At 66.5% G+C, this 57040-nt stretch carries 51 protein-coding genes, 1 tRNA gene and 2 pseudogenes (2 of these 54 only partly in view); 13 read left to right on the top strand and 41 right to left on the bottom strand.

Annotated elements, in window-relative coordinates; all coding sequences use genetic code 11:
• Together E6G92_06970 and E6G92_06965 are read left to right on the top strand one after the other, a co-directional pair.
• On the top strand, window positions 1-721 hold the end of the coding sequence (locus E6G92_06970) for a S9 family peptidase (protein ID TMJ19511.1). It extends 1487 nt beyond the left edge of the window; 721 of the gene's 2208 nt are visible here — the last part of the coding sequence; its start codon lies off the left edge, out of view; the stop codon is at window positions 719-721.
• A 200-nt stretch (window positions 722-921) separates the two neighbouring features.
• The gene (locus E6G92_06965; protein TMJ19510.1) at window positions 922-1536 is read left to right on the top strand and encodes a PadR family transcriptional regulator; all 615 of its coding nucleotides are present in this window, start codon (window positions 922-924) and stop codon (window positions 1534-1536) included.
• Window positions 1537-1747: 211 nt separating this feature from the next.
• On the opposite strand, the gene E6G92_06960 is transcribed toward E6G92_06965, so the two are convergent.
• The 4 genes from E6G92_06960 to E6G92_06945 all read right to left on the bottom strand — a co-directional run bounded on the left by E6G92_06960 (window position 1748) and on the right by E6G92_06945 (window position 12423).
• On the bottom strand, window positions 1748-2938 hold the full coding sequence (locus tag E6G92_06960) for a glycosyltransferase family 1 protein (GenBank protein ID TMJ19509.1): 1191 nt from the start codon (window positions 2936-2938) through the stop codon (window positions 1748-1750).
• Window positions 2939-3026: 88 nt separating this feature from the next.
• Window positions 3027-7334, bottom strand: coding sequence for a DNA-directed RNA polymerase subunit beta' (rpoC, locus tag E6G92_06955; protein TMJ19508.1), 4308 nt, complete (start codon window positions 7332-7334; stop codon window positions 3027-3029).
• A 145-nt stretch (window positions 7335-7479) separates the two neighbouring features.
• A complete protein-coding gene (gene rpoB, locus E6G92_06950; GenBank protein ID TMJ19507.1) occupies window positions 7480-11643 on the bottom strand; it encodes a DNA-directed RNA polymerase subunit beta in 4164 nt (1387 codons plus the stop codon).
• A gap of 246 nt (window positions 11644-11889) precedes the next feature.
• The gene (locus E6G92_06945; GenBank protein TMJ19506.1) at window positions 11890-12423 is read right to left on the bottom strand and encodes a hypothetical protein; all 534 of its coding nucleotides are present in this window, start codon (window positions 12421-12423) and stop codon (window positions 11890-11892) included.
• A 130-nt stretch (window positions 12424-12553) separates the two neighbouring features.
• Here E6G92_06945 and E6G92_06940 point away from each other — a divergent pair, with 130 nt between their 5' ends.
• Both E6G92_06940 and E6G92_06935 read left to right on the top strand, forming a co-directional pair.
• Window positions 12554-14050, top strand: a complete 1497-nt coding sequence (locus E6G92_06940) for an MFS transporter (protein TMJ19505.1) — start codon at window positions 12554-12556, stop codon at window positions 14048-14050.
• 135 nt (window positions 14051-14185) lie between these two features.
• Window positions 14186-15361 carry a hypothetical protein gene (locus E6G92_06935; GenBank protein TMJ19504.1) on the top strand — a complete coding sequence of 392 codons (1176 nt, stop codon included), beginning with the start codon at window positions 14186-14188 and terminating at the stop codon, window positions 15359-15361.
• A gap of 77 nt (window positions 15362-15438) precedes the next feature.
• On the opposite strand, the gene E6G92_06930 is transcribed toward E6G92_06935, so the two are convergent.
• From E6G92_06930 to E6G92_06890, 9 genes are all read right to left on the bottom strand, one after another.
• A complete protein-coding gene (locus E6G92_06930; GenBank protein TMJ19503.1) occupies window positions 15439-15813 on the bottom strand; it encodes a 50S ribosomal protein L7/L12 in 375 nt (124 codons plus the stop codon).
• Between the two features lie 63 nt (window positions 15814-15876).
• Entirely contained in the window at window positions 15877-16392 is a 516-nt protein-coding gene (locus E6G92_06925; GenBank protein TMJ19502.1) for a 50S ribosomal protein L10, read from the bottom strand.
• A 348-nt stretch (window positions 16393-16740) separates the two neighbouring features.
• On the bottom strand, window positions 16741-17283 hold the full coding sequence (locus tag E6G92_06920; GenBank protein ID TMJ19501.1) for a hypothetical protein: 543 nt from the start codon (window positions 17281-17283) through the stop codon (window positions 16741-16743).
• 120 nt (window positions 17284-17403) lie between these two features.
• Entirely contained in the window at window positions 17404-18081 is a 678-nt protein-coding gene (locus tag E6G92_06915) for a DUF502 domain-containing protein (GenBank protein ID TMJ19500.1), read from the bottom strand.
• Window positions 18082-18147: 66 nt separating this feature from the next.
• Window positions 18148-19722 (bottom strand): hypothetical protein, encoded by a 1575-nt coding sequence (locus tag E6G92_06910; GenBank protein TMJ19499.1) that lies wholly within the window; start codon window positions 19720-19722, stop codon window positions 18148-18150.
• A 146-nt stretch (window positions 19723-19868) separates the two neighbouring features.
• Window positions 19869-21569, bottom strand: a complete 1701-nt coding sequence (locus tag E6G92_06905) for a hypothetical protein (GenBank protein ID TMJ19498.1) — start codon at window positions 21567-21569, stop codon at window positions 19869-19871.
• Window positions 21484-23058 (bottom strand): two-component sensor histidine kinase, encoded by a 1575-nt coding sequence (locus E6G92_06900; GenBank protein TMJ19497.1) that lies wholly within the window; start codon window positions 23056-23058, stop codon window positions 21484-21486. The genes E6G92_06905 and E6G92_06900 overlap by 86 nt, the downstream gene beginning before the upstream one ends.
• A gap of 127 nt (window positions 23059-23185) precedes the next feature.
• Complete coding sequence (locus tag E6G92_06895) at window positions 23186-25456, bottom strand: TonB-dependent receptor (protein ID TMJ19496.1); 2271 nt, start codon at window positions 25454-25456, stop codon at window positions 23186-23188.
• Between the two features lie 51 nt (window positions 25457-25507).
• Window positions 25508-25915, bottom strand: a complete 408-nt coding sequence (locus tag E6G92_06890) for a hypothetical protein (protein TMJ19495.1) — start codon at window positions 25913-25915, stop codon at window positions 25508-25510.
• Between the two features lie 77 nt (window positions 25916-25992).
• Between E6G92_06890 and E6G92_06885 the strand changes: the two genes are divergently transcribed.
• On the top strand, window positions 25993-26676 hold the full coding sequence (locus tag E6G92_06885) for a hypothetical protein (GenBank protein TMJ19494.1): 684 nt from the start codon (window positions 25993-25995) through the stop codon (window positions 26674-26676).
• Here E6G92_06885 and E6G92_06880 read toward each other — a convergent pair.
• From E6G92_06880 to E6G92_06795, 18 genes and pseudogenes are all read right to left on the bottom strand, one after another.
• Window positions 26634-27791, bottom strand: a complete 1158-nt coding sequence (locus E6G92_06880; protein ID TMJ19493.1) for a glycosyltransferase — start codon at window positions 27789-27791, stop codon at window positions 26634-26636. The genes E6G92_06885 and E6G92_06880 overlap by 43 nt on opposite strands.
• Before the next feature lie 87 nt (window positions 27792-27878).
• Window positions 27879-28574, bottom strand: coding sequence for a 50S ribosomal protein L1 (locus E6G92_06875; protein TMJ19492.1), 696 nt, complete (start codon window positions 28572-28574; stop codon window positions 27879-27881).
• A gap of 4 nt (window positions 28575-28578) precedes the next feature.
• A complete protein-coding gene (rplK, locus tag E6G92_06870) occupies window positions 28579-29010 on the bottom strand; it encodes a 50S ribosomal protein L11 (protein TMJ19491.1) in 432 nt (143 codons plus the stop codon).
• 519 nt (window positions 29011-29529) lie between these two features.
• Window positions 29530-31851 carry an EAL domain-containing protein gene (locus E6G92_06865; protein TMJ19490.1) on the bottom strand — a complete coding sequence of 774 codons (2322 nt, stop codon included), beginning with the start codon at window positions 31849-31851 and terminating at the stop codon, window positions 29530-29532.
• Between the two features lie 232 nt (window positions 31852-32083).
• On the bottom strand, window positions 32084-32623 hold the full coding sequence (gene nusG, locus E6G92_06860; protein TMJ19489.1) for a transcription termination/antitermination protein NusG: 540 nt from the start codon (window positions 32621-32623) through the stop codon (window positions 32084-32086).
• Between the two features lie 34 nt (window positions 32624-32657).
• Entirely contained in the window at window positions 32658-32855 is a 198-nt protein-coding gene (gene secE / locus E6G92_06855) for a preprotein translocase subunit SecE (protein TMJ19488.1), read from the bottom strand.
• A 590-nt stretch (window positions 32856-33445) separates the two neighbouring features.
• Window positions 33446-33679: a putative addiction module antidote protein gene (locus E6G92_06850; protein TMJ19487.1), complete on the bottom strand. Its 234-nt coding sequence runs from the start codon at window positions 33677-33679 to the stop codon at window positions 33446-33448.
• A gap of 188 nt (window positions 33680-33867) precedes the next feature.
• Window positions 33868-34917, bottom strand: a complete 1050-nt coding sequence (locus E6G92_06845) for a hypothetical protein (protein ID TMJ19486.1) — start codon at window positions 34915-34917, stop codon at window positions 33868-33870.
• A gap of 448 nt (window positions 34918-35365) precedes the next feature.
• Window positions 35366-35737 carry a type II toxin-antitoxin system VapC family toxin gene (locus E6G92_06840; protein ID TMJ19485.1) on the bottom strand — a complete coding sequence of 124 codons (372 nt, stop codon included), beginning with the start codon at window positions 35735-35737 and terminating at the stop codon, window positions 35366-35368.
• On the bottom strand, window positions 35734-35925 hold the full coding sequence (locus E6G92_06835) for a type II toxin-antitoxin system VapB family antitoxin (protein ID TMJ19484.1): 192 nt from the start codon (window positions 35923-35925) through the stop codon (window positions 35734-35736). Before E6G92_06835 ends, E6G92_06840 begins: the two co-directional genes overlap by 4 nt.
• A 194-nt stretch (window positions 35926-36119) precedes the next feature.
• A pseudogene (locus E6G92_06830) lies at window positions 36120-36487 on the bottom strand (transcriptional regulator).
• Window positions 36488-36498: 11 nt separating this feature from the next.
• Window positions 36499-36801 (bottom strand): type II toxin-antitoxin system HigB family toxin, encoded by a 303-nt coding sequence (locus tag E6G92_06825; protein ID TMJ19483.1) that lies wholly within the window; start codon window positions 36799-36801, stop codon window positions 36499-36501.
• A gap of 196 nt (window positions 36802-36997) precedes the next feature.
• Complete coding sequence (cyoD, locus tag E6G92_06820; GenBank protein TMJ19482.1) at window positions 36998-37411, bottom strand: cytochrome o ubiquinol oxidase subunit IV; 414 nt, start codon at window positions 37409-37411, stop codon at window positions 36998-37000.
• Window positions 37408-38106 (bottom strand): cytochrome o ubiquinol oxidase subunit III, encoded by a 699-nt coding sequence (locus tag E6G92_06815; protein ID TMJ19481.1) that lies wholly within the window; start codon window positions 38104-38106, stop codon window positions 37408-37410. Before E6G92_06815 ends, cyoD begins: the two co-directional genes overlap by 4 nt.
• Window positions 38103-40118 carry a cytochrome o ubiquinol oxidase subunit I gene (locus E6G92_06810; protein TMJ19480.1) on the bottom strand — a complete coding sequence of 672 codons (2016 nt, stop codon included), beginning with the start codon at window positions 40116-40118 and terminating at the stop codon, window positions 38103-38105. Before E6G92_06810 ends, E6G92_06815 begins: the two co-directional genes overlap by 4 nt.
• A 4-nt stretch (window positions 40119-40122) precedes the next feature.
• Window positions 40123-41058, bottom strand: coding sequence for a ubiquinol oxidase subunit II (gene cyoA / locus E6G92_06805; GenBank protein ID TMJ19479.1), 936 nt, complete (start codon window positions 41056-41058; stop codon window positions 40123-40125).
• Window positions 41059-41324: 266 nt separating this feature from the next.
• Window positions 41325-41402 (bottom strand) — tRNA-Trp (locus E6G92_06800).
• Window positions 41403-41693: 291 nt separating this feature from the next.
• The gene (locus E6G92_06795; GenBank protein TMJ19478.1) at window positions 41694-43547 is read right to left on the bottom strand and encodes a fatty acyl-AMP ligase; all 1854 of its coding nucleotides are present in this window, start codon (window positions 43545-43547) and stop codon (window positions 41694-41696) included.
• Window positions 43548-43572: 25 nt separating this feature from the next.
• On the opposite strand from E6G92_06795, the gene E6G92_06790 reads away from it, so the two are divergent.
• From E6G92_06790 to E6G92_06770, 5 genes and pseudogenes are all read left to right on the top strand, one after another.
• Window positions 43573-44115, top strand: a complete 543-nt coding sequence (locus tag E6G92_06790) for a RecX family transcriptional regulator (GenBank protein TMJ19477.1) — start codon at window positions 43573-43575, stop codon at window positions 44113-44115.
• A gap of 69 nt (window positions 44116-44184) precedes the next feature.
• Window positions 44185-44781, top strand: a complete 597-nt coding sequence (locus E6G92_06785; protein TMJ19476.1) for a cold-shock protein — start codon at window positions 44185-44187, stop codon at window positions 44779-44781.
• 2 nt (window positions 44782-44783) lie between these two features.
• Entirely contained in the window at window positions 44784-45263 is a 480-nt protein-coding gene (locus E6G92_06780) for a DUF192 domain-containing protein (protein ID TMJ19475.1), read from the top strand.
• A 171-nt stretch (window positions 45264-45434) separates the two neighbouring features.
• The gene (locus E6G92_06775) at window positions 45435-45815 is read left to right on the top strand and encodes an NADH:ubiquinone oxidoreductase subunit NDUFA12 (GenBank protein TMJ19474.1); all 381 of its coding nucleotides are present in this window, start codon (window positions 45435-45437) and stop codon (window positions 45813-45815) included.
• 23 nt (window positions 45816-45838) lie between these two features.
• Window positions 45839-46303, top strand: a pseudogene (locus E6G92_06770) (DUF2155 domain-containing protein).
• Here the strand turns inward: E6G92_06770 and E6G92_06765 are convergent.
• From E6G92_06765 to aroQ, 8 genes are all read right to left on the bottom strand, one after another.
• Window positions 46255-46956: a leucyl/phenylalanyl-tRNA--protein transferase gene (locus tag E6G92_06765; GenBank protein TMJ19473.1), complete on the bottom strand. Its 702-nt coding sequence runs from the start codon at window positions 46954-46956 to the stop codon at window positions 46255-46257. The pseudogene E6G92_06770 and the gene E6G92_06765 overlap by 49 nt on opposite strands.
• Window positions 46953-47687, bottom strand: a complete 735-nt coding sequence (locus E6G92_06760) for a ParA family protein (protein ID TMJ19472.1) — start codon at window positions 47685-47687, stop codon at window positions 46953-46955. The genes E6G92_06765 and E6G92_06760 overlap by 4 nt, the downstream gene beginning before the upstream one ends.
• 23 nt (window positions 47688-47710) lie before the next feature.
• Window positions 47711-48052: an arsenate reductase (glutaredoxin) gene (gene arsC, locus E6G92_06755; GenBank protein ID TMJ19471.1), complete on the bottom strand. Its 342-nt coding sequence runs from the start codon at window positions 48050-48052 to the stop codon at window positions 47711-47713.
• A 47-nt stretch (window positions 48053-48099) separates the two neighbouring features.
• A complete protein-coding gene (locus tag E6G92_06750; protein ID TMJ19470.1) occupies window positions 48100-50073 on the bottom strand; it encodes a DUF2207 domain-containing protein in 1974 nt (657 codons plus the stop codon).
• 4 nt (window positions 50074-50077) lie between these two features.
• Window positions 50078-50647 carry a LemA family protein gene (locus E6G92_06745; GenBank protein ID TMJ19469.1) on the bottom strand — a complete coding sequence of 190 codons (570 nt, stop codon included), beginning with the start codon at window positions 50645-50647 and terminating at the stop codon, window positions 50078-50080.
• Window positions 50648-50716: 69 nt separating this feature from the next.
• Window positions 50717-52066, bottom strand: coding sequence for an acetyl-CoA carboxylase biotin carboxylase subunit (gene accC / locus E6G92_06740; protein TMJ19468.1), 1350 nt, complete (start codon window positions 52064-52066; stop codon window positions 50717-50719).
• Window positions 52067-52108: 42 nt separating this feature from the next.
• Window positions 52109-52552, bottom strand: a complete 444-nt coding sequence (gene accB / locus E6G92_06735) for an acetyl-CoA carboxylase biotin carboxyl carrier protein (protein ID TMJ20745.1) — start codon at window positions 52550-52552, stop codon at window positions 52109-52111.
• Window positions 52553-52629: 77 nt separating this feature from the next.
• A complete protein-coding gene (gene aroQ, locus E6G92_06730) occupies window positions 52630-53070 on the bottom strand; it encodes a type II 3-dehydroquinate dehydratase (GenBank protein ID TMJ19467.1) in 441 nt (146 codons plus the stop codon).
• Window positions 53071-53117: 47 nt separating this feature from the next.
• On the opposite strand from aroQ, the gene thiS reads away from it, so the two are divergent.
• Entirely contained in the window at window positions 53118-53330 is a 213-nt protein-coding gene (gene thiS, locus E6G92_06725) for a sulfur carrier protein ThiS (protein TMJ19466.1), read from the top strand.
• A gap of 137 nt (window positions 53331-53467) precedes the next feature.
• On the opposite strand, the gene E6G92_06720 is transcribed toward thiS, so the two are convergent.
• The gene (locus E6G92_06720; GenBank protein ID TMJ19465.1) at window positions 53468-53905 is read right to left on the bottom strand and encodes a hypothetical protein; all 438 of its coding nucleotides are present in this window, start codon (window positions 53903-53905) and stop codon (window positions 53468-53470) included.
• A gap of 107 nt (window positions 53906-54012) precedes the next feature.
• Between E6G92_06720 and E6G92_06715 the strand changes: the two genes are divergently transcribed.
• Window positions 54013-54795 carry a thiazole synthase gene (locus E6G92_06715; protein ID TMJ19464.1) on the top strand — a complete coding sequence of 261 codons (783 nt, stop codon included), beginning with the start codon at window positions 54013-54015 and terminating at the stop codon, window positions 54793-54795.
• Between the two features lie 3 nt (window positions 54796-54798).
• Here E6G92_06715 and E6G92_06710 read toward each other — a convergent pair whose 3' ends face one another.
• Window positions 54799-56565 carry a hypothetical protein gene (locus E6G92_06710; protein ID TMJ19463.1) on the bottom strand — a complete coding sequence of 589 codons (1767 nt, stop codon included), beginning with the start codon at window positions 56563-56565 and terminating at the stop codon, window positions 54799-54801.
• 135 nt (window positions 56566-56700) lie between these two features.
• Here E6G92_06710 and E6G92_06705 point away from each other — a divergent pair, with 135 nt between their 5' ends.
• Window positions 56701-57040, top strand: the 5' portion of a protein-coding gene (locus E6G92_06705) for a hypothetical protein (protein TMJ19462.1). Its footprint extends 62 nt past the window's final position; 340 of the gene's 402 nt are visible here — the first part of the coding sequence; it begins with the start codon at window positions 56701-56703; its stop codon lies off the right edge, out of view.

The following is a 57040-nucleotide window of genomic DNA, read 5'->3' as shown; positions in this document are numbered from 1 at the left end:
CAAGATGCTGTCGCCCCTGCGCGAGCCGGGGCGGCGCTATCCGGTGTTCGTCCAGGTCTATGGCGGCCCCGGGGCGGGGCGGCAGGTCACGCGCACCTGGGGCAGCCCGATCCAGCAATATCTGGTCGACCGCGGCTACATCGTCTTCTCGATCGACGGCCGCGGCTCGCCGGACCGCGGCAAGGCGTTCGAGGATGCCATCTACCACGCCATGGGAACGGTCGAGGTGCAGGACCAGCTGGCCGGCGTGAACTGGCTGCGCGGGCAGGACTATGTCGATCCCGAGCACATCTCGGTCTACGGCTGGTCCTATGGCGGCTACATGACCGTGAAGCTGCTTGAGGCGGCGCCGGGCACCTTCGCCGCCGGCATCGCCGGTGCGCCGGTGACTCGCTGGGAGCTTTACGATACCCATTATACCGAGCGTTATCTCGGCAATCCGGCGAGCGACCCCGCGCCCTATCTAGCCTCGGGCGCGATCCCCGATGCGGGCCGGATCGCCGATCCGCTGCTGCTGATTCACGGCATGGCCGACGACAATGTCGTGTTCGAGAATTCGACCGTGCTGATGGGTGCGCTTCAGGCCGCGAGCCGGCCATTCGAGATGATGGTCTATCCCGGAGCGACGCACGGCGTCTCCGGCGAGGCGCGCCAGCTTCATTTGTGGCGGACGATCACGGCGTTTCTGGATAGGAACGGGCGGGCGGACGAGCGCCGCTGACCCTTGGAGTCATCCCGGCGAAGGCCGGGACCCAAGAACCGAAGTCGTGGAATTGAAGCGCCGGTCCTTTTGCCCCTTTTCAAACACCGTGTTCATGGGTCCCGGCCTTCGCCGGGATGACTCGTCATTACGCTCACGATATATCTTGACGCATCTGGGCTTAAGATATATCTCTCGCTATCTAAGGCAGGAGAACCCCCATGCGCTTCAGAATGCACGGCTGCGGCCCGCGCGGCTTCGATTTTCCCGAAGGGCTGTTCGCCATGGGCCTCGGCGGGCGCGGCTGGGGCCGCGGCTGGGGCGGCGATTGGGATCAGGGCTGGGGCGGTGGCGGCCACCGCCGCGGCGGGCGCCGCCGGGTGTTCGATGCGGGCGAATTGCGCCTCGTTTTGCTAAAGCTGATCGAGGACCAGCCCCGCCACGGCTACGACCTGATCCGCGCCGTCGAGGAGATGACCCACGGCACCTACGCGCCGAGTCCGGGCGTCGTCTATCCGACCTTGACCATGCTCCAGGACATGGGCCTGATCGAGGAGGCCAAGGGCGAGGGATCGCGCAAGGCGTTTCAGATCACTCCCGACGGCCGCACCCATCTCGAGGAGAAAGCCGAGGAAATCGCCGCCTTGCTCGAGCGGCTCGAGGACCTCGGCAGCGACCACCGCAAGGCCGGCGGCGCGCCGATCCGCCGCTCGGTCGGCAACCTCCTTTCCGCGCTGTGGCACAAGGTCACCAGCGACGAGGCGGGCGAGGATATGCTGCACCGCGTCGCCGAGATTCTCGACGAGGCGGCGCAGAAGATCGAGCGGCTGAAATGACACCCGCGGGGCGATGGACCGTCATTGCGAGGAGCGAAGCGACGAAGCAATCCAGCGGCCTCTGAAGTCGTACTGGATTGCTTCGCTCCGCTCGCAATGACGAACAACCCCCGTCATTGCCAGGACACCGGCGAAAGCCGGGGGACGCGGCAATCCAGCGCGCCTCCGAAGCTGCACTGGATTGCTTCGCTTCGCTCTCAATGACGAAAGACTAGTCGTCCAGTCCGTAGGGATCCGGCGTCGGCTTTTGCCGCCCGCCGTAATGCTGGCGGATGATCCGGATATAGGCGTCGACCAGCTCCTGGTTGACCTCGTCCCAGCCATAATGCTGGCTCACCGCATAGCCGGCTTCTCCGGCGGCGCGGCGCGCGTCCTCGTCGGTGCAATAATGCGACAGCGCCTCGCAGAATTGCTCGATCGCTCCGGGGCGGATCAGGCGCCCGGTGACGTGGTCGGTCACAAGGCACTGGCTGCCGGTGGCGATCGCCGCCACCACCGGAATCCGCACGGCCATCGCCTCCAGGGTCACGTTGCCGAACGTCTCGGTCACCGAGGGATTGAGCAGCATGTCCATCGAGGCGACCGCGCGGCCAAGGTCGTTTCCGGCCTGGAAGCCGACGAAGCAGGCCTCGGGCAGGCGCTTCTCGAACCAGTCGCGGGCCGGCCCGTCGCCGACCACCAGCACCTTGTGGCGGATCTGCCGCCGCGTGAGCCGGTCGACGGCGTCGGAGAAGACGTCGAGCCCCTTTTCCATCACCAGCCGCCCGGTGAATCCGATCACCGGAACGTCGTCGGCGATTCCGAGGCTGCGCCGCCAGGCGAGGTCGCGCCGTTCGGGATTGAAGATCTGCCGGTCGATGCCGCGGGTCCAGATGCCGACGTCGTAGTTCATGCGCTGGTCGCGGAGCAGCTGGGCCATGGAATCGGACGGCGCGAAGATGGCGTCGCAGCGGCGGTAGAAGCGCCTGAGGACCGCGAGCACCACCGGCTCGAGGAAGGCCAGGCCGTAATAGCGCGGATAGGTCTCGAAGCGGGTGTGGACCGAGGCGACCACCGGCAGGTCCAGCCTGTGGGCGAGGGTCACCGCGCGGTGGCCGGTGATCTCCGGGCTTGCGACGTGGAAGATGTTCGGCCGGAACGCCTTGAGGTCCCGGCGCACGCGGGGCGGGATGCCGACTCCGATCCGGTATTCGGGCCGGCCGGGGAAGGGCACTGCGGGGATGTCGACCAGGTCGCCGGTCGGCGGGAAGGCCGGCGTCCGGGTGATCGGCGAATAGGCGCGGACGGCCGCGCCCTGGCTGATGAGATAGCCGGCCAGGCGGTTCAGCGCCTGGTTCGCCCCGTCGCGGACGTAATTGTAATTGCCGCTGAAGATGGCGACGCGAAGGTCGGAGACGTGCATTGGCCGTGCTGGATAGGGAAAAGCGCGGACGGACGCAAAAAAGCGCCCCGCCAGCCAAAACCGGCGGGGCGCCTTTTGCGCTGAGCGCCTAGGCCTCTTCGCCGGTTTCCGCCGGGGCCTCGGCCTCCTGCAGATACTCGCCGGCGTCCGCGTCGGTGCCGTGGCCGCTGGCGGTCACCGCGGCCAGCGGATCGGCCTCGATCGCCGCCTCGGGGCCCTGGGCGAGCTCGGCCGCATGCTCCTCGGCCGCGCTGTTGGCAGCGATCAGGCTCTCCTGGATCGCCCGGTGCTGGGCGCGAAGCGCGGCGTCGCGCGACGAGGCCGCGATCCGCATCCGCTTCATGCCCGCGCCGGTGCCGGCCGGAATGAGTCGGCCGACGATGACGTTCTCCTTGAGGCCTTCCAGGTCGTCGATCTTGCCCTGCACCGAGGCTTCGGTGAGGACTCGGGTCGTCTCCTGGAACGAGGCGGCGGAGATGAAGCTGCGCGTCTGCAGGCTCGCCTTGGTGATGCCCAGAAGCACAGGCTTGCCTTCGGCGGGCTTCTTCTTGCCCTGCGCCTTCAGCTTGGCGTTGGCCTCGTTCATCTCCTGCCGGTCGATCTGCTCGCCGACCAGGAAGGTGCTGTCGCCGCTCTCGGTGATCTCGACCTTCTGCAGCATCTGGCGAACGATCACCTCGATGTGCTTGTCGTTGATCTTCACGCCCTGCAGACGATAGACTTCCTGGATCTCCGAGACGAGATATTCCGCCAGCGCCTTGACTCCGAGCACCTCGAGGATGTCGTGCGGATCGGGCGAGCCGCCGATCAGATTGTCGCCGCGCTTGACGTAATCGCCTTCCTGCACGTCGATGACCTTCGACTTCGGCACCAGATACTCGACCGGATCGCCGCCCTCCTCGGGGATGATCGCGATCTTGCGCTTGGCCTTATAGTCCTTGCCGAACGCGATCCGGCCGGAGACCTTGGCGATGATCGCATTCTCCTTGGGCTTGCGCGCCTCGAACAGCTCCGCCACCCGCGGCAGACCGCCGGTGATGTCGCGAGTCTTGGCGGCCTCGCGGCTGACACGGGCGAGAACCTCGCCGGCCTCGACCACCTGGCCTTCCTCGACCGAGAGCATCGCGCCGGGGGAGAGCATGTAGCGCGCCGCCTCGCCCGATTTGTCGTCGAGCAGGGTGATGCGCGGGCGAAGATCCTCCTTGCTCCGGGCGGTGCCGCGGAACTCGGTGACGACTCGCTGGGCGATGCCCGTCGCTTCGTCGGTCTGCTCGGTGAGCGTCTTGCCCTCGACCAGATCTTGGAACTTCACGGTGCCGCCCTTCTCGGTGATCACCGGCATCATGAACGGATCCCATTCGGCGATCCGCTCGCCCTTGGTCACGATGTGGCCGTTGTCGCACATCAGATGCGCGCCGTAGGGGATTCGGTGGCTCGAGCGCTCGCGCCCGTCCATGTCGACGATGGCCAGCTCGCCCGAGCGCGACATGGCGATCCGGCGGCCGCGCGTGTCCATGATCGTCGGCAGGTCGCGAAGCTCGACGGTGCCGTCGGCGACCGCGTCGAGGCTCGACGTCTCGTTGAGCTGGGCGGCGCCGCCGATGTGGAAGGTCCGCATCGTCAGCTGGGTGCCCGGCTCGCCGATCGACTGGGCGGCGATCACGCCGACCGCCTCGCCGATGTTGACCGGCGTGCCGCGCGCGAGATCGCGCCCGTAGCACTTTCCGCACACGCCATGCTCGCTCTCGCAGACCAAAGGCGAACGGATGTGGACCGACTGGATCCCCATCTCGTCGATCTTCAGGGCCGCGGCCTCGTCGATCAGCTGGCCTTCCTTGGCGATCACGTCGCCGGTCTTGGCGTCGACCACGTCCTCGGCCGGGGTGCGGCCGAGGATTCGCTCGCCGAGCGAGGCGATGGTCGCGCCGCCCTGGACGATCGCGCGCATGTCGAGCGTGTTCTCGGTGCCGCAATCCTCCTCGACGACGACGCAATCCTGCGAAACGTCGACCAGGCGGCGGGTCAGGTAACCCGAGTTCGCCGTCTTGAGCGCCGTGTCAGCGAGGCCCTTGCGGGCGCCGTGGGTGGAGTTGAAATATTCGAGGACGGTCAGGCCTTCCTTGAAGTTCGAGATGATCGGGGTCTCGATGATCTCGCCCGACGGCTTGGCCATCAGGCCGCGCATTCCGGCGAGCTGCTTCATCTGCGCCTGCGAACCGCGGGCGCCCGAATGGGCCATCATGTAGATCGAGTTGATCTGCGCCATGCGGCCGTTCTCGTCCTTGGGCTGCGCCTTGATCTTCTCCATCATGGCGTTGGCCACCTGGTCGCCGCAGCGGCTCCAGGCGTCGATCACCTTGTTGTACTTTTCCTGCTGGGTGATCAGGCCGTCCTGGTACTGCTGCTCGTAATCCTTCACGAGCGAGCGGGTCTCGTCGACCAGGGCCACCTTCTCGTGCGGGATGATCATGTCGTCCTTACCGAACGAGATGCCGGCCTTGAAGGCGTGGCGGAAGCCGAGGCCCATGATCGCGTCGGCGAACAGGACGGTCTCCTTCTGGCCGGTGTGGCGGTAGACGATGTCGATGACGTCCGCGATCTCCTTCTTGGTGAGGAGTCGGTTGACGGTCTCGAACGGCACCTTGTGGCTCTTCGGCAGAGTCTCGCCGAGCAGCATCCGGCCCGGAGTCGTCTCGAAGCGCTTCATATACTGCTTGCCGGCCTCGTCCGTCTGCGGGACGCGGCTGACGATCTTGGTGTGCAGGGTGACCGCACCGGCGTTGAGCGCCTGGTGGACCTCCGACATGTCGGAGATCAGCGCGCCTTCGCCCGGCTCGCCCTCACGCTCCAGCGACAGATAATAGAGCCCGAGCACCATGTCCTGCGAAGGAACGATGATCGGCTTGCCGTTGGCGGGCGAGAGGATGTTGTTGGTCGACATCATCAGCACGCGCGCTTCCAGCTGCGCCTCGAGGCTCAGCGGAACGTGGACGGCCATCTGGTCGCCGTCGAAATCGGCGTTGAACGCGGCGCAGACCAGCGGGTGAAGCTGGATCGCCTTGCCCTCGATCAGCACCGGCTCGAACGCCTGGATGCCGAGGCGGTGGAGCGTCGGAGCGCGGTTGAGGAGGACCGGGTGCTCGCGGATGACCTCATCGAGGATGTCCCAGACTTCCTTGCGCTCCTTCTCGACCCACTTCTTCGCCTGCTTGAGAGTCATCGAGAGACCCTTGGCGTCGAGGCGCGAGTAGATGAACGGCTTGAACAGCTCGAGCGCCATCTTCTTGGGAAGCCCGCACTGGTGGAGCTTCAGCTCCGGGCCGGTGACGATCACCGAACGGCCGGAATAGTCGACACGCTTGCCGAGCAGGTTCTGGCGGAAACGGCCCTGCTTGCCCTTGAGCATGTCTGACAAGCTCTTCAGCGGACGCTTGTTGGCGCCGGTGATCGTCCGGCCGCGGCGGCCGTTGTCGAACAAAGCGTCGACCGCTTCCTGGAGCATGCGCTTCTCGTTGCGGACGATGATGTCCGGAGCGCGCAGCTCCATCAGCCGCTTGAGGCGGTTGTTGCGGTTGATGACCCGGCGGTAGAGGTCGTTGAGGTCCGAGGTCGCGAACCGGCCGCCGTCGAGCGGCACCAGCGGGCGAAGCTCGGGCGGGATGACCGGAACGACGTCGAGGATCATCCACTCCGGACGGTTGCCAGATTCGAGGAAGCTCTCGACGACCTTGAGCCGCTTGATGATCTTCTTGGGCTTGAGCTCGGACTTGGTGGTCTCGAGCTCCTCGAGAAGCGCCGTCTTCTCGCCCTCGAGGTCGAGGTCGATCAGCATCTGCTTGACCGCCTCGGCGCCGATCCCGGCGGTGAAGGCGTCCTCGCCATATTCGTCCTGGGCGTCGAGCAGCTCGTCCTCGGTGAGGAGCTGGAACTTCTCGAGCGGCGTCAGGCCCGGCTCGGTGACGATGTAGGACTCGAAATAGAGCACCCGCTCGAGCTGCTTCAGCTGCATGTCGAGCAGCAGGCCGATGCGGCTCGGAAGCGACTTCAGGAACCAGATGTGGGCGACAGGCGCGGCGAGCTCGATATGGCCCATCCGCTCGCGGCGGACCTTCGAGACGGTGACCTCGACTCCGCACTTCTCGCAGACGATGCCCTTGTACTTCATCCGTTTGTACTTACCGCACAGGCACTCGTAATCCTTGATCGGACCGAAGATCCGCGCGCAGAACAGGCCGTCGCGCTCGGGCTTGAACGTGCGGTAGTTGATCGTCTCGGGCTTCTTGATCTCGCCGAACGACCAGGAACGGATGCGCTCGGGGGAAGCGATGCCGATCTTGATCTGGTCGAACGTCTCCGGCTTGACGATCGGGTTCGCGAAGTTGGTCAGCTCATTCATGGGTGCACGCCCTTCTTCAAATTCATGTTCCCTCCCCCCTTGTGGGGGAGGGCGGAGGGAGGGGGGTCGCCGGCTTTGCCGGCGGCGCGCCATCGGCGCGCACCCCCACCCCATACCCCTCCCCACAAGGGGGAGGGGCGAGTTGTCATTCCGCCGCCAGCTGCGTCGGAGCGTCCTCGTCATTCTCGTCGACGATCGAGTTCAGCTCGACGTTGAGGCCCAGCGAGCGCATCTCCTTGACGAGCACGTTGAAGCTCTCGGGGATGCCGGCCTCGAACGTGTCGTCGCCCTTGACGATCGCCTCGTAGACCTTGGTGCGGCCGATCACGTCGTCCGACTTCACCGTCAGCATCTCCTGCAGCGTGTAGGCGGCGCCGTAGGCCTGGAGCGCCCAGACCTCCATCTCGCCGAACCTCTGGCCGCCAAACTGCGCCTTTCCGCCCAGCGGCTGCTGGGTGACGAGGCTGTACGGCCCGATCGAGCGCGCGTGGATCTTGTCGTCCACGAGGTGGTGGAGCTTCAGCATGTAGATGTAGCCCACGGTCACCTTGCGGTCGAACGCCTCGCCGGTGCGCCCGTCGTAGAGCGTCACCTGGCCCGACACGTCCAGTCCGGCCTTCTCCAGCATCTCGGCGACGTCGGCTTCCTTGGCGCCGTCGAACACCGGAGTGCCGATCGGAATGCCGCCGGTGAGGTTGGAGGCGAGCTCCATGATCTCGCCTTCGTCGCGGGCGTCGAGCTCGGCATGATAATTCTTGCCGTAGATGTCCTTGAGCTTGGTGCGTAGCGGCTTGGTGTCGGCGGCCGCGCCCTTGCCCTTGGCGTAGATGTCGTCGAGCAGCGCCCCGACCTGCTTGCCGAGGCCGCGCGCGGCCCAGCCCAGGTGGGTTTCGAAGATCTGCCCGACGTTCATGCGCGAAGGCACGCCCAGCGGGTTGAGCACGATGTCGGCCGGGGTGCCGTCCTCGAGGAACGGCATGTCCTCTTCCGGAAGGATCCGGGAGATGACGCCCTTGTTGCCGTGGCGGCCGGCCATCTTGTCGCCCGGCTGAAGCTTGCGCTTCACAGCGACGAACACCTTGACCATCTTGAGAACGCCCGGCGGCAGCTCGTCGCCGCGCTCGAGCTTCTCGATGCGGTCCTCGAGCCGGCGCTTGATCGCCGTTTCGGCCTCCTCGTACTGGGCGCGGACGGCTTCCAGGTCGGCCTGGCGCTTGTCGTCCTTGACCGCGAACTTCCACCATTCGTGCGGCTCGACGCTGTCGAGCATTTCGGCGTCGATCGCGCCGCCCTTCTTGACGCCCTTGGGCGCCGCGGTGACGGTCTGGCGAAGGAGCATGTCGCGCAGACGGGCATAGGAAGAGCGCTTCAGAATGTTGCGCTCGTCCTCGGCGTCCTTGCGAAGCCGGTCCTTCTCCTCGGTCTGGATCGCCCGCGTACGGTCGTCGATGTCGATTCCGTGGCGGTTGAACACGCGGACCTCGACCACCGTGCCGGAAACGCCCGGCGGCAGGCGGAGCGAGGTGTCGCGCACGTCCGACGCCTTCTCGCCGAAGATGGCGCGGAGGAGCTTTTCCTCCGGAGTCATCGGGCTCTCGCCCTTCGGCGTGATCTTGCCGCACAGGATGTCGCCCGGCTCGACCTCGGCGCCGATATAGACGATTCCGGCCTCGTCGAGGTTGCGCAGAGCTTCCTCGCCGACGTTGGGGATGTCGCGGGTGATGTCCTCCGGCCCGAGCTTGGTGTCGCGGGCCATGACCTCAAACTCCTCGATGTGGATCGAGGTGAAGACGTCGTCCTTCACGATCCGCTCGGAGATCAGGATGGAATCCTCGAAATTGTAGCCGTTCCAGGGCATGAACGCGACGAGCACGTTGCGGCCGAGGGCGAGCTCGCCGAGGTCGGTCGAAGGGCCGTCAGCAATGACGTCGCCGGCGCGGACCAGCTCACCCTTCTTCACTAGCGGGCGCTGGTTGATGCAGGTGTTCTGGTTGGAGCGCTGGAACTTCATCAGCGTGTAGATGTCGACGCCCGACTTGCCGGCCTCGACCTCGTCGGTCGCGCGGATGACGATTCGGGCGGCGTCGACCTGGTCGACGATGCCGGTGCGCCGGGCGGCGATGGCGGCGCCGGAATCGCGGGCGACCGTCTCCTCCATGCCGGTGCCGACGAACGGCGCCTCGGCGCGAACCAGCGGCACCGCCTGGCGCTGCATGTTCGATCCCATGAGGGCGCGGTTCGCGTCGTCGTTCTCAAGGAACGGGATGAGCGAGGCCGCGACCGACACGAGCTGCTTCGGCGACACGTCCATCAGGGTGATGATGTCGCGCGGAGCCATCAGGAACTCGCCGGCCTGGCGCGAGGAGACGATCTCCTCGACGAAGCCGCCATTCTTGTCGAGCTCCGCGTTCGCCTGGGCGATCGTGTGCTTGGCCTCCTCCATGGCGGAGAGGTAGACGACGTCGTTGGTCACCTTGTTGTCGATGACCTTGCGATACGGAGTCTCGATGAAGCCGTATTTGTTCACCCGGCTGAAGCTGGCGAGCGAGTTGATCAGGCCGATGTTCGGGCCTTCCGGAGTCTCGATCGGGCAGATCCGGCCGTAATGGGTCGGGTGGACGTCGCGGACTTCGAAGCCGGCGCGCTCGCGGGTCAGGCCGCCCGGCCCGAGGGCCGAGACGCGGCGCTTGTGCGTCACCTCGGAGAGCGGGTTGGTCTGGTCCATGAACTGCGAGAGCTGCGACGAACCGAAGAACTCGCGCACCGCGGCGACCGCGGGCTTGGCGTTGATCAGGTCGTTGGGCATCACGGTCGACACGTCGACCGAGCTCATCCGCTCCTTCACGGCGCGCTCCATGCGCAGGAGTCCGACGCGATACTGGTTCTCGAGCAGCTCGCCCACCGAACGCACGCGCCGGTTGCCGAGATTGTCGATGTCGTCGATCTCGCCCTTGCCGTCCTTGAGGTCGACGAGGGTCTTCACGACCGCGACGATGTCCTCCTTGCGAAGGGTCGTCACGTCGTCGGCGGCGTCGAGGTCTAGGCGCATGTTGAGCTTCACGCGGCCGACGGCCGACAGGTCGTAGCGCTCGGGATCGAAGAACAGGCCGGCGAAGAGCGCCTCGGCGGTCTCGCGGGTCGGCGGCTCGCCCGGGCGCATGACGCGGTAGATGTCGCTGAGGGCCTGGTCGCGGTCCTCGGCCTTGTCGGCCTTCAGCGTGTTGCGCATCCAGGCGCCGGTGTTGCTGTGGTCGATGTCGAGCAGCTCGAGCCGGTCGATTCCGGCCTTGTCGAGTTTCTCGAGATTCTCCGGAGTCACCTCGTCGCCGGCCTCGATGTAGATCTCGCCGGTGGAATCGTTGACCAGGTCGTAGGCGCTGTAGCGGCCGAAAATCTCCTCGGTCGGGATCAGCAGGGTCGCGAGGCCGTCCTTGGCCGCCTTGTTGGCGGCGCGCGGGGAAATCTTCTGGCCGGCCGGGAAGATGACCTCGCCCGACTTGGCATCGGCGATGTCGAAGGCCGGCTTGTTGCCGCGCCACGCCTCGGAGACGTAGGGGATCTGCCAGCCGCCCTTGCCGCGGACGAAGACGACCCGGTTGTAGAAGGTGTTGAGGATCTCCTCGCTCGACATGTCGAGCGCGTGGAGGAGCGCCGTCACCGGAAGCTTGCGCTTGCGGTCGATGCGGACGTTGACGATGTCCTTGGCGTCGAACTCGAAGTCGAGCCACGAGCCGCGATAGGGGATGACCCGGGCGGCGAACAGGAACTTGCCCGAGGCGTGGGTCTTGCCGCGGTCATGGTCGAAGAGGACGCCAGGGCTGCGATGCATCTGGCTGACGATCACGCGCTCGGTGCCGTTGACGATGAACGTGCCGTTCTTCGTCATCAGCGGCATGTCGCCCATGTAGACGTCCTGCTCCTTGATATCGAGCACGGAGCGGGTCTCCGTATCGGGATCGACCTCGAACACGATCAGGCGAAGCGTCACGCGCATCGGCGCCGCATAGGTCATTCCGCGCTGGCGGCACTCGTCGGTGTCGTACTTGGGCTCTTCGAGCTCGTAATGGACGAAATCGAGCTCGGCGGTGCCGGCGAAGTCGCGGATCGGGAACACGCTGCGCAGCGTCTTTTCGAGGCCGGACACGTAGCCGTCCTGCGGGCGCGAGCGAAGGAATTGCTCGTAGCTCTCCCGCTGAACCTCGATCAGGTTCGGCATCTCGCTGACTTCGTGGATGTTGCCGAAGATCTTGCGGATGCGCTTGGACGCGGTGGGCCGGGTCTCGGTCGCCGGGGCTGCCTTGGTCGCCATGGAGTTTTTTCTCGCCTTCGTGTCGCCTGCCCCGGCGAAGGCCGGGGCCGAAAAAGGGAGCGCAGAAACGCAAAAAGCCGCGGATTCCCGGCTGGGAATTGCAGCTTCGCACGTCCTATGAAACCTCAGCGGATCAATGCGTTGAGCGCGCTGCGCGACGGCGCGCCCTGTTCCGATCCGATGTGGTGAGGGGCGCGATATAGGGAGGTGAGGGCAGCTTGTCAAACGCGCGGAGGCGGCAAAACCTCAATAAATTCCGGTTCGGAGATCGACATGCTTCCTCGGCGTCGCGTCGAGAAACAGGCGCGGTTCGGCCGTCTCCGTGAGCGCCAGCCAATAGCAGTGCTGCTCGTAATAGGAGGATCGGTTCGAATCGCCCACCGAAGTGCGGAAGCGGCCGTTCCAGTCGATCCGCGCGGTTTCCCCAGGGCGGAGAACGAACAAGGGGGAGGGCAGGAAGGCGGGCCATTTGGTCTGTCGGCGGGACGTGTCGGATTGCAGCACGATCTCGGCGCCGTCCTTCCCGAGGTGCCAATCGAGCGTGGCGCCGTGGCTCCACTGCGCGTCCGTCCACTCCTTGCGGGTGACCGGCGCAAGCGATTGCTCGATCCCGAATCCGTCATTTTCCAGCGAGCGGATCTCGTGCAGAACGGCGCTCGCGGCGGGTATCGCTCTCGGCAAGCGATAGGCCTCGTCGAGCCGCGGCCGCTTGAGCGGCGCGTTGGCGCCGCGGGCGGTCTTGGTCCAGCGGGTCCAGATATGCTGGATCACGAATATCATCCGCCGATGCTAGCGCCGACCGGCCCGGCGGCCACCGGAAAAATCGGTGCGATCTCGGGTCTTGACCCGATGGGCCTGGAAAGCCGGGGGCCATAGCATCGCCGTCCGGGCGGGGACCGGAGGGCGCGCCATGCGGAAAGGGTCCATTCTCGCGCCTCGCGAGGCGCTCGACGACAAGACCCGCGAGCGCGGCCTCGTCATGCTAACCCGGGAGGTCGTCTTCTCGACGACCTGCGACAGCCTGGTCGGCGGGGTGATCGTCACCGCCTTCGCGCTTCACCTCGGCGCCTCGAACGAGGTGATCGGGGCCATCGCCGCGCTGACCTTCTGGCGGGATTTGCTTCAGGGCCCGGCGGTGATGCTCGTTCAGAAGGTGCGGGCGCGCAAGGCGATCGCGGTCGTCGGCAGCCTCGTCTCGGCGACCGCGCCGCTGTTGATGCTGGGCCTCGCCTTTTCGGGCGCGAGCGATCGGACGCGTCTCGCCCTCGTCGCCGTCATCGCCCTCTACGGCGGCGCGAGCGCGTTCGCCGGCTGCGCGTGGAGCGGCTGGGTGCGCGACATGGTGCCCGACGATCGGCGCGGCCGCTTCTTCGGCCGCCGCTCGACGCTGGCGACCGCGACCGCCCTCGTTGCGGGCCTGTGCTCGGCTTGGCTGCTCGAACAGACGCCGCAAGGCTCCGCCGACCGTGCCGCAGCGTTCGCCGGCCTATTCGCTTTGGCCTTTCTCGCCCAGTTGGTGAGCGCGGCCGCGCTGGCGCGGGTGCCCGAACCGATGATGCCGCCGCCGGAGGCCTCCGCGTGGCGCCTGATCCCGATGCTCCGCCAGGTGTGGGCCGACGAGAAGTTCCGCAGCTGGATCCGATTCCTCGCCAACTGGAAGTTCGCGGTGAACCTCGCTCAGCCCTTCTTCACCGTCTTCTTCCTGACTCAGCTGGGCTTCGGCATGGCGTTCGTCATGGCCCTGAGCCTGATCGCCCAATTCGCGACCCTGCTCACGTTGGCGCGCTGGGGCCAGCTCGCCGATCGCTTCAAGGACAAGTCGGTGCTCAACGTCGCCGCACCCACCTTCCTCTTGTGCATCGTCGGCATGATCCCGGCCTCGCAGTTCGAATCGAGGACGCTCGCGGGCGCCTACCTCGTCCTTCTGCACCTCCTGATGGGCGTGGCGTCGGCGGGCGTGTCCCTCGCCACCGGCAACATGATCATGAAAATCTCGCCCCGCGGCGCATCCGAATCCTATCTGGCGGCGAATGCGCTGATCTCCTCGCTCGCGGCCGGGCTGGCGCCCTTGATCGGCGGTTTTTGCGCCGATTTCTTCGCCTCGCGCGAGTTCGCGCTGACGCTGCAATGGGTGGGCCCGAACTATCAGGGGGAGTTTGCCCGCCTGTCGCTCCGCGCCTGGGATTTCTATTTCCTGCTCTCCGCGCTCTTCGGGCTGTACGCGCTGCACCGGCTCGGCATGGTTCACGAGGAAGGCGAGCTGATGGGGCGGGAGATGCTGCGCGGGATGCACGAACGGGCGCAGCAAGCGAGCCGGCGGCTGCTCGGCTTCGGCGTGGGTTCTTCCGGGGATGTGGAGGCCGATCTGGAGGCCGCCGCGGAAACCCCGCAGCCTCAGCAGCCGTAGCCCATCGCCTCGCACTGCTACGCCGCCTCGGGCGCTGAGCGAGGCGGATCGACTTAACGCTGGGCGCGAACGGCTGGCCGCAGAAGATGCGGCCAAGCGAGCCCTGCCGCCCGCGAGATTCGTTGCCTCCTCGATATGAAACAGAAGCTGCATCTGCATCGCCCCGCGATGGCCGCGCTTTCCGCGCTCGTCGCTTCAGCAACCGCGCCCGTATTCGCGCAAGACGTCGTCGCGGCGCCGCCGCCGGTCGTGGTCGCGCCGCCGCCGCCCGTGGTCCACGCGCCCGCACCCGCGATAGTGACGCCCGCGCTCGCGCCGGCGGTTTCGGCCCCGGTCGCCCGCCCGGCACCTGCTCCGGAAACCCGGGCCGCGCGGACCGTAACCCGTTCCACGACAACGCGCAGCGTTACCCACGCGCGCGCAGCGCCGCCGGCCCGCACGCGCGCGGCGCCGGTCCAGTCGGCGCCCGCGCCCGTCCCGGTCGCCGCCGAGCCAGCCGCTCCAGCGGCCGTCGCGCCTCCGCCCGCCGCTCCGGCCCCTGTCGCCATCCCGCCGATCCAGGCCGCCGCCCCCGCCGCGCAACAGGGCGTCCTCGCGCGTTATTGGCCGTGGCTCGCCGCCGCCGGCGTGCTGCTCCTCGCCGCGCTGACCCTGATCGCCCTGCGCCGCCGCCGCGAGGCCTATGAGGAGCAGGACGTCTATTACGAGGAGCCCGTCTACGAAGCCGAGGCCGAGCCCGCTTATGCCGCGCCGCTCGCCGCCGCGGCCGTGGAGGAGGTGTCCGAGCCGGACAGCGCCGACATGGCCGCTCTCGCCGCTTCGTCCGAGCCCGTGCCCGATCGGCCGTGGCTCGAATTCCTGATGCGCCCGATCCGCGCGGGGACCAGCGAGGACGAGGCCGTGGTCGAATATGAGCTCACCGTCGGCAACACCGGGTCGGCCCCGGCGCGCGACGTGCGCGTGTCGACCTGGATGGTCGCGGCCGGTGAAGGGAGCGAGATGGAGCGCTCGCTGATCGAGCCCCCGGCCGGAGCGACCCGTTCGGACCTGTCGATCGAGCCGGGCGACGGCGCCCGGGTCGAGGGCGCCATGTCGCTGCCCAGGGACGGCCTGCACGGCGACGTCCTTCCGGTGGTCGTCGCCGACGCGCGCTACACATTGCCCGACGGCAGCGAGGGACGTACCCACGCCTCCTTCGCGATCGGCCGGGCCGGCGAGGACGACGGCGATCTCGAACCGTTCAAGCTAGACCGGACCGGGATTACCGAGAATGTCGAGGCCCGCCTCCATGGGGAGCCTGAGCGCGTTTGAGCTACCGACGCAAGCCGGCAACGAAAAAGGGGCGGCCCGTGGGCCGCCCCTTTCCATATTCGCAAAAGCGAAGACGCTTACTTAAGCTCGACGGTGCCGCCGGCTTCCTCGATCTTCTTCTTGATTTCCTCGGCTTCGGCCTTGGAAACGCCTTCCTTGATCGCCTTGGGAGCGCTCTCGACCAGGGCCTTGGCTTCGCCGAGGCCGAGCTGGGTGATCGCGCGGACCTCCTTGATGACGTTGATCTTCTTGCCACCGTCGCCGGTGAGGATCACGTCGAACTCGGTCTGCTCTTCGGCGGCCGGGGCGGCCGGGCCGGCGGCGGCGGGGCCGGCGGCGACGGCGGCGGCGGCCGAGACGCCCCACTTCTCTTCGAGGGCCTTGGCGAGGTCGGCGGCTTCGAGGACGGTCAGCTCGCTCAGCTGATCGACGAGGGTGTTGATGTCTGCCATTTTAAGTCTCCGTTGCGGGCGCTCGGCCCAATAGGTTCAGTTCAAAAGAAAAGGTCGTTCAAGCTATGCGGCTTCCTTGGCGGCGTAGGCGCCAAAGACCCGGGCCAGCTGGGCGCCCGGCTCGTTGATCGTGCGGGCGATCTTGGTCGCGGGCGCCTGGATCAGGCCCACGATCTTCGCACGCAGTTCGTCGAGCGACGGAAGCTCGGCAAGCGCCTTCACTCCAGCCACGTCGAGGACGGTCTCGCCCATCGCTCCACCGACGATCTCGAGACGATCGTTGGTCTTGGCGAATTCCACGACCGCTTTCGCCGCGGCCACCGGATCGGCGGACGTGGCAAGCGCGGTCGGGCCGGTCAACAGGTCGCTGAGCGGGGCGTAGGTCGTGCCTTCGAGCGCGATGAGAGCAAGCTTGTTCTTCGCGACCTTGTAACGGGCGCCGGCGTCGCGCATCCGATTCCTCAGGGCCGTGGACTGGGCCACGGTGAGGCCGAGATTGCGGGTGACGACCACCACGCTGGTCTCGTTGAACGTCTGCTTCAGCTCGGCGACCGCTTCTGCTTTTTGAGCGCGATCCATGTAGCTCTCCACTTATGCGCGGCGGAACGCCCGCCGCGCGGCTTCAACAGCGGCGCGCGCGAAAGCGCGCACCGCATCACTGGGTCCCCATCGAAGTATTACTTCGATGGGAATAGTCCGAAGGGGAGAGTCAGGGCCGGAGACTTCCGGCGGGTCCGACGGCCATGCATCGCACGCGGCCGCGGTTCAAAACTGTTCCCCGTCTAGGCTGGAAATTAAGAGGGCCGAAATGCCCCCGCCAACTGTCTCGGACGGAACGCTTGTCGCGCCGGAGCGCGCAAGCGAAGGCGGGCATCTAGATGCTTTTGCGCGAAAGTCAACGATCGGGCGTGGAAGGGGCCGGGTCCGTCAGGGCCGCCGGTTGAGGCGCTTGCCCACCTCTTCCTGCCTGAGGAAGTCCTTCATCATGCGCGACACCCTTTGCTGCGATCCCAGGCGCAGCGGCGGCCCTTCGCCGTACCAGCTCGCCCAGACCTCGTCATTTTCGAGGCTGAAGACGATCCCGTCGGACGGCCCGTCGGGGCCGCGGCTCTGGATGGCGGTGATCAGCCCGCGGATCATCACCACCAGGGCGATCATCGTCGCGGAGGAAGCCAGGAACATTCCGGCGCTGGGAATGAAGCAGGAAGGGGCATGGTGCGGGCCGGCGAACAGCGCGCCGAGGATCGCGACCGAGGCAAGGGCGACCAGGGCCGCCTTCCACCAGCGCAGCAGGATCGCGGAGACGAACACGAACGGCAGATAGGGCGTGAACTCGCATCCGGTCACCACGCCGTCGACGGCGGCGCGGATGAGCGTAGGAATGGCGATGGCCGCGGCCAGACAGGCAAGAGCGTTGGGCCCCGTCAGTGGAGGCCCCTCCAGCCATCGCATCAAGCCGGCACGAATCATTGGGCCTCCATCGCGCGCGAAACCGGTGTCAGAGCAGCAATCTTGATCGACCGCAATATGCGCCTTTTACGAGGCGGACGACCGAGAGTGGCGCCGAATCGGAGGCGCCGGCGATCCCGTTCAAAGAGCGCCTTTTTCCTGCAGCGAGGCGAGCAGGGCGCGCGTCCTGGACGACCCCGCGCCGCAGCGGCGCATCAGCATGATCGCCTGCGCCGGCGTCAGATCGGATGGCTGGACCTGGTCCTTGTGGGCGAAGGCGACGGCCCCGGAGGTCCATTGGGGGGCGCCGGGGATGAACACCGTCCACCAATCTCCCTCCGGCTTCTCGAGCACGAAGGCCAGGCACCAGCCAGCGTCGGTCGGCACCATCACCACCTCGATCTCCGATTTCGTCTCGGTCTCGAAGCTTTCGATCAGCCCGCGCGCCATGCGCCATTGGGGGAAGAGCGAAAGCACGCTGTTTTCGAGCTTGTTGAAGGTCGTTTGCCCGACCCGGGTTCGGGCCACCATTCCGGCGAAGAAGGACAGCAGCACCAGCGCCAGGATCGAGATGATCGTGCCGGTCGCGACTCCGGCCACCGAATCGACTCCCGCGGCCTGAACCGCGGGCTGAGAAAGGCGAGTCGCGAAGCCCAGCGCCTTACCGAGTAGCCAGGCGATCAGGACGATCGGCAGCAGGAAGAGGACACCGCCGAGGAGGGTCGATTTGATCATGCTCCACTGGTGGGCGGAGGCGCTCGATCCAGATGCTTGGGTCATATCCGACGGGGCATAGCGGCGGGGCATTGCGCCGCCCATCGGTGCAGACCCTTGGAAAATTCGCCCAAACCCCAAGCCTTCGTCATTGCTCGGTGGAGCTTGGCGTCAAAGCGCGGGCAGGGCGCCGCGGGGCAGCCGCAGGTGGAAGGTCGCGCCGTGCTTCGCGCCCGGCGAAGCCCAGAGCTGTCCGCCATGCTCCTCGACGATCCTCCGGCTCAGCGAGAGGCCAAGGCCCGTCCCGGCCGCCTTGGTGGTGAAGAAGGCGTCGAAAATGCGGGTCTCGTCGCCGGGCGCGATGCCGACGCCGGTATCGGTGAACTCGACCAGCACCTCCTCGTCTCCAAGCGGCGTCGAGCGGACCGAGATCCGGCGCGGCCCGCGGCGAGTCGCGCTCAGGGATTCGATCGCGTTGGTGAAAAGGTTGACGAGCACGCGCTGGATCTGGGTCCGGTCCGCGAGGATTCCGGGCAGCTCCTCGTCCAGGGTCAGCTCGAGCGCGACCTTCTCGCCGGCCAGCTCCCTGTCGAGAAAGGCGGCGGTTTCGCGGACCAGTTCGTTGAGGCTGAATTCGCTCGGCGTGATCGGCCCGGCGGCGAACGTCGACCCGATGCTCTTGAGCACTTCGGCGGTGCGATTGCCGTCGTCGATGGCCGCGCTGATCGCCTTCCTCGCCTTGGCGGCATCGGGCTGGTCGCGCGTGACCCATTCCAGGCTCGCCAGGCTGTTGGCGATTGCCCCGGTGAGCGGCTGCCCGACCTCGTGGGCGATGGCCGCGGTCAGCGCGTCCATCGACATCAGCCGGGCGTCGCGCTCGCGGTCGCGCGCGGCCGTCGCCAGAGCGAGCCGTGCGTAGAGCCGGTTGGATTCGGCGATCAGCGCGAGCATGACCACCAGGCTCGAGACCATCATCAGGCCGATGAGGACGTACCAGCCGATGGAATAGCGCACGCCGGCGCCGAAGTTCAGCAACGACTGGATCACCCAGCCGGAGAGCGCGACCAGCAGCCAAACGTCGAGCACCGACCGGCGCAGGCGCATCAGCATCGTCATCGCCCCGAGCGAGAGCGCTATCGCCAGCGCGTTGATCAAAGCCAGATTGAGGAAGTTGGGCTCGGTGCGGTTGACGAAGATGGGCGGCAGCAGGCCCTGTCCGATCGTGCTCAGCGCAGTGCAAAGCGCGACCAGGGCAGCCGTGGCGAAGATGGTGAAGGCGATCTTCGGATCCGCGCCCAGGGTCCCGGCCCGATCGCCGGCCTCTCTGTGCTTCAGCCAGGCATAGCCGATGACGCTGATCGGAAAGCCGAGCCGCCGGAACACGGCGATCCAGGCGGTCGCGTTGCCGCCGCCAAGCATGCCCTGGCTGGTGAAGGCGCCCGGAAACGTGAGCGCATGAGGGATTACGAGCAGGGCCTGAAAGACGAAGGACGCCGCGAGGAAGGTGAGCGCTCGGGAGCGGTAGACGCCGGCCTGGGCATAGAGCATGGCGGCGACGATCAGCTCGCCGACCAACATCATGGAATCGAGCACCGGAATGAACGCGTCGATCTCGAGCCAGGGCCGATTGCGCACGGGCAAGGTAATGAGAAGGACCGCGAACAAGGCCGCCACGACCGCCAGGCTCAATCGGATCTGGCGCCGGCCTGGCGGGGTATCGAACAATCCCAGTTGGTCTTGCTGCAAGAAATCCCTCTGGAAGCCCACAAGTCGAGTCACGGATTAGACGGGCCGGCCGTGCCGGATAGTAACTCCATTCCCGCATGAGTCCACGACGGCGGCGCTGCCGCACATGATTGCGAAAAATGCCGGCTGACCTGGTGACCGCCCAGTCACGCCGCGCGCGGAAGCTGCAGATGAAAGGTCGCTCCGTGATCGGCCCGCGGCGTGGCCCAGAGGCGGCCGCCATGTTCCTCGACGATCGTCCGGCAGAGCGACAGGCCGAGGCCCGTGCCTGCCGCCTTGGTCGTGAAGAAGGGCTCGAAGATTCGCGTCATCTCCTGGGGCTCGATGCCGATCCCGTTGTCGCTGACTTCGAGCAGCACCTCGTGGCCGTTGAGCGGCGCCGAGCGGACCGCGATTCGGCGGGGGCCGCTTCTCGTCGCCCCCAGCGATTCGATCGCGTTGGTGAACAGGTTGACCAGCACGCGCTGGATCTGGACGCGGTCGGCCAGGACATGGGGAAGCGCCTCGTCCAGCGTGAGCTCCAGCGAGACCTTCTCGCCGGCCAGCTCCCGCTCCAGAAACGCCGCCGTCTCCCGCACCAGCGTGTTGAGGCTGACCTCGGTGGTCCGCCCCCCTCCCTTGGCGAACGTCGCCCGAATGCTCTTGATGACATCGCCGGTGCGATTGCCTGCCTCGATCGTGGCGCGCGCCGCCTCGATCGCCTTTTCCAGGTCCGGCCGCTCGCGCCTGATCCAGCACAGGCCGGCCATCGCGTTGGTGATCGTTCCGGTCAGCGGCTGCCCGACCTCGTGGGCGATGGCGGCCGTGATCGCGTCCATCGACATCAGCTGGGCCTCGCGCTCCCGGCTTCGGGCCGCGGTCGACAGCACCAGCCGCGCATGGAGCCGGTTCGATTCGGCGATCAATGCGAGCAGCACGACGAGATGGGAAAACATGATCATGGCGTGAAGGCAGTACAGGCCCACCGTGAAGCGGCCGTGGATCGTCATGATCAACAGCGACTGGATCAGGCATCCGAAAAAGGCGACCAGCAGCCATAAATCGAGCACCGAGCGGCGGCTGAGGAAAAGGACGACCGTTGCGGCCGCGAGGAGCGCGAACGTTCCCAGCTCGTAGGTGAGGGCATAGGAATAATCTATGCTGTTGCGGTCGGCGTAAAAGGGCGGGAGCAGGTCGTGGCCGATCGTCGCGACCAGAGTCACCGCCGCGGCCGAGGCAATGGCTGCGATCGCCCAGAGCGCGATTTTCTCCGGCGGGCGCTCGGTTCCGGGATGCGCTGCCGATTCCTTCCGCCTGAACCACACGTAGAGAAGGACTGCGACGGGAAAAGCTATCCGGCGGGGCATGTAGACCCACGACGCCGTATTGACGCCTCCGCCGAGCACGCCGTCCGGGGCAAAGGCGCCGGGGAAGGCGAGCGCATGCGGCACGACAAGCAAGGCGGTGAAGACGTAGCAAGTGGCGAGAATCGTCAGGCCTCGCGATCGGAAGACGGAGGCTTGCGCATAAAGGAGGGCGGAGATGATCAGCTCGCCGACGAATATGATTGAATTCATCGTCGGAACGAAGACCCTGATCTCGCCCAGACGAACGTTGGCGAAAGGCAAGGCGACACCGAACGCGGCGATGATCAGGACGATGATGACGAGGCTGAGCCGGATCTGCGCCCGGTTCGGTGGCGTATCGAACACTCCAAGCGGGTCCCGGGTCACGATCAGCCCTTTGCCGGCCGGCATGGATCGATGAGGATCACGGTACGCATCAGTGAACCATTCCCCCTTGCGGCAGTTGCAGGTGGAACGTCGCGCCGTGCCTGGGGCCCGGCGAGGCCCAGAGGCGGCCGCCATGCTCCTCGACGATGGTCCGGCAGAGCGACAGGCCGAGCCCGGTTCCGGCCGCCTTGGTCGTGAAGAAGGCGTCGAAGATGTGCGCCGTCTCGTCGGCCCGGATGCCCATGCCGGTATCGCTGACCTCGAGCAGGACGTCATGGCCGGCGATCGGCGCCGAGCGGACCGCGATCCGGCGTTGCCGGCCGCGAGTCGCGCCCAGCGAGTCGATCGCGTTGGTGAAGAGGTTTACCAGCACGCGCTGGATCTGGACGCGGTCGGCGAGGACGGGCGGCAGCGCCTCGTCCAGCGTGAGTTCCAGCACGACCCTCTCTCCGGCCAGCTCGCGCTCGAGGAACGAGGCCGTCTCGCGGACCAGGTCGTTGAGGCTGAACCGGGTCGCGGCGATCGGGCCCTTGGCGAACATCGCCCTGATGCTCTTGATGACCTCGGCGGTGCGCTTGCCGGCGTCGATCGAGCCGCGCAGCGCCTTCGCCGCCTTTTCGAGATCGGGCCGGTCGCGGTCGAGCCAGTCCAGGCCGGCCATGGCGCTCGCGATCGCTCCGGTCAGCGGCTGGCCGACCTCGTGGGCGATGGCCGCGGTCACCGCATCCATCGACATCAGCCGCGCGTCGCGCTCGCGGTTGCGCGCCGCCGTCGACAGGGCCAGCCGCGCATAGAGCCTGTTCGATTCGGCGATCAGCGCCAGCAGAACGACGAGGTGGGAAGCCAGCACCAGGCCGTAGAGGGAATACCAGCCGGCGGTGAACCGGTCCTGGAGCGTCATGATCAGCAGCGATTCGATCAGCAGCCCGGAAAAGGCGACCAGCAGCCAGGTGTCGAGCACCGAGCTGCGCGCGCGGTACAGCATGATCAACGCCACCGCGAAAAGAGCGAAGGCGGCGGATTCGTAGAGCAGCGCCTTGGTGTAGAGGAGCACCGAGTGGCTGAGAAAGAAGGGCGGCAGCAAGTCGTGCCCGGCCGTGGCCAGCACGGTCACCGCTACCGCCAGCACGAACGCCCCTGCGACGCAAAGCGCGATTCTGGGGGAGGGCCGCTCGGGCCCGGGCATGACCTGGGAATCGACCTTCTTGAGCAGGACATAGGCGATGATCGCCACCGGGAACGCGCCTCTCCGGATGGTGTAGATCCAGGCCGAGCTGCTGACCCCCGCGCCGAGCCACCCGTCCGGCGCGAAGGCGCCCGGGAAGGTGAGGGCGTGCGGGACCACCAGCAGCGCGGCGAAGACGAAGGCCGTGGCCAGCACGGTGAGCGCGCGGGAGCGAAATACGGAGGCCTGGGCGTAGAGAAGGGTGGCGATGATCAGCTCGCCGACGAACATGACGGCGTCGATCATCGGAATGAAGGCGTTGACCTGCGGCAGGGGCGCGTTGCGGTAAGGCAAAGCGAGGAAGAACGCGGCGAACATCAATCCGACGACGGCCAGGCTGAGCCGGATCTGTCTCCGGCCCGGCGGTGTATCGAACAGCCCCAAACGGTCCTGCGACACGGTTTCTCCCCTCAAGGCCGGCGATCGGTGGGCGTGCGGCAAGCCGGCCAAGCCAACGAAGCTAATCCTGAGCCGCCCCAAAGCCTAGTCGGTGAAAGTCCTGAGTTCGGCATCGCGAGACCCCTAGCTAGAGAGAGTAAGCGATCGAGGCGCCGAACCGCCGCGGCGCCGCCGGTCTTTGGATGACTCCGGCGGTTGGCTGGGTCGCCAGGCTGTCGTAATAATGGGTGTCGGTGAGATTCAGCACCCATAGCCGGATCGACGGGCCGGGCCGGAGCGGACGCCATTCCAGCGACGCATCGAGCGTCGCATAGCTGTCCTGCCGAACGACATTGTCGGGCTCGGAATAATAGCCGGAATTGTAGGCGAGGTTTCCGCTCAGAAGCAGGGCTCCGCCTCTGCCGAGAGATATCCGCTGGTTGGCGCCGAGATTGAATTTGAGCTCGGGCGCGTAGGGAAGGTCGTTGCCTGTGACGTCGCAGGAGATGGGCGCATAGGGGACGGGCGCGCCGGGGGTGAAATCGGTGCAGGTGGCGTTGGGAAAGCGCTTGAACCGCGCCCTGAGCCACTGAAGCCCCAGCGTCACATCGGTCGTGCGCGTCGGACTCGCGCCCAGTTGCAGCTCGAATCCGTACAATTCGGCCGAGGCGGCATTGGTCGTCACCGATCCGATCGGCGTGATCGCCGAAACCTGGAGGTCCGAATAATCGTAATGGAAGATGTTGGCGTCGGCGCTGAAGCGGCGCGAGCGGCTGACATATTTCAGGCCCGCTTCGAAATCGTCGAGCGTCTCGGGCCGGAAAGGAGGGTTCTGCGGCGTCTGGAGGCTCCATCCGCCGCTCTGGAATCCCCGGCTCGCCGAGGCGTAGCCCATGACCTCCCCGGAAAAATGATGGTCCAGCGCCAGCCGCCAAGTCGGCTCGGAATAGGTCGCCCCATCGCGAAGCGGCGGCGCCGACAATAGCGGAAGCCCCGGCGTTGGGCGGATGAACGGCGGATTGTCGAACTCCCGCTCGCCATTGGCTTCGATCGAACGATGCTCGATCGTGTAGCGCAGGCCCACGGTCACCGACGTCGCCGCGCCGATGGGGACGGTGCCCTGGCCGTAAGCCGCGTAGGAAGACGCCCTCCCGGTATCGAACAGGGTCTGGCGGATTCGCCCCCCCAGCTGCGCCGAATAGCTTCCGCCGTAGAAAAATGAGGTCGGATCGTAGCGAACCTTGATGCCGATATAATAGAGGCCCGCGACCCACTGGATTCGGGATGACGGGTCGGACTGGAGCTGGAATTCCTGGCTGAACTGCTCCTGCTCGGCGGTGGGAATGCCGGACCACAAGAGAAGCGGCCCCTGGTCGAGATCGGTTCCGTAGCGCGCCCGCATCGCCCGAGCCGCAGAAAGGCTCATGAAGGAAACGCGCCCGATCTCCGCATCGGCCCGGATCGAGGCGCCGCCGAAGCGGGAGCGGTAGCGGCTCGGCGTGTTCTGGTCGCCGTGGCGAAAGCTCTGGATTCGGGGCTGGCCGATCGGCGGATAGCCGGCCACCGGCCGATAAGCGAAATCCTGGTCGATATCCTGAACGTCCGCCGCGAGGCCGATGGTCAGGGCATCGGACGGCCGCCAGGTCCATCGGCTTCGGGCGACGAAGCTGTGGTCCGTCTCGCCCTGGTCCTTCCTGCCGGTGTAGATGTTGGTTCCGTAGCCGCCGTTGCGGGACAGGCTCATCGCCAGATTGGCGGCGAGGCGGTCGTTTCCGCCGGAGACATAGGCGTCGCCCCGAAGATAGCCGTAGGAACCCGCGTGAAGCTCCGCCTCGGCCTCGGCGCCGGCGGTCGGCTCGCGGGTGACGATATGGATCACGCCGCCGGTCGTGTTGCGGCCGAACAGCGTCCCCTGCGGCCCGTTCAGAACCTCGACTCGTTCGACCCCGCGCAGGTCGAGCAAGGTGCCGATGGGGGAGGCGAAATAGACTCCGTCGACATAGGTCGCGACGCTGTTTTCGACCCCCAGCGTCGAGCGCTTGCCGACTCCGCGCAGATAGGGCTGGGTGAAGGCGCCGGTGCGGGTCATGAAGAGGCTCGGCACGACCCGGCTGAGGCCCGCCATGTCGGTCGCCTGCATCCGTTCCAGCCCTTCGCCGGACAGCGCGGTGAGCGAAATGGGGACGTCCTCGGCCCGTTCAGGCCGGCGCTGGGCGGTAACCACGATGTCCGGATGCTCTTCGCCGGGCGCCGGCTGGGCGGCGCACGGACCTCCGCCCGCAAGCCAGAGGCCGACACAGGTGGCCGGGTAGACCGCAAGCTTTGCCGAACGCATGGCACGCCCCCACGTGGTCCGTAAACGGAAGCGCCCCCTGAAGGCCATGCGCTCCGAACCGATCGAAGCGCACCACCCCGACATGCAGGCTAATGCGGTTGCGCCTCGAAGGCTAGCCCTGCCGCCCGGGCGGCGTCAGCGGTTGGCGGGGGCGGGCGCGGGGGCAGTTGCGGGGGCCGGAGCCTGGGAGGCGGGCTGGGCCGGGGCCGGCGCGGTGAGCCGGGGCAGGGTTATCTCGCGGATTTCATCCTCGAGCTCCTGGTGGGGGCGCAGGACGACCGCGCAATGCTCGCCCTGGCAGGCGATCACCCGGCCGGAATCGGTCTCGACCCGATAGACGCGGCCGTCGGCGGCGGTCACCTGATAGTCGGGCGCTTCGACGCTCGTTCCGCCGCCGGCATAGACGGCGATGGCGACCAGGCCGCCGGCGATGACGATCGACGTCGATATCCTGCGCACCGACGCGTCGACCATCTCCTGCAGCGGAGAGGAGGCCGTGCCCGTGCTTTCCTCGGGGTCCGGCCTGTAACGTCTGTCGCTCATAGTACCGCTCCGTCGCTGAACGATCGCTCTAGCGCGGGCGCGCGTGAAAGTCAGCGCTTGACGCTGCATGTCCCGGCGTGGCTCCTACGGCTATGTTCGAGGCCGAAGCGACCCGGCTGTACGATATCGTGCTGAGGGCGGGGAGCCCTTCGCCCCTGCTCAACCTCGGCTCCTCGACGCTGGGCTTTCGCACGGCGGTCAAGCCGCACATCGAGAACCGTCTGTTCGCGCCGCTGCGCGCGGCCGGGGTCGAGATCGTCCATTGCGACCTCAAGGACGGTGAGGGCGTCGATATCTCGGGAGACATCCTCGATCCGGTTGTGCGTGCGCGGCTGGTCGCCATGCGTTTCCGCTGCGTTTTGGCGGCAAATCTGCTGGAGCATGTACGGGATCGAGCGGCAATCATCGAAGCATGTGAGGACATCGCCGGGCCTGGCGGGCTGATCCTCGCCACGGCGCCGTCCAGCGCGCCTTATCATGCCGATCCCATAGACACGCTCTTTCGCCCGACGGCCGTCGCGCTCGCAGCCTCGTTTCCGCGGTCGAGGCCGATTCTTGCGGAGGAGGTGGTCGGCCCGACCTACGCCGAGCGCATTCGAACCGAGAAGTCTCATCTGTGGAAAGAGATAGTGGGGACGCTCCTGTTCACGCTTGTGGCTCCCGCCCGGCCGAAAAGCGCCCGGGCGCGCTGGAGCCGATGGCGCTGGTATGGACGGCCTCAGCGCGTCGCCCTGGCGCTGATGGAGGTCAGTTCCTCATAGCGTCGTTCGAGGCGCCGGGTCTGCTGAACCAGATCGAACCTTTCGCGGGCAAGCGCGCGGCCGGCCGCGCCCATCCGTCCCCGCAATGCCGCGTCTCCAAGCAAGGTGGTCATCCGCGCCGTCAGCGGCTCTTCGGCGCCTTCCGGAACGATGAAGCCCGTCTCGCCATCGCTTACGGCCTCGGGAATTCCGGCGTGAGCGGATCCGATGACCGGCAGGGCGGCCGCCGCGGCCTCGACGACGACGTTGGGCAGCCCCTCGCAGTCACCGTTCGGCGCCGTGAGACTCGGCGCCGCCAAAAGCGCGGCACGCCGCATCCATCGCGCCACCGCCTCAGGTGGCTGGCTTCCGAGGAAGTGTACCCTTCCGACGAGACCGAGATCGCGGGAAAGGCGCTCGAGGCCGGTGCGAAGTGGTCCTTCGCCAATGATCACGAGCGTTCCCGAGCGCACCTTCGCGAAGGCGCGAAGCAAGATGGCCGTGCCTTTCTTCTCGACCAGCCGACCGACATGGAGCACGGTTTCGCCGTCGTCCTCCCGGCGCGCGCCGAAGCGGACCAGGTCCACGCCGTTATAGTGGACGTGCGTGCGATCCACGGGAAAGCCCTGCAGCAAAGCCCTCTCCCGCAGCGAGGCGGACACGGTGAGAAACAGGGCGCCCTCGCGCATCAGCCGGCTTCGCCCGAGCGCGTAGCGCATCCACGAGAGCCGCCCCGACGTCAGCAGCCGGCGCCGACTCATCTCGAAGCCGCGCAGGGTCGTGACCAACGGTACTCCGAGCCGCCGCGCCAGCGGCAGCGCGAGCACCCCATCGGTGCCGAAATGCGCGTGCACCAGCACCGGCTTGGCAGCGGCGGCACGCTCTCCGAGGCGTCCCCAATAGCCGAGCCGCACCATGAACCGTTCGCCCGCGCCATGGGCCATCATGATCCGGTTGGCCAGCGCCTCGGGCACGTGTCCCTTGTCCTCGAGCCCGATGAGGAGCGGCTGGTAGCGCTCCAGACCCGCCGCCTGCGTACGCACGAAGGTCTCCGAAGCATTGAAGACGGGTGAGCGGAAGATTGCGACCAGGGGCCGCCCGTCTTGCGCGAACAGGGTGCCGTCTGTCGTCTCCATGACCCGTCATAGCGCCGTGCGCCGCCATACGAGAAGGGCCGGAAACTTTCGCTTCCGGCCCTTCATCGTCTCGCTAATTTTCGGGTGTCAGACCGAGGCCACCTCGGCGACGTCGAGCTTGAGGCCCGGTCCCATGCTCGAGCTGATCGCCGCCTTCTGGACATACTTGCCCTTGGCGCCCGAGGGCTTCGCCTTGACGATGGCATCGACGAACGCGTCGAAATTCTTGCGCAGGTCGGCCTCGGTGAAGCTCGCCTTGCCGATGCCGGAGTGGATGATGCCGGCCTTCTCGACGCGGAACTCGACCTGGCCGCCCTTGGCGGCCTTGACCGCCTCGGCGACGTTCGGGGTGACCGTGCCGAGCTTCGGGTTCGGCATCAGGCCCTTGGGGCCGAGCACCTTGCCGAGCCGGCCGACGATGCCCATCATGTCCGGCGTCGCGATGACCCGGTCGAAGTCGATCTGGCCGCCCTGGATGGTCTCCATCAGGTCCTCGGCGCCGACCACGTCGGCACCCGCCTTCTTCGCTTCCTCGGCCTTGTCGCCCTTGGCGAACACGGCGACTCGCACGTCCTTGCCGGTGCCGGCCGGGAGAGTCACGACGCCGCGGACCATCTGGTCGGCATGGCGCGGATCGACGCCGAGGTTGAGCGCGATCTCGATCGTCTCGTCGAACTTGGCGGTGGCATTGGCCTTCGCGAGCGCGATCGCCTCGTCGACGCCGTAGAGCTTCTGCCGGTCGAGGCCGGCGAGCGCCTTCTGCTTCTTGGTGAGCTTGGCCATGTCCTTAGCTCCCCGTCACTTCGAGGCCCATCGCGCGGGCGGAGCCTTCGATGATCCGCGCCGCAGATTCGATGTCGTTGGCGTTGAGGTCCTTCATCTTCACCTCGGCGATCTCGCGCAACTGGGCACGCGTCACCTTGCCGCCCGCGATCTTGCCCGGCTCCTTGGAGCCCGAAGAGATCCGTGCCGCCTTCTTGAGGAAGTAGGAGGCCGGGGGGGTCTTGGTCTCGAAGCTGAACGAGCGGTCGGCATAGACGGTGATGACGGTGGGGATGGGCATGCCCTTCTCCATCTCGCCGGTCGCCGCGTTGAACGCCTTGCAGAAGTCCATGATGTTGACGCCGCGCTGGCCCAAGGCGGGGCCGATCGGAGGCGAGGGATTGGCGGCGCCCGCGGGCACCTGGAGCTTGATATAGCCCGTTATCTTCTTTGCCATGTGTCACTCTCTTTCAAGTCGAGCGGTCCAGACGACACGCCGGTGAGGCGCGTCTCCCGCAATTTTCCAAGGCTGATGCGCTGGAGGCGCGGCCCATAGCGCAACTCGCTCGCCCGGGCAAATTCGGGACCGCCTTAGAGCCTGCGGGCAAAAAATAGCTAGCTAAGCCATTGCGTTAACAGGACGTTTATTTCGATAGTAAATTTTTTTGTAACCATGCGACAGGTTTCAGCGAGCGCTTGGACTATGATTAGCGAGGAAGGGTTGGATACCGATCCGGTAGGCCAGTCGGAACCGGCGAAAGGCAACTTTCCAGGTTCGATTGGGGAAACCTCCGGCAGCTTTTGGCCAAGCGGTAGGCGTCCGATCCCCTCTTGGAGAACTTCAGAGGGAGGAAATATCATGTGGGCATGGCTTATGGGCGGCGGCACCTGGCGCTGAACCGCTATTAGCTCTCACAAGGGCTGATACAAGGAAGGCCCCGCTTCGGCGGGGCCTTTGTCATTGCAAGGACTCGCGTCAGGCGGCCTCTTGCGCGCCCGTCGATTTCAGCCGCTTCAGCAGCACCGCGAGCGGCACCGGGCGGCCGGTATGATAGCCCTGGATGACGTCGCAACCCATGCGCCGAAGCTCATCCAGTATCTCCTGGCTCTCGACGCCTTCGGCGACCACCTTGCGCCCCAGCGAATGGGCGAGCTGGATGGTGGAGTTGACCATGATGCGGTCGCTTTGAGAGTTGCAAAGCATGGCGATGAAGCTGCGGTCGATCTTGATCTCCGAAGCGGGAATGCGCCGCAGATATTCCAGCGTCGAAAAGCCGGTGCCGTAATCGTCGATCGAAAGCTGCACGCCGATGTCGCTCAGCCGCTTGAGATTGGCGAGCTGGTCTTCCGCGCTGCCAAGCGTCGAGGTTTCGGTCACTTCGAGCGTCAGCAGCCGCGGCTCGACCCTGTGCTGGAGAAGAAGGGCCTCGACCGTCGGAACGAGGGTCCTGCTGCTCAGCAAAAGCACCGACAGGTTCACCGCCATCGTGAAGTCCGGATCGCGCCCCTGAATCCTGGCGACCGCGGCCAGGGCGCTGTCGAGCACGAAATAGGTCAGCCGGTCGATCCGGCCGCCGCGCTCGGCCGCGCCGACGAACTGGTCCGGGGGGAGCTGTCCCTTTTCCGGGTGGGCCCAGCGCACCAGAGCCTCGGCCCCGATTGTCGCGCCTGTCTTGCAATCGACCTTCGGCTGATAGGCGACCCACAGCTCCTTCTTGTCGATCGCGTGATCGAGCCGGCCGAGCAGCGACATCGCCCAGTCCGCATCCTTGATGGTGGCCGGATTGAAGCTGGCCCAGCGCTTGCCGTCGCGCAGCGCTTCGTCCGCGGCGACCAGCGCGCTGGACGTGCGCTGCGCCAGCGGGCGCGAGGCATCGTGATCGAGGCCGAAGGTGACGGCGAGATCGATCAGCCGAGTCGCGACCACGATCGGGCTTCGGAACAGCGCCTGGAGGCCTTCGATCCTCTGAACGATGCTTTCGTCGCGGTCGTCGCGCGCGACCCACACGAACACCCCTTCGTCGGCCTGATAGATTTGCGCGCCGTCCGCGCCGAATTCGAGCCTGCCGAAAATCTGCTCGACCAGTTCCTTCTCGTTCTGCGGGGGCAAAGTGGCGGTAATCTGGGCGTAGTTGGCGACCCGCGCGGACACGACGATGCCCGCGTTCCGCTCGGCCTGATGCAGCGCTTGCAAATTCGGCTTGCCGGTGACGATGTTGATGGTGCCGCGAGTCTGGTAGGTGCGCCGCAGCCGGGCGACGATGCGGACGACAGCCGCAGTGAGGAGGGCGGCGAGCGGCGGCAGCATCTGGATGTGGATTCCGGCGATCTCGAGCAGCAGCGGCGCGATGATCGCGGCAGCCACGGCGAGCGCGAGAATCCCCGCCGCGATCGCCCGCCGCCTGGCGCAGACTACCGCAGCGGCCAGGAGCAGGGCGACGGCGAGCGGGATGGGCCAGCCGAGATCGAGCGGAACACCGCGCAGGATCGTCTCGGCGGCGGCGATGTGGATCAGGATACCGGGCACGAGCGTGACGCCTGGCGCCCGGTAATGCTCGACCCCGATATCGGTACGCGCGATGACCACCCGCTTCCCGGCGAATTGCTCAGGCCCGATCCTGTGGTCGAGGACGTCGCTCGCGCTCACCATCGGAATCGATCGTATGTCGTTCGCATAGTCGATGCGGAACAGGGCGCCGGGTTTCGGGTCGGCGCCGCCCAGCAGGCTGCTCAGCGATGGCACGGGGCGATCGCCGATCTCCGCGGCATAGGGGTGCTGCCACACGCGGTCGTCCCACCACACGAAAAGGTTGGTGTTCGCAAGGCGAGCATGGCGGGCGAAGCGGGCCGGCGGCAGATAATCCGATCGCGCGCCCGACACCGGGTTGATCGAGAAACGGGCCGGCAGCAGGATTTGGGCGCGGGCGCTGCCCAGCGCCGACTCCAGGTCTGCCGCCTGCCGCGCCGTGCCGACATCGTCGAGCTCGTCGTCGAGGTGGATTTGACGGGCCCCCGCGGCGTCTGCCTGCCGGACCAGGCTTGCCAACTGGCTGCCGTTCCAATGCGCGCTGCCGATTTCGCCGACGCTGCGGTCGTCGATCGCGATCAGCACGATCGATCCGCTCGCCGGATGGCTGCGCAGCTTGTTGCGGCCCAACTCGATCATGTTCTCGAGCGGCTCGCCGATCTGGGCGACTCCGAAGACGAGCCCGACCAGCAGCGCAATCATCAGCGCTTTGAACGGGCGGCGGGCGAGAATGTGCTTGATCTTCACAGCGTTGCGTCGAAACTCAGCCAAGGGAGCCTGCGCGATAGCACGCAAACCTTACCGAATTGGATTAACCCGACGTTGTTGATGCGCGTGGGACCCGCAGGGGCGAAGCCGCGAGGCCCGGGGGGAAGCCGTCACGGAACCATTGTGCCGTGACGTCGGTCGGGCTCGCTGCGCGACCCGCCGGCCGGCGGGCGCCGACTCCGGCCTTAGCTTGCGCGGCGTTTCACGCCGGCTGCACCAATGCCGGGCGGCTTCGCTACTTGACCCGTTCGACCTGCTCGAACTCGAGCTCGACCGGCGTCGCGCGGCCGAAGATGGAGACGGACACCTTGACCCGGCCCTTCTCGAAATCGAGCTCCTCGACCACGCCGTTGAAGCTCGCGAACGGGCCGTCGAGCACCTTCACCGCGTCGCCGATCTCGTAATCGACGCTGATCCGCGTCTTCGGCTCGGCCTTGGCCGCTTCGTCCTTGGTGTTGAGGATCCGAGCGGCCTCGGCGTCGGAGATCGGCTGCGGCTTGCCCATCGAGCCGAGGAATCCGGTCACCTTGGGCGTGTTTTTGACCAGGTGGTAGACGTCGTCGTTCATCTTGAGCTTGGCGAGCACGTAGCCGGGGAAGAACTTGCGGTCGGACGTGACCTTCTTGCCGCGGCGGACCTCGGTCACCTTCTCGGTCGGCACCTCGACGCTCTCGACCAGGGGAGTCAGCCCCATCCGGGTCGCCTCGGACATGATCGAATCGCGGACCTTGTTCTCGAAGCCCGAATAAGCGTGGATGATGTACCAGCGGGACATAGTCTTTTGGTTCCTTGAATTCTGGCGGCGGCGCTCAGCTCAGCAGGCCGAGCAGGAAGTGGACGATGGTGCTGAACGCGGTGTCGACGCCGAGGAAGAAGACCGCCAGCAGGCTGGTCATGATCACGACCATCATGCCGGTCATCACCGTCTCGCGCCGCGACGGCCAGACGATCTTGGCCGATTCGGACCGGACCTGCCGGATGAATTCGCCGGGGCTCACGCGTGCCATGCTCGCTCCTATAATCTTCTCTTTCGGGCAAGTGCTCTCCGCCGCCCCCTTGGGGTCGGCGTGCCTTTACCGCTTTTCGGATTAGGCGGGGTAGATAACGAGCCCCGCCGCCAACGGCAAGGGGCGAAGCCGACCCGGGGATAGCGCGCAGCGCGATTCGGGAGTCGGACCCGCCCGGCCGGCGGGTCGGGGGAGCCGAGCCCGATCGACGGTGCGGCACAATGGTGCCGTGGCAGAGGCTTCGGCAGCCAGGCGAATGGTCCCAATGTTCGCACTGACGTTAGTTTGCAGCCGAGCGAATGCACGACACGGGCGGCCAATAAGTTGAGGAAGTTGAGGGTTGCCGAGAGGCAGGGCTGGACCCCGGATTCCAAGGTCCGATGACGGGGCGTTCCTCTCTGCGGACGCCGCGGAAGTTTCCGAAGTTTCCGCTTCCTAAGGGCAAAAAAACCGCCCCTTCCAAAATCGGGGCTCCGGGGAGGAGTGGAGAAGGCGGTCGCGACGAATCGGGGCGGGGCCATCGGCGGATCATAGCATGAACATAGGGGTGTGGGAAAGCGCGGTCGCAGGCGAGCGGCGCGCAGCGGCCCTCAGGCCGCCTCCGCCCGCTCGCGCTGCGCCGCAAGCCGGAAGCCGAGCGCCTTCACCACCTTGGTCAGAGTCTCCAGCGTCGGGTTGCCGTCCGCGCTCAGCGCCCGGTAGAGCTGCTGGCGCTTCACGCCGGTTTCGGCGGCGAGGCCGGACATGCCGCGCGCGCGGGCGATGATGCCGAGCGCATTGGCATATAGCCGGCATGGCCGCTCGCCAGCACGTCGTTCAGCAATTCCTCCTGCGCCTCCTCGCTCTCGTAGAAGGGCGCGAGTTCGACGGGAAAGGTTTCAAGCGCCATCACGGTGGCTCCACTTGGGTCCGCCAACTAGCCTTTCGCGCCGAGCCTGTTCCAAGCCCGCCTGTTCGTCCCCGTTGCGAGCGGAAGCATGATCAACAAGTGCTATTACTGTGGCAATCTGAATCAGCTAGCGAGCTCCTGAATGCGCTTCAGAATCAATTCCGCGTGCCGATAGATTTCAACCGGATCGAGCATCGGGTGCCGCGTCTCTTCCTTGCCTATAAACGTTCCGAAGTAGCGCGCCGTTGGGCTGTTGAAGTGCAATCTCGCAACAGTCTTGCGGTTATTGTCGTCCAACAAGACCGCGCAATATGACTTGGCATCCCGCATCACAATGCGCTTGGGATCAACCGCTTTCGCGCCAATCGCTCGCACGATATTGAAACCGGCAATCTCATCTTCCGTCGTGAACGTTGCCTCCTCGCCGGTCTCTTCCGAAGCTTCCTCGTCGCCGGGAGCCGAAGCGCTCAGGGCAGAGGTAAGGCGCTCCGTCACTCGATCTCGAATGAGTGAAGATACGGAGTTGATGATAAGCGATTTGAAATTGTCTCTAATCTGAGTCGTGATGCGCCCGGTGTGGATTTTGGTGGCAATAAGCCGGACGAACTCATCCGAAGGTTCTTGGAACTCCTTTTGGAGCTCCTTGTAGACCAGCGATTGCATCTTAAGATTGCCTGCTTCCTGGACAATATTTTCGATGTCGAAACCCTGCTTGGTGAAACCTTCGAGAATGCGCAGGTCGGACTTCCGAACGTTATCGAGCTGAAGGGTAAAAAACGGTTTGTCGTCCATCTTGTTAGGACTGTCGATGTCCGAGAAGAACTTATAGACGACACCGTTGGTGAGGATTGCAACTCGAGCGTCTGTGGTGGCAAAGTACCGGAAGAGCTGGGAAGCGTGGCTGACGTTCAACTCCGAGCTGGCAGGCTTGCACTCGATAAGCATCTTGACGGAGCCACTTTCACAGATTGCGTAATCGACCTTCTCTCCCTTTTTGATCCCGACATCGCACGTAAACTCAGGGACAACCTCAGATGGGTTGAATACGTTGTATCCAAGTGCCTGGAGAAATGGCATGACAAGGGCTGTCTTTGCGGCCTCTTCCGTAAGCAGCACCTCGCGGTGTTCGCGGACGACTTTGCCTAGCTCCGCGAGACGTGCCTCAAGCTCCATAGGATATCCCTCCCATTCAACGACTAGTGAGCCTATCTGATTGAGCACCCGAAGCAAGCTCCGAGGAAAGCGTTCATTCTCCTGTTCGGCTCTGATAGAGGATCGGAATAGCAGTCTCGATCCACTGGGAATGACTCAAGATTGGAGGGTACATGCGCTTTGACGAGCCGGATGTGCGCGAGGCGTACCGACGTGGCGTGCGCGACTTCTATGAGAGTATTATTGGAAAAATGAAGCCGCTTGAAGCTCGCCAGATCGAAACTTGGCTTCGGGAACTAGACGATTGGGGTGAGGGCGAGCCCCCTCCGCCGCCTCTCGGTTGAGCCCGACATCGCTCTAAGTCCCAATAGCCCAACGTCGGCCGGATGGAACAGCGGACAGCAAGCACCCACCTATAGCGGATATCCCGGCCGTTCGCATGGCCCGCGGCCACCGGCGCGCTGCTTCGCTACGCGCCTCGCTCCGCCGCGATCCCCAGCCTTTCCGCGACCTCTCGCAGGCGCCGGTCACGCGTCCAGAGCCGGGTTTCCGGGGCCAGCAGAGTCGAGGCGAGCAAATGGGCGTCGACCAGGCCGATGCCGGTGCCGAACATTTTGTGCCGTTCAATCAGTGCCAGCACCTCTTCGTCATCGGCGCGGGCGGCGCTCGGCATTTGGCGGAGGCGGTCCATGATCTCGGCGCGGTTGCGCAGGTTGCCAAGCGCGATCTCGCCGATGACCAGCGGATGAATCAGAATTTCCTCATCGTCGAGCAGGCCCGCCATCCGCGCATCTCCGCGATGCAGATGATCGACCCAGATCGACGTATCGGCGAGGATCAAGTGAACCGCCGGCGGGGCGGGGCGACAAGATCGGGCTCGCTGCCCCCGAGGCGGGCGAGCCGGCGCGCTGCCTCGCGCTCGACCAGCGCCTTCAGCGCTTCGCGGACGAGCGCCGACTTTTCCTTGATGCCGGTATATTCCTGGGCGGCGGCGAGGAGCTTGTCGTCAAGGGCGAGGGTGGTGCGCATGATTCCGTCTTTCCTGTTGAGGCACGGAATATGACATCAATCGATGATCAAATCCACGCCCGAGAGGAACGGTACGCGACTCGCTCCGCTCGGCGACCCATGTGCTGATCTCAGGCGGATCAGGTCCGAGGTCCGCCAAGCTGGCCGATCGTTCGCGTGGCTTTCGGCGACCGGCGCGCACCACGCGGGCTCCGTCACCGTCGCTCAAGCGGATAGTCCTTCACCAGCACGCGCTCGGGCAGGTGCCAGGCGGCGGCGATCTTGCGGATCATCGGCAGTGTCAACGCGCGCTTGCGATGCAGGATTTCCGTGGCGCGGGACTGGCCGATCAGGCCGGCGAGGTCCCCGCGGCTTCGGCCTTCATGCGCGATCGCCGCCTCGATGGCCTCGACCGGGTCCAGCTCGTCGACCGGCCAGCGCTTCTCCTCATAGGCCTCGACGAGGGTCGCGAGCACATCGAGGCGGTCGCCTTCCGGCGTGCCGTCCTCCGCTCCCCACAGCGCCTCGATTTCCTCGAGCGCGGCGCGTGGTCCTCGACGGTCCTGATCGGGCGAATGTCCATCCTACCTGCTCCTAGAAACGGCTGACCGTCAGCGCGTCGACCCGGTCATACTCGGCATGGGTGCCGACGAACTTGACGAACGCGATGCCCCGGCGAAAGTCGAAAGCGACGATCATCCTGTAGTCGCCCCCCGGCACCTCGAACCGGACCCGATCGCCGCCCGGCGCCTTGGCCTTTGAAAAAGCCGCCTGCACCTCGCCGACATTGCTCCAGGCCGACGCCCGCGCCACGCTCGTCCAGTGCGCCAGCGAGGCCCTAGCTTTCGGGTGTCGCTCGCCGAACTCGACTAGGGTATTACGGGCGATCAGCCTCATGAGGCCTTATGGCATTTCCCGTGATGGGAAGGAAGTATTTTTCCCCTAGTGGGAAATGGCGCGGCCGCTTTGTATGAGCCCGCCACGGGACCATTGTCCCGTGACGTCAGTCCTGTCCTTCACGTTGTTTCGGCAGGCTGGCCGAGCGTCCGCATGGCCTTCGGCCACCGGCGCGTAGCGAGGGCTACGCGCCTTGCTACCGCTGCTGCCGCATCAACTCATCCATCGGCATCATATGCTGGTTCATGCTGCTCATGATCCAGATCGAGCCGACCACGATCAGACCCACGACGAGGATGCCGAAGGCCAGCGCAAGCACGTTGTTGGTGTTGTCCGGGCCGGTGGTGATGTGGAGGAAGTAGACGAGATGCACGCCCATCTGGGCGACGGCGAGCACGAGCAGGGCGACGGGGATCGCGGGCGCGTAGATGAGCTGGGTGCCGGCCATGACGAAGGCGGCGATCGTCAGGATGACCGAGAAGCCGAGGCCGAGATTGGAGTTGAAGATATAGTGGCCGGCGCTCTCCAGCGGCTCGTCGCCGGGGGCGTGGTCCTCGCGGTCGTCGAGCGCGCCGGCATAGGGCAAAGGATCGTAGTCGAGGCGGCTCATGAGATCGCTCCCATCAGGTAGACGATGGTGAAGATGCCGATCCACACGATGTCGAGCGCGTGCCAGAACAGGTTGAAGCAGATCAGCCGGTGGACGATTTCGGGGCGGAAGCCCTTGAGCTGGACCTGGGCCATCATCGTCAGAAGCCACAGGCCGGCCAGGGTGACGTGGAGGCCGTGCAGGCCCACCAGCCCGAAGAAGGAGGTGAGCATGCCGCTGACCTGCGGGGTGATCCCGCGCTGGGCCAGCTCAATGAATTCGACCAGCTCCATGATGACGAAGGCGAGGCCGAGAAGGCCGGTGATGAGGAGGAATATCTGAGTCCAGAGCTTGTTGCGAAGGTTGGTCGCGGCGAAGGAGAGGCCGCAGGTGTAGCTCGACAGGAGCAGGGCGGCGGTCTGCCAGGCGACCCGCGGAACGTCGACCAGCTCGCGCATCGCCGGCCCTCCGGCGGTGGCCTCGTGCTGCACCGCGAAGGCGGCGAAGAAGCAGGAGAACATGACGATGTCGCTGAGCAGGAACAGCCAGAAGCCGTAGCCCACGACGATCCTTTTGGTCGCCGGGCCGGTCACCCCTTGGCCGGTGCCCGCGACCGGGCCGCCGGCGTGCGGATCGCGGTGGCCGAGCCGGTGGGGATCCTCGCGGACCCGGCGGACCGCCTCGACCGCGGCGGGAAGCAGGGAGTCGTCGCTCATGCCGGCGCTCCTTGCGCGGCGATCCGATCGAGCAGGGCCTCGCGCGCCTCGCGCCGGGCGCGGTCGACCCGGGCGACCTCCTCGACGGGAACGTGGAACTCATGGACGTCGCGCCAGGCGAAGACGACGAAGCCCGCCCAGGCGCCGACCAGGCCGAGGCCGGCGAGCCACCAGATATGCCAGATCAGCGCGAAGCCCGTCACGCTGGCGAAGACCGCGGTGTAGAAGCCGACCGGCGAGTGGACCGGCATCTCGATCGGCTCGTATTTCGGCTCGTCCGACAGCTGCTGCGATTCGATCGCTCTGGTCTTGATCCCCCAATAGGCCTCCTCGCCCTCGACATTGGGGGTGACGGCGAAGTTGAAGAAGGGCGCGGGGGAGGGGGTGGCCCATTCGAGGCTTCGTCCGTCCCACGGATCGCCGGTCAGGTCGCGCAATTTCTCGCGCTGGAGGATCGAGACGAGCAGCATGGCGATCTGGCAGAGGGCGCCGATCGTGGTCACCGCTACTCCGAGGACGGAGAGCGAAAGCATTCCGCTCCATTGGTCGATGTTCACGTGCTGGAGGCGGCGGGTCATGCCCTGGAGGCCGAGGATGTAGAGCGGCGTGAAGGTCAGCCAGAAGCCGGCGAAGTGGAACCAGAAGGCGGCCTTGCCCCAGCCCTCGTGGAGGCGGAAGCCGAACGCCTTCGGGAACCAGTAGTGGAGCCCGGCGAAAAGCGCGAAGACCACGCCGCCGATGATCACGTTGTGGAAATGGGCGACGAGGAACATCGAATTGTGGACGATGAAATCGGCCGGCGGGACGGCGAGCAACACGCCCGTCATTCCGCCGATGACGAAGGTGAAGACGAAGCCCAAGGACCACAGCATCGGCACGCCGAAGCGGACCCGGCCGCCGTACATGGTGAAGATCCAGTTGTAGATCTTGACCCCCGTGCCGACGGCGATGATCGAGGTCGAGATGCCGAAGGCGGCGTTGACCGCGGGGCCGGAGCCCATGGTGAAGAAATGGTGCAGCCAAGTCATCATCGAGACGATGCAGATGAACATCGTCGCCGCGACCATCGAGCGATAGCCGAACAGGGGCTTGCCCGAGAAGGTCGAGAAGACCTCCGAGAAGATGCCGAAGGCGGGCAGGACCAGGATGTAGACCTCGGGATGCCCCCAGGCCCAGATCAGGTTCATGAACATCATCGGGTTGCCGCCGAGATCGGCGGTGAAATAGTGCCAGCCGAACACCCGGTCGAGGCTGAGCATGGCGAGAGTCGCGGTGAGTATCGGGAAGACGGCGACGATGATCAGGCTCGAGGCGAGGACGGTCCAGCAGAAGATCGGCATGCGCAAGAGGCTCATGCCCGGACAGCGCATCTTCAGCACCGTGGTGACGAAGTTTATCCCCGTCATCAGGGTGCCGATCCCCGATATCTGGACCGCCCAGAGATAGTAATCGACCCCCACTCCGGGCGAGTAGCCGCTCTCGCTCAAGGGCGGGTAGGGCAGCCAGCCGGTGCGCGCGAACTCGCCGACGAACAGGGAGACGTTGACCAGCAGGGCGCCCGAGGCGGTCAGCCAGAAGCTGACCGAGTTCATCGTCGGGAAGGCGACGTCGCGAACGCCGAGCTGCAAGGGCGTGACGAAGTTCATGAATCCGATCACCAGCGGCATCGCGGCGAAGAAGATCATGATCGTGCCGTGGGCGGAGAAGACCTGGTTGTAATGTTCGGGTTCGAGATAGCCCTGGGAGCCGCCGACGGCCATCGCCTGCTGCGTGCGCATCATGATCGCGTCGGCGAAGCCGCGGATCAGCATCACCACGCCGAGCAGCACGTACATGATCCCGATCCGCTTGTGATCGACGCTGGTGATCCATTCGTGCCACAGATAGGGCCACCACTTCATCCGGGTGGCGAGCGCCAGAACGCCGGCGATGGCCAGGATGACGATCGCCCCGGTGATCAAGGGGATGGGCTGATCCCAGGGAATCGCCGACCAGCTCAGCTTGCCGAACATGCGCCTAGTGCCTCCCTGCGGGCGTGACTTCGCGGCCCCCATGAGCGGCGCCCGGCTCCGGTCCGGGGGCCGGCGGGATGCGCTGCATGGCGATGGCGCGGAAGAGGTTGGGATCGACGTTGCCGAAGGTCGCCCGCGGGTCGCGGTGGCTCTGCCGGGCGAGCAGCGCATAGGCCCGCAGGTCGAGCACGGGCCCGGCGCCGCGCGCGCCCTGCGCCCAGGCCGCGAACTCGGCCGGCGCAACGCTTCGCACCTCGAACTGCATGTCGGAAAAGCCGTCGCCGCTGAAATGGGCCGATTGCCCCCAGGTCGAGGCCGGCCGGTCGGCCTGCAGGTTGAGCTGCGAGACCATGCCCGGCATGGTGTAGATCATGGAGCCCAGCTGCGGCACGAAGAAGGTGTTGAGAACGCTGGCCGAGGTGAGCTGGAAATGGATCGGACGGCCGGCGGGGATGACGAGCCGGTTGACCGTCGCGATCCCCTGCTCGGGGTAGATGAACAGCCATTTCCAGTCGAGCGAGACGACCTGGATCTCGACCGGCGGCACCGACGAGGGCAAAGGCCGGAAGGGATCGAGCCGGTAGGAGCCGATCACGATCACGCCGCCGATGAACATGATGGTGAGTATGGGGATCGACCAGACCACCGCCTCGATGCGGCCCGAATAGGACCAGTAGGGCAGGTATTCGGCCTTGGCGTTCGACGCGCGGTACCGCCAGGCGACGAAGAAGGCGAGAAGGATGGTCGGGACGACGATCACCAGCATGATCAAGGTCGCGTCGATCAGGATCTGGGCGTTGTCGTTGCCCACCGGCCCGATCGGATCGAGGATCCCGCCCGCGCATGCGGTGAGGGTGAGCGGGAGGGGTAGGGCAGCGAGGATGGCGCGGATCGGCGGCCTGAGCCGCGATTCCTGTGCTGATGAGCGTCTCACGCGCATGAGCCCCCTTGGCGTCCGGGATGTGGCACGCAAACACTTGAGGTACGCGGCCGTGCCCGCCCCCAAGCGCCCTTATACCGGACGATTGCGTAAGGCCAGTGGGGCGGGCGGTCTATGAGGTATGTTACGGAGTTGGAGGCGGGGCGCTCCGTCACGCCACCATTGTGCCGTGACGTCGATCGGGATCCGCTGTGCGGACCCGTCGGCCGGCCGTTCGCGTGGCCTTTGGCCACCGCCGCGCTGCTTCGCTGCGCGCCTCGCTTCGGTGGCAGGAGTGGAGGGATTCGAACCCACGACCCTCGGTTTTGGAGACCGATGCTCTAACCAGACTGAGCTACACTCCTAGGCCGGAGCGAGGCGCGTAGCGAAGCTGCGCGCCGGTGGCAAGGCCACGCGAACGGCCGGCCTGCCGTTCACCCTTCGAGTGGGAAACCAAAGGAGTCATCCCGGCGAAGGGGCGCCCCGCAAAGTAGTACTTTGCGGGGACCCCGAAGGCCGGGACCAATGAACACTTTGGGTGCAGGAGAAGCGCAGACCTACGTCTTTCCACCGAATACAGAGTTCATGGGTCCCGGCCTTCGCCGGGATGACTCTGAAATCGCTCGCCAACTGGGCGAGCCAATTGAGTATGGATTCTAGGCCGCTACGTCGTAAGTCGCAATCTCGCCCGACAGATACAAATTCCGCGCCTTGGCCCGCGAAAGCTTGCCCGAGCTGGTGCGGGGCAGCGAGCGGGGCGGGACCAGCTCGATCACGCAGTTGATTCCGGTGATCGCCCGGACCCGCTCGCGGATCGCGTCGCGCAGGCGGCCGCGCTCGGCATCGTCGGAGGTGCGGCACTGGACGAGCACCGCGGGAGTCTCCTCGCCGCCCGGCGTGGTGATCGAGAAGGCGGCGATGTCGCCCGCCTTGAAGCCGGGGAGCTGCTCGACGGCCCACTCGATGTCCTGCGGCCAGTGGTTCTTGCCGTTGATGATGATCATGTCCTTGGCGCGGCCGACCACGTAGAGATAGCCGTCCGAGAGATAGCCCATGTCGCCGGTGTCGAGCCAACCCTCCTCGTCGAGGCAGGCCTGCGTCGCCTCCTCGTCGCGGAAATAGCCGGCCATGACCGAGGCGCCGCGGCAGAAGACGCGTCCGATCTCGCGCTCGGAGAGCGTGCCGCCCTCGTCGCCGCGGATCTCCAGTTCCATCTCGCGCACGGGACGCCCGCAATTGACCACCGCTCGGTAGCGCTGCGGCCGGTCGCGCTCGCCGGGGCCTCCGCCGGCGAGCAGCGTCTCCTCGACCAGCTCGACGAGGATCCCCTCGCCGGGCGGCATCACGGTCACCGCCAGCGTCGCCTCGGCGAGGCCGTAGCTGGGGAGGAAGCTGGTCGCCTTGAATCCGGCCGGAGCGAAGGTGTCGACGAACGACTGCATCACGTCCGGGCGGATCATGTCGGCGCCGTTGCCGGCCACCCGCCAGCGCGACAGGTCGAAGCGGTTGGCGACGTCGGTCTGGCTCGAAACGCGCCGCGCGCAGATGTCGTAGCCGAAGGTCGGCGAATAGCTCATCGCCGTGCCCTTGTGGCGGCTGATCAGGTCGAGCCAGGCGAGCGGGCGGCGGGCGAAATCTTCGGTCTTGAGATAATCGGCCGACATCTGGTTGGCGACGATCGAGAGCATGCAGCCGACGAGGCCCATGTCGTGATAGAAAGGAAGCCACGAAACGCCGCGGTCGCCCGGGCCGATATGCATCGAATGGGCATGGGCGGCGAGGTTCGACATCAGCGCCTTGTGGGTGATGACCACGCCGTGCGGGAAGCGGGTCGAGCCGCTCGAATATTGCAGATAGGCGATGTCGTCGGCCTTGGGCTCGGGCAGCGAGACCTCACCCGCTTCGGCGGCTGAGAAGGTCGCCCAATCCTCGGCCGCGACGCCGGCGCTCTCAGCAGCCGCGGCGGCCATGGTCAGCTCGGGGGGATAGAGCAGCAGCGCCGGATCGGCGCTCTTCAGCTGGACGCCGAGCTGCTCGATATAGGCCTCCTTGCCGCCGAACGAGGTCGGCAGGGGCAGCGGCACCGGCCATATGCCGGCGTAGAGCGCTCCGAAGAAGAGGGCGATGAACTCGGGCGCGGTCTCGGCGATCAGCGCCGCGCGCTCGCCGGGCGCGATCCCGCGCGCAGCGAAGCGGCGGGCGGCGGCGAGCGCGTCCTCGCGCAGCTCGGCGAAGGGATAGACGCGCACCAGGGTGGCGCGGGCGTCGTGGAAGTTGATGCCCTTTTGCCCCTGCGCGGCATAATCGAGCGCCTCCGTCATCGTCGCGAAATCGGCGTAGCGGCGCGGCAGATCGTCGTCGGTGGGAGTCGGCTGGAGCGCGCTCGCCTGCCCGGCGGGACGCGATTTCACCTGGCCATCTTTATCAAGCACGTCTGGCTGAATCCTTTTTGGCGGGCGCAAGGCGCCCAACGCGTTCAGCCTCCGCTCTAGGAGACGAGGCGCGTTCATAATCCGGCCCGACTGTGGCACAAACATGGCGGTGAGTTACAGCCGAAAGAGCAAAGACAGGCCCCCGATCGACGGCGAGGCGCTCGAGCAGGCCGCGCTTTTCTACGCCGGGCGCTATGCCACGACTCGCGCCAAGCTGCGATTCTACCTCGTCCGCAAGCTCAAGGAGCGCGGCTGGGCGGGGGAGGGGAAGCCGCCGGTGGAGGCGCTGGTCGAGCGGCTGGCGGCGCTCGGCTATGTTGACGACCGCGCCTTCGCAGCCGCGCGCGGGGCGGCGCTTTCCCGGCGCGGCTTCGGCGCGAGGCGGGTCGGCCAGGCGCTGCGCGCGGCCGGGATCGAGGAGGAGGACGCGCACGAAGCGAGAGGCGCGGCCGAGGCGGCGGCGTGGGAGGCGGCGCTTCGCTTCGCCGAGCGCCGCCGGATCGGCCCGTTCGCCGCCGCCGAGCCGGACCGGCCCGCCCGGGAAAAGGCCTTCGCGGCGATGGTCCGCGCCGGGCACCCGGCCGATCTCGTCCGGCGGATCGTCGGCGCCCGCCCGGGCGAAGTCCCGGATGCGGACGGGGCCTGAAAAGCTTATGGTTTCCAAATGTTGAAAACGTGATAGCTTTGCCGCCTGATCGAGGGGGATCGGGCGTAAATGACGTCGCGTCGCGATGCGCTTGCTGTGGGGGCTTCTTCGACAACGGAGAGCGGAGACGCGCCGAATGCGGCGCCGTCGGAAGACTCGCTCGTCCGGCTCACCGGCACGGTCAAATGGTTCGACGCGACGCGCGGCTTCGGCTTCCTTGTCAGCGACGGCGCTAATGGCGACATCCTGATCCACTTCAGCGTGCTCAAGGAGCACGACCGGCGCAGCCTGCCCGAGGGCGCGACGGTCGAGTGCCTGGTCGCCGAGCAGGAGCGCGGGCTTCAGGCCCGCAAGGTGCTGGGCATCGATCTGAGCTCGGCGGTGGCGCCGGACGTTCCGCGCGGCGCGGTTCAAGGGGACCGGATCGACCCGGTGAGCCTCGCAGACGAGGCCGGGCCGTTCGAGCCGGTGCTGGTCAAATGGTTCAACCGCCTGCGCGGCTACGGCTTCCTGGTCCGCGAGGACGATCTGAGCCAGGATATCTTCGTCCATATGGAGACGGTGCGGCGCGGCGGCCTTCACGACCTGCTGCCCGATCAGCGGCTGCGCGCGCGAATCGCGGACGGCCGCAAGGGCCCCCTCGCGGTCGAGGTCGAGCCGGATTGACCATGCGGGCCTGGACCGGGGCGCTGTTGCTGGCGCTGGCCGCCTGCCGCGCCGAGCCTGCGGCGAACGAGGCGCAAGCCGCCGCGACGGCGCGAATCTCGCCCGCTGGCATGGATCTCGCGACGCTGACGGTCGAGAGCGGCGGACGGCGGCATGTCTTCACCGTCGAGGTCGCGCGAACGCCGGCGCAGCAGGAGCACGGGCTGATGGAGCGGCACGAGCTTGCGCCGGATGCGGGCATGCTCTTCCCGTTCGATCCGCCGGCGCCAGCCAGCTTCTGGATGCGCAACACGCTCGTTCCGCTCGACATGATCTTCGTCCGCCCCGACGGGACCATCGCGCGGGTCGCCGCCAACGCCGTGCCGCTTTCGGAGACTGCGATCGCCGTTGCGGAGCCGATGACCGCGGTGCTCGAGCTGGCCGGCGGGCGGGCGGCCGCTTTGGGGATCCGCGAGGGGGACCGGGTCAGCTGGACGGACTGAGGGGCCCCTCATCCGTCATTGCGAGGAGCATAGCGACGAAGCAATCCAGCGAGCCTCCCAAGCAGCACTGGATTGCTTCGCTACGCTCGCAATGACGGCTTGGGTAAGATAGCACGCTCGCGCTCCAGGGCACTTGCGCCCTCCTTCGCTTCGGGGCTAGGCGCAAGCCCCATGGGTTTCTTCAAAAATCTGTTCACCTGGTGGGAGGGCGCGTCGACCGGCACCGCGCTCTACAGCTGGCACAATGGCAGCCAGGTCGGCAAGGACGATCTCGGCAATCTCTATTTCGAGGGACGCAAGGGCGGGCGCCGCTGGGTCATGTACAACGGATCGAACGACGTCAGCCGGGTGCCGCCCGAATGGTATTCCTGGCTGACGCGGCAGATTGACGACGTGCCCGACAAGGCGCTTCCGCCGGCGCCGAAGTTCCTCAAGCCCGCGACGGCGAACCTGACCGGAACGGTGGAGGCCTATCGCCCCTCGGGCGCGCTCGAGCAGGGCGGGCAAAGGGCGGCGGCGAGCGGCGACTACCAGCCCTGGCTGCCCGACTGATCATGGCCGGCCGGACCTGGACCCTGGCCCTCGCGCTGCCGCTCGCGCTCGCCGCCTGCGGCCCGCGCGGCGCCCAGCAGCAGAACCAGCAGGGCAATGCGGCCGCCGAGGCCGACACGGTCGACATCGCACAAACTGTCACCCGCGAGCCGCCGGGGACGACTCCGATGGCCCAGCGGGTGGCGGTGATCGGACTGCTCAACAAGCGCAACGGCATTTCGCGCGACCTCACGCTGCGTCCCGGCCAGGCGATTCGGGTCGGCGACGTGATCGTCCGGCTTCGCGCCTGCGAGATCAGCGCCCCGTGGGAGGTGCAGCAGCTGACCGGTGCCTTCGTGCAGCTCGACGTTCGCGAGCCGCGCTCGGACCGCTTCCGCCGGGTCTTTTCAGGCTGGCTCTACAAGGAAAGCCCGTCGCTCAACCTCGTCGAGCATCCGGTCTACGACGTCTGGCCCAAGAGCTGCGCGATGACCCACCCGGCGGGCGGAACTCCGGCGCCTTCCGGCCGCGACGCCAGCAGCCGGTCCAGCGCCTCGAACTCGACCGGCCCGGCCGGCGCGGCCCCGGCGCCCTCGCCGCCGCCCAGCGCCGAATCCAACAGCACGAGATAGTCCTTCTGGTCGATCTCGACCGCCCCGAGGCTCTTGAGGTGCGGGGTGATGAACTGGCAGTCGAGCAGGCGGAAGCCGCCGACGACGAGTCGCGCGACCAGCCAGGCGAGCGCGATCTTGGACGCGCTGGGCCTTAGCGAGACCATCGACTCGCCGAAGAAGGCGGCGCCGAGCCGGACCCCGTAGAGGCCTCCGGCAAGCGCCCCGTCCTGCCACACCTCGATCGAATGCGCCCGGCCGGCCTCGTGCAGGCGAACGTAGCTGGCCTCGATCTCGCCGTTGATCCAGGTCTCCTCGCGCTCGGCGCAGAGCCTCACGATCTCGGTGAAGGCCCGGTCCCGCGTGACCTGATAGGTCTCCGATTTCAGGAGCTTGCGCAGCGATCTCGAAAGGTGGAACGAATCCAGCGGGAGGATCGCCCGGCGCCTCGGCTCGACCCAATAGAGGTCGCTCGCGTCGCGGCTGTCGGACATCGGGAAGACGCCGATCGAATAAGCGCGCAGAAGCAGATCGGGATCGAGAATCTTCATTTGGAGCCGGCGAGTTTCCTCTCCACGCCTGTCCAAAGGCTGAACAGGGCGGAGGCGGCGGGCGAGGCGGGCGGAAGGCGCGCCACGCCGCCGGTCTCGGTGCTGATCGCCTCGAAGGCGCTGGCCATCGGGATGGCCGGCCAGTCGGGCTTGGCCTCGAGCGCGGCGCGGTGCAGCGAGCGGCGGCGGTCGACCATGTTGAACACCGGCAGGATCGGCCCGTTGCGCAGCGAATGACGGTCGAGATGGGCGACGACCTCGTCGAGCGCCCGCTGCGACAGCGGCGAGGGGATGACGGGCACGATGATCATGTCCGCGGCGCGAAGAACCTGCTCGCTCGTCTCGGTCAGCCCGGGCGGAGCGTCGAGCAGGACGCGGTCGTACTTCCGGCCGACATCCTCGATCAGCTTCAGCAGGCGCTTCTTCTTGCCGAGGCCGAACAGGAAGCGGTCGAGCCCGCGAAGCGAGGAATCGGCGGGGAGAAGGTCGAGCCGGGCGATGCCGGTGGCCTGGATCAGCTTCTGCGGATCGACGTCTTTGGAGAAGATCGCCTGGGCGTCGTTCCTGCCGTGGAGCGCGCCGCCGAGCAGGAAGCTCGCCGCCGATTGCGGATCGAGGTCCCACAGCAAAGTCCGCCGCGCCGAGCGCACGGCCGAGGCCCAGGCGAGGCTGACCGCGAGGGTCGTCTTCCCGACCCCGCCCTTCAGGCTGTAAACCGCGATCGAGCGCATGCCCTTCTCCCGCGGCGGCGACCCTACAGGATTTCGCGGACCCTGTCTTGCGGCCGGCACAGGCGCGCGCCCTTGCCGGTCTCGACCAAGGGCCGCTCGATCAGGATCGGGTTGCGGACCATCGCTTCGAGGATTTCATCGTCGCTCGCGCCGCGCTCGACGAGCGCCTGAGCCTCGGCCTCCTTCATCCGCAGCCCCTCCCGCGGGGCGATGCCGGCGCGCTCGTAGAGCCTGGCCAGCTCGGCGGCCGAGGGCGGGGTTTTCAGATATTCGACGACGTTCAGGTCGGTGCCGGAGTCCTGCAGGATTTCCAGAGTCTTGCGCGACGTTCCGCACATCGGGTTGTGATAGATGGTGGCTTTCACCCGAGGTCCCTTTCATGCGTCGGCGGCGTTCGCGGCGGGCCTATAGCCTACCAGCCCCCGCCCCCGCCACCGCCGCCGCCGCCGCCCGAAAAGCCGCCGCCGCCCGAGCCGCTGCTCGATCCCGGCGCGGTCGCCGCCGATGCGACGCTGCTGGCCAGGGCGCCGCCCACCGCGCCGGCGAAGCGGCCCGGGTCGGCCCAGGGAGACTGGCTGCCGACGTACCAGCCCATGCCCGTATGGCCGGACCGGTTCGGATCGGCGGCGGCCGCAGCGAGAACGGCGGCGAAGCGCGCCGCCCACCTGTTCTCGACTCCGAGCGCGATCGCATAAGGCAAATAGCGTTCGAACAGCTCGGGCGTCTTCTCCGGCGGGTGGAGCACTTCGAGCCGGTTTTCCTCGGTGACCGAGAGATATTTCTGAAAGCCGGCGATCGAGTCCATGGTCGAGCGGCCCTCCCTGGTCGGCGCCGCCATCCACCAGAAGGCGGAAATCACGAGCGGCAAGGCGAGCAGCGGCGAGAGGATCGGCAGCACCAGCCCGGCGCCCGAGGCTATGGCCAGCATCCCGACCAGCAAGAACAGCCCGGCCAGGCCGGCGAGGATGGAGACGACGAGGGCGATCCAGCCCCCGGCGCCGCTGCGCCTGGCCCGAGGCGCGAGGCCGAGCGCGACGAGGAACAGGCCGAGGCCGAGCCAGGCGACCGCGCCGTCGCCGGGATCGGCGAAGGGATCGGCGGAGATCAGCATCCCGCCGACCAGCATCATCGCCGCCAGCATCAGCCACAGCCCCGCCCAGGCCCAGCCGAGATTGGTCAGGAAGAGTTTGCCCTTATAGGCCTCGGCGAGGCCCTCCTGGAGGCCGCTCTTCGCCTTGCCGAACACGGCATGGTTCTTCTTGTCCATCTCGACGCTTTCGCTCCAGACGAACAGCGCGCCAAGCATCGCGCGCTCGGGCGGGGCCATGTCGTCGGGCTCGGCGGTCTTTTCGATGCGGGTCTTCTTGCCGCCGAAAAAGCCGCCCTCGCTCTCCACCAGGCGGATCTTGCCGTGGACCCCGCTGTCGACGATGGCGGCGGCGTAGCAGCGATTGTCGAAGCGCATCCGCCGAACGTAGCGGACCGCCGCCGCGCTCATCCCCTCGGGCGGCGAGAACAGCGGCACGACCGTTCCGGGGATCGGACCGCGCCCGGCCCGAAGCCAGGCGTAGAAATAGAATCCGGCCAGCGCCGCCAGGGCGAGCAGGCCGGCGGCGAGCGGGCCGTAATCCTGCATCCATTGCGAGAAAGCGGAAGGCGGCGGCGGGGCCGAAATCACGCCCTTCGGCCAGGTGACCGAGACGGTGAAGCCCTCATAGGGCCCCAGCGGCCGGGTGGTGCGCAGGACGATGGCGTCGGCCTCGCTCGAAACCAGCTCGGCGTTGTGGTCGGTCGATCCCTGTGGGCCGGTGTAGAGGTTCGTCTCCCCGAACTCGACCGGTTGGGGCAGGTGAACCCGGACTTCCGCCGAATCGATCGGGAAGACCCAGCCGTTGCCGGTCACGTTCCAGTAGAGCTCGTCGAAGGCGGGGTTGGAGAAGTTGAGCTGCCGCGTCGTGGTGTAGCGGATCGTGTAGACGTGCTCGCCGGGGGGCACGTCGACGTCGGCGTCGCCGATCTTCACGCGCACGCCGTTGCTGATCGATTCGCGCGACCAAGGCTCGGCCTGGCCGTCGCGCTCGACGCTCTCGACGGTGAAGCCGACTCGGACCGTGCGTCCGTCCCGCTCGTAGCGGGTGGGGAAATCGCGGTAGATGCCGTGACGGATGTCGCCGCCCTCGGCGTTGACCCGGATCGTCTCGGTAACGTGGAGCGAGGAATCGCGCGCGAGGTCGATGTCGCTTCGGTAGGAGACGATCCGCTCGCCACCCTGGCTGGCCGCGACGAACGGATCCTTGCCCCCGGTCGGCTTGGCGGGCGCGGAAGCCGGCGCGAGGAAGGCCAGCGCGACCACCAGCAGCGCGGCGAACGGCCGTGAGGCGGTCACCGGCTCAGGCCTTCGCGGCGTCGAAGCTCACCACCGGCGCGTTCTGGATCGAGGCGTCGGTGTCGGTGTAGAATTCCTCTTCGGTGAAGCCGAGCGGCCGGGCGAAGATCACGTCGGGGAAGGACTGGACCCGCGTGTTCAGGTCGCGGACGGTGGCGTTGTAGTAGCGCCGGGCGCTCTGCAGATTGTCCTCGATCTCGCTGAGCTCGTCCTGAAGCTGTCGGAAATTGTCGTCGGCCTTGAGGTCGGGATAGGCCTCGGCGACGGCCATCAGCCGCCCCAGCATCGCCGAGAAGGCGGTGTCGGCCTGGGCGGTCGCCGCGACCCCCTTGGCCGCAACCGCGTCGCCGCGATGCTCGATCACCTGGGTCAGGGTCTCGCGCTCGTGGGTGGCATAGCCCTGAACGGTGGCGACGAGGTTGGGGATGAGGTCGGCGCGGCGGCGCAGCTGCACCGTGATCCCGCTGAAGCCCTCTTTGACCAGGGCGCGAAGCCGCACCAGCCGGTTGTAGATCGCAACGCCCCAGATGAGCAGGACGACGACGACTCCGAGAACGATCAAAGTGATGAGCATGAATGCCTCCCCAATCCCCTATGGCTTCATAGGGCTGGCGGGGGAGGGGGTAAAGGAGGCGGCGGCGGGTCAGCTTCCGTCGCGCGCCAGCCACTCTTCCAGCCACTTGATCGTATAGTCTCCGGCCTGGAATTCGGGATCGTCGAGCAGCTTCTGGTGAAGCGGGATCGTGGTCTTCATCCCCTCGATCACGAACTCCTCGAGGCTTCGGCGCAGGCGGCGCATCGCGCCCGCCCTGGTGGTGCCGTAGACGATCAGCTTGGCGATCATGCTGTCGTAATAAGGCGGCACCTTGTAGCCGGCGTAGAGGCCGCTATCGACGCGGACGTTCATTCCGCCCGGCGCGTGATATTGCTTCACCGTGCCGGGCGAGGGGGCGAAGGTCCTGGGGTCCTCGGCGTTGATCCGGCATTCGATGGCGTGGCCGCGGAACTGGACGTCCTGCTGGCGAAGCGTCAGCGGGTGGCCGCCCGCGATCCGGATCTGCTCGCGGACGAGATCGAGGCCGGTGATCGCCTCGGTCACCGGATGCTCGACCTGGAGGCGGGTGTTCATCTCGATGAAGTAGAATTCCCCATTCTCCCAGAGGAACTCGATCGTGCCGGCGCCGCGATAGCCCATGTCGGCCATCGCCTTGCTGACGATGCCGCCCATCCGGTCGCGCTCCTCCGGAGTGACGACCGGCGAGGGCGCTTCCTCCAGAACCTTCTGGTGGCGGCGCTGGAGCGAGCAGTCGCGCTCGCCCAGGTGGATGGCATTGCCCTTGCCGTCGCCGAACACCTGGAACTCGATGTGGCGCGGGTCGCCGAGATATTTTTCGATATAGACGGTGTCGTCGCCGAAGGCGCTCTTCGCCTCGGAGCGCGCCTGGCTGATCTGCGTTTCGAGCTGGTCTGGCGAATTGACCACCTTCATTCCGCGGCCGCCCCCGCCCGAGGCGGCCTTGACGATCAGGGGATAGCCGGTGCCCTCGGCCACCTTCTTCGCTTCGGCGAGGGTCTCGACCGGCCCGGCGGAGCCCGGCACCAGCGGCAGGCCGAGCTTGGCCGCGGTGATCTTGGCCTCGATCTTGTCGCCCATCGTCCGGATATGCTCGGGCTTGGGGCCGATCCAGATGATGTTGTGGCTCTCGACGATCTCGGCGAAGCGGGCATTCTCGCTCAGGAACCCGTAGCCGGGGTGGATCGCGTCGGCATGGCTGATCTCGGCCGCGGAGATGATCGCCGGGATGTTGAGATAGGATTCGCTGGCCGGTGGCGGGCCGATACAGATCGCCTCGTCGGCGAGGCGGACGTGCATCGCCTCGGTGTCCGCGGTCGAATGGACTGCGACCGTCTTGATCCCCATTTCGTGGCAGGCGCGGTGGATTCGAAGCGCGATCTCGCCGCGGTTGGCGATCAGGACCTTCTCGATCGGCATCTTACTTCGTCCGACCCGGATGGATGACGGGGAGGCCGCGCTTCATTCGATGATCGCCAGCGGCTGCTCATATTCCACCGGCTGGGCGTCCTGGACGAGGATCTGCTTGACCACGCCGGAGCGCGGGGCGGCGATCGGATTCATCACCTTCATCGCCTCGATGATGAGCAAGGTGTCACCCTCCTTCACGCTCGCGCCGATGCTCATGAACGGCGCGGCGCCGGGCTCGGCGGAGAGGTAGACGGTGCCGACCATCGGGGACTTGACCGCGCCGGGATGCGCGGCGGGCGGCTGATCCGGGGCGGCGGGAGGAGGCGGGGCGGCGCTCGCGGCGGGCGGCGGAGGCGGCGCGTAGGCGGCGGGCGCGCCCGAAAGCTTGCGCTTGACCACGATCCGGCGGCCGTTGTCCTCGACCTCGATCTCGCTGAGGTCGTTCTCGTCGAGCATCTCGGCGAGCTTCCTGACCAGGTCCGTATCGACCCGCATCGGCTCGTCGGCGCTGTCCTTGTCGCTCATATTACCCCTCTACGCATGCCCAATCCCCATTGGGTGGGCGTTCCCTGTCAGAGACGGGCGGCCGCGTCCAGAGCAAGCTCGTAGCCGAGCGCGCCGAAACCGGCGATCGTCCCCTTGGCCGCGGAGGCGACCAGCGAGTGGCGGCGAAAGCCCTCGCGCGCCTGCGGATTGGAAAGGTGCACTTCGATCACCGGCACGGCGATCGCCCTGACCGCGTCGTGAAGCGCGACCGAGCTATGGCTGTAGCCGCCGGCGTTGAGCAGCACGGCCTTGGCGCTCGTGGCGTTCGCCTCGTGAAGCCAGTCGATCAGGTGGCCCTCATGGTTCGACTGGCGCATGTCGATGGCGAGGCCCAGCGCCTTCGCCTTGTCCTGCAGCCTGTCGGCGATGTCGTCGAGCGTGTCCGAGCCGTAGATCTCGGGCTCGCGAAGGCCCAGCAGGTTGAGGTTGGGGCCGTTGAGAACGTAGATGACCGGTAGCGCCGCCATGGCCAGCGCCTATATGACGCCCGCCGCGCAAGCGCAAAGGAAGGCGGATGGACGAGACGGTTTCGATCAGGGTCAACGGCGCGCACCGGCGCGTGGCGGCGGGGATCAGCGTTGCCGATCTCGCGCTCGAGCTCGGCCTCGAGCCGGCCAAGGTCGCGGTCGAGCGCAATCTCGAGATCGTGCCCCGATCGGCGCTCTCGCAGGTGCGAGTCGAGGACGGCGACGATTTCGAGATCGTGACGTTCGTCGGGGGCGGGTAGGAGATACCCACACCCGCTCATCCTGAGTAGCCGTTGAGCCTGTCGAAACGGCGTATCGAAGGATGGTCCTTCGATACGGGCCTTCGCCAGGCTCAGTCCCTACTGAGGATGAGCGGTGAATGGTTAATCCAAGCTGATCAGGCGATCGAATTGGTGTCGACGGGGGGCGGCGGAAGGCGGGCGCCGTAGCGGGTGGCGATCCGCTCCACCTCGTCGAACGTCGTCTCGATCGCCCCCTCGGCGGCCTCGACCTCCTCCATACCTTCGCCAAGAGTCGATTCGCCCTGCGCACTCTGGGCGCGCTCGACCGCGTCGGCCAGGCGGCTCCAGGCGCGGACGTGGAGCTGGTAGGCGTTCCAGAAATCCTCGGGCGCCCGGCCGCGCGGGATTCCCGTTATGATGTCGACGACGTCTCGGGCGCTCAGTCGGGTGGTGTCGAGATTGTCGGCGTTGAGGACTCGCTCGATCTCGGCGCGCGCGGCGTCGCCCTGGACGACGATATCGGGCTCCTGAGCGCAAGCCTGCGCGGGAAGGAGGAAGGCGGCCGAGACCAGGATCAGGAGTCGCAGGATCATGCCCGATTTGTAAGGCCGCCGGAGGCTTTGCGAAAGTCGGGGTTTCTCCGGGGGCGTTCGCGCCTATATCGGCGGCACCCACCCAACAAGGAACGGACACCCGCAGCGTGATTCCAGCCCAGGCGGACACATGGACCGTGGCCGGCAAGACCTTCTCCTCGCGGCTGATCGTCGGCACCGGCAAGTATAAGAGCTTCGAGCAGAACGCGGCGGCGGTCGCGGCCTCGGGGGCGGAGATCGTCACCGTCGCGGTGCGGCGGGTCAACATCTCCGATCCGGGCCAGCCGCTGCTGACCGATTATATCGACCCGAAGACGATCACCTACCTCCCCAACACCGCCGGCTGCTTCACCGCCGAGGAGGCGATCCGGACGCTCCGGCTGGCGCGCGAGGCGGGCGGGTGGGAGCTGGTCAAGCTCGAGGTGCTGGGCGAGGCCAAGACTCTCTATCCCGATATGCGCGAGACGCTGAAGGCCACGGAGACCCTGGTGAAGGAGGGCTTCAAGCCGATGGTCTATTGCGTCGACGATCCGATCGCCGCGAAGCAGCTCGAAGAGTCCGGCGCGGTGGCGATCATGCCGCTGGGCGCTCCGATCGGCTCCGGGCTCGGAATCCAGAACCGGGTGACGATAAGGCTGATCGTCGAAGGCGCGGGCGTGCCGGTGCTGGTCGACGCGGGTGTCGGCACCGCGTCGGACGCGAGCGTGGCGATGGAATTGGGCTGCGACGGCGTGCTGATGAACACCGCGATCGCCGAGGCGAAGGACCCCGTTCTGATGGCCCGCGCGATGAGGCTCGCGGTCGAGAGCGGGCGCCTCGCCTACCTCGCCGGGCGAATGGGCCGGCGCCGCTACGCGGATCCTTCGAGCCCGCTGGCGGGTCTCATTTGAGGATCAGGGCGAGCGCGCCGCTTGCGCGCCCGCCAATTCAGTGGCTGCCCGCAATCGCGCGATTTGCGACTGAACCAGGGCCACCTCGCCATCGATGCGCGCCTTTTCCGCGGCGAGCTGAGCGATACCGGCTTGATCCGGCACTCCGGTTTGCGTCGTGAGCAGATCCCTTTGGGCGATGAGAAGGTCGCGTTGGTTGGTGAGTTGGGCCAGCTGCTCCGCCCGGCTTGCGGCCGCTTCATTGCGCAAGTAGGTTTGCGTATCCCGCGCATATTGGATGTCGCTCCGGCGTTCGGTCTCCCTGGCCTCCTGCGCGACCTGATACCGCTCGGCAATATCGGCCGCGGTGCCTGTTGCCGCTGCGGCGGAGCTTTCCTCCCCATAGCTGAACTGCTCGACGAAGCCGTTGGCGCGCATCGAAAGCTTTAGCTCATTGTTCTCGAATGCCCTGCTTCGGAAAGGCAATAGCCGCAGCCGACCCAATTGGGGCGCGATAAGCGGTTCGTCGCGCAGAACGGGGCGTGTGCCGTTTGTGCACTCCTGGCCGGCCACCACCTCGGGCGCAGCACAGACAATCAGCCGCCCGTCGATCGGTTCACGAATGAATATCCCCCGAGCCCAGCGGCGGTCCGAAGGCGGGATCACCGAGGAATTCAACCTTTCATCGGCTGTCCGCGCCGGATGGGAATCCTGCGAAACCGAGGGAACAATGCCCAAGCTGAGCGCAGCAAGGTCGCTGAGACAGCGGGAGGCCGGCACCGGCTCCCCAATTCCGCGGCAAATCACGGACATTGGCAGCAGGTCCGCCGGTTGCGGGTCCATCCGTTGCCCGTCCACGTAAATCTCGAGCAACGTCATTAGTCTGCGAAGACTCGCCTGGTCCGGGCCGATCGTTGCGCTGTGCGCACCGGGTCCGCTCGGCTGGACGGGCCAATCCACCTCGTCACTCGCACTGAGCCGCGCTTGCAGGGTTGCGATTTGATCGACCAGCGTCCTCAGCTCCTGCTCCTTGAGCATGAGCGTATGAACCTGGGCGCTGAGCTCGGCCTGGTCCGCCGGCAGCATCACCTCCAGCGAAGCGAGCGCGCTGAGCCGAACGACGTCGGCGTTCAGCCCGGCGATGACGGGGGTCAGTGCCGTTACCGCGTCAGTCTTCTGCTTGAGTTCAGCGAGGTCGGCGCGGGCCGCGGCCGAACAACGAAGGGTCACGATCGGAACGGGGCCTTCGGCAGGGCGATGGATGTTCAGGTTCGAATAGGTCGACGCCGTGAGGTCATTGAAGGCAGCCGGGGCGATGGGTACGCCCCCCGCGGCGGAGGCGACCGAAAGACCGATCCTTGCAAGATTGGTGAGCACGGTACCGGTTTGGTCTTGCGCCCGGGCATTGACCGTCCTGATCGTCCCCGATTCATGCCACGTCATCTCAAAATTTGTTGTCTTCAAGATCGACGACATAACCTGATAGTCGACCTCGAACCGTTCGCCCGCGACATAACGCTCGCTGGCTTCCACCTTGGTCGCGAAGGTGGGGGGGCGGTCGTCCGGGCAGGAATCGAGCGAGCGGGAGATCTTCAAATGGTATTGCACCATGGGCAGCGCATAAGAAAGACCACGCTGAGCGCCCGCCGTCGAGGCGGCCCCTCCAGCGACGGAAGGAACGTCTCCCGTCGGATTGGTCTGCAAATGGGTGCAGGCGCCGCAAGTCGCGGTAATGAACAGGCCGAGCACGATATTGCGCAAATTTGCGCCGTATTCAGGCGAGTTGCCCATAGTTCCCCCTGCCACCTGAAAGGACAACAAAATACCATATTCCTTTATTGAGTTTGCGCAACATTATTTCATACCGTCCGAACCGCTCGCAGGATTGATTTGAGCGCCCAGCCGCCGGAACCGCAGGTTACTGATTTGAGTTATCTTTCCCGGGCGAGCGGCGGCGTGGTGCCGCCGACGCCGGCAGTCGTGAAGGGTCTCCTCATGGGCGAGTTCAACAAGGATCAGGGTCAGCAATCCGACCAGCAGGGCGAGAAGCCGGCTTTCGGGCAGTTCGACAAGCAGCAGGGGGAGAAAGGCGAGCAGGGCTCGCAGGAATTCGGCCAGGGCAAGCAGGACGAGCTCGCCGGCGCCGGCAAGGACCAGGCCCAGCAGGGCGGCCAGGAATTCGGTCAGAAGAGCGAAAGCGGCCAGGGCAGCCAGAAGGGCGAAGGCGGCTTCGGCGGCCAGCAGGAGCAGGGCCAGTTCGACAAGA

The sequence above is a fragment of the Alphaproteobacteria bacterium genome, from assembly GCA_005883305.1.
Classification (GTDB): Bacteria; Pseudomonadota; Alphaproteobacteria; order Sphingomonadales; family Sphingomonadaceae; genus Allosphingosinicella.
Note: the sequence above shows the minus strand (reverse complement) of the source record. Positions and strands in the feature narration are given on the sequence as shown.

What these genes read in the sequence shown, in the direction of transcription:
- E6G92_06965 (TMJ19510.1), top strand. Translation starts at nt 922, where the DNA reads ATGCGCTTCAGAATGCACGGCTGCGGCCCGCGCGGCTTCGATTTTCCC.
- E6G92_06960 (TMJ19509.1), bottom strand. Translation starts at nt 2,938, where the DNA reads ATGCACGTCTCCGACCTTCGCGTCGCCATCTTCAGCGGCAATTACAAT.
- rpoC (TMJ19508.1), bottom strand. Translation starts at nt 7,334, where the DNA reads ATGAATGAGCTGACCAACTTCGCGAACCCGATCGTCAAGCCGGAGACG.
- rpoB (TMJ19507.1), bottom strand. Translation starts at nt 11,643, where the DNA reads ATGGCGACCAAGGCAGCCCCGGCGACCGAGACCCGGCCCACCGCGTCC.
- E6G92_06945 (TMJ19506.1), bottom strand. Translation starts at nt 12,423, where the DNA reads ATGATATTCGTGATCCAGCATATCTGGACCCGCTGGACCAAGACCGCC.
- E6G92_06940 (TMJ19505.1), top strand. Translation starts at nt 12,554, where the DNA reads ATGCGGAAAGGGTCCATTCTCGCGCCTCGCGAGGCGCTCGACGACAAG.
- E6G92_06935 (TMJ19504.1), top strand. Translation starts at nt 14,186, where the DNA reads ATGAAACAGAAGCTGCATCTGCATCGCCCCGCGATGGCCGCGCTTTCC.
- E6G92_06930 (TMJ19503.1), bottom strand. Translation starts at nt 15,813, where the DNA reads ATGGCAGACATCAACACCCTCGTCGATCAGCTGAGCGAGCTGACCGTC.
- E6G92_06925 (TMJ19502.1), bottom strand. Translation starts at nt 16,392, where the DNA reads ATGGATCGCGCTCAAAAAGCAGAAGCGGTCGCCGAGCTGAAGCAGACG.
- E6G92_06920 (TMJ19501.1), bottom strand. Translation starts at nt 17,283, where the DNA reads ATGATTCGTGCCGGCTTGATGCGATGGCTGGAGGGGCCTCCACTGACG.
- E6G92_06915 (TMJ19500.1), bottom strand. Translation starts at nt 18,081, where the DNA reads ATGGGCGGCGCAATGCCCCGCCGCTATGCCCCGTCGGATATGACCCAA.
- E6G92_06905 (TMJ19498.1), bottom strand. Translation starts at nt 21,569, where the DNA reads ATGGCGGCCGCCTCTGGGCCTCGCCGGGCCCCAGGCACGGCGCGACGT.
- E6G92_06895 (TMJ19496.1), bottom strand. Translation starts at nt 25,456, where the DNA reads ATGTCGGGGTGGTGCGCTTCGATCGGTTCGGAGCGCATGGCCTTCAGG.
- E6G92_06890 (TMJ19495.1), bottom strand. Translation starts at nt 25,915, where the DNA reads ATGAGCGACAGACGTTACAGGCCGGACCCCGAGGAAAGCACGGGCACG.
- E6G92_06880 (TMJ19493.1), bottom strand. Translation starts at nt 27,791, where the DNA reads ATGGAGACGACAGACGGCACCCTGTTCGCGCAAGACGGGCGGCCCCTG.
- E6G92_06875 (TMJ19492.1), bottom strand. Translation starts at nt 28,574, where the DNA reads ATGGCCAAGCTCACCAAGAAGCAGAAGGCGCTCGCCGGCCTCGACCGG.
- rplK (TMJ19491.1), bottom strand. Translation starts at nt 29,010, where the DNA reads ATGGCAAAGAAGATAACGGGCTATATCAAGCTCCAGGTGCCCGCGGGC.
- nusG (TMJ19489.1), bottom strand. Translation starts at nt 32,623, where the DNA reads ATGTCCCGCTGGTACATCATCCACGCTTATTCGGGCTTCGAGAACAAG.
- secE (TMJ19488.1), bottom strand. Translation starts at nt 32,855, where the DNA reads ATGGCACGCGTGAGCCCCGGCGAATTCATCCGGCAGGTCCGGTCCGAA.
- E6G92_06845 (TMJ19486.1), bottom strand. Translation starts at nt 34,917, where the DNA reads ATGGAGCTTGAGGCACGTCTCGCGGAGCTAGGCAAAGTCGTCCGCGAA.
- E6G92_06835 (TMJ19484.1), bottom strand. Translation starts at nt 35,925, where the DNA reads ATGCGCACCACCCTCGCCCTTGACGACAAGCTCCTCGCCGCCGCCCAG.
- E6G92_06825 (TMJ19483.1), bottom strand. Translation starts at nt 36,801, where the DNA reads ATGAGGCTGATCGCCCGTAATACCCTAGTCGAGTTCGGCGAGCGACAC.
- cyoD (TMJ19482.1), bottom strand. Translation starts at nt 37,411, where the DNA reads ATGAGCCGCCTCGACTACGATCCTTTGCCCTATGCCGGCGCGCTCGAC.
- E6G92_06815 (TMJ19481.1), bottom strand. Translation starts at nt 38,106, where the DNA reads ATGAGCGACGACTCCCTGCTTCCCGCCGCGGTCGAGGCGGTCCGCCGG.
- E6G92_06810 (TMJ19480.1), bottom strand. Translation starts at nt 40,118, where the DNA reads ATGTTCGGCAAGCTGAGCTGGTCGGCGATTCCCTGGGATCAGCCCATC.
- cyoA (TMJ19479.1), bottom strand. Translation starts at nt 41,058, where the DNA reads ATGCGCGTGAGACGCTCATCAGCACAGGAATCGCGGCTCAGGCCGCCG.
- E6G92_06795 (TMJ19478.1), bottom strand. Translation starts at nt 43,547, where the DNA reads ATGAACGCGCCTCGTCTCCTAGAGCGGAGGCTGAACGCGTTGGGCGCC.
- E6G92_06790 (TMJ19477.1), top strand. Translation starts at nt 43,573, where the DNA reads ATGGCGGTGAGTTACAGCCGAAAGAGCAAAGACAGGCCCCCGATCGAC.
- E6G92_06785 (TMJ19476.1), top strand. Translation starts at nt 44,185, where the DNA reads ATGACGTCGCGTCGCGATGCGCTTGCTGTGGGGGCTTCTTCGACAACG.
- E6G92_06780 (TMJ19475.1), top strand. Translation starts at nt 44,784, where the DNA reads ATGCGGGCCTGGACCGGGGCGCTGTTGCTGGCGCTGGCCGCCTGCCGC.
- E6G92_06775 (TMJ19474.1), top strand. Translation starts at nt 45,435, where the DNA reads ATGGGTTTCTTCAAAAATCTGTTCACCTGGTGGGAGGGCGCGTCGACC.
- E6G92_06765 (TMJ19473.1), bottom strand. Translation starts at nt 46,956, where the DNA reads ATGAAGATTCTCGATCCCGATCTGCTTCTGCGCGCTTATTCGATCGGC.
- E6G92_06760 (TMJ19472.1), bottom strand. Translation starts at nt 47,687, where the DNA reads ATGCGCTCGATCGCGGTTTACAGCCTGAAGGGCGGGGTCGGGAAGACG.
- E6G92_06745 (TMJ19469.1), bottom strand. Translation starts at nt 50,647, where the DNA reads ATGCTCATCACTTTGATCGTTCTCGGAGTCGTCGTCGTCCTGCTCATC.
- accC (TMJ19468.1), bottom strand. Translation starts at nt 52,066, where the DNA reads ATGCCGATCGAGAAGGTCCTGATCGCCAACCGCGGCGAGATCGCGCTT.
- accB (TMJ20745.1), bottom strand. Translation starts at nt 52,552, where the DNA reads ATGCGGGTCGATACGGACCTGGTCAGGAAGCTCGCCGAGATGCTCGAC.
- aroQ (TMJ19467.1), bottom strand. Translation starts at nt 53,070, where the DNA reads ATGGCGGCGCTACCGGTCATCTACGTTCTCAACGGCCCCAACCTCAAC.
- thiS (TMJ19466.1), top strand. Translation starts at nt 53,118, where the DNA reads ATGGACGAGACGGTTTCGATCAGGGTCAACGGCGCGCACCGGCGCGTG.
- E6G92_06720 (TMJ19465.1), bottom strand. Translation starts at nt 53,905, where the DNA reads ATGATCCTGCGACTCCTGATCCTGGTCTCGGCCGCCTTCCTCCTTCCC.
- E6G92_06710 (TMJ19463.1), bottom strand. Translation starts at nt 56,565, where the DNA reads ATGGGCAACTCGCCTGAATACGGCGCAAATTTGCGCAATATCGTGCTC.